The sequence below is a fragment of the Photorhabdus akhurstii genome (assembly GCF_018448925.1).
Lineage (GTDB): Bacteria > Pseudomonadota > Gammaproteobacteria > Enterobacterales > Enterobacteriaceae > Photorhabdus > Photorhabdus akhurstii.
The window spans coordinates 1-55821 of the sequence record NZ_RCWE01000030.1 but is presented as its reverse complement, the minus strand read 5'-3'; the positions used below and the strand labels follow the sequence as shown (position 1 = coordinate 55821).

Here is a 55821-nt window from a genome sequence, read left to right as displayed (position 1 = left end):
CAGGGAGCAATAGTCTCCCGCTTTTAGGCACTATAAGGCCGGAAATCTGTGAGGATCCACATCTCATCTCTCAATTCCAGCACAATGCCAAAGGCTAAGTGGTTGGGATGCGTTCATTACATTCTCCGTAAAAATCTATGGTCACCCCCGTTTTTGCAACCAGACTCTTTATTAAAAAAATAAGCGTTTAAAAATATTCTGTCAGGTGAAGTTAGGAATTTCACATTTGAGATATTCTTTTATCTTTGATTGCAGATTTAGCGCCTTTAATTAAAGTAGATAACATATGCATATTTTGCTGACTTATTTGTTGCTCAATATGCTGCACTACATAGGCGGCATCCTGATCGATCCCGAGAAAACGTCCAGAACCCCATGTATATAACCACGGCAAACCAATAAATGTGACATCTGGATCAATGGTAATACCGCGGTTATGTTTTGGATAACCATTGGCTTGAAAAATATCTAAATCAATCCATGAATAATCTGGTTTAAAACCAATACACCAAATCACTGACGAGATATTTTCTTTTACTAAGTCAATGTGTGTGATTTCCTGCTCAGGCTGCCAAACAGGTTGATATACCGATGCAGGTTCGTCGGTTGCAATATTGTTTTTCTCTAAATATTCATCAATTGAGGCATTAATGCGATTATAAGTGGTATCGGCAAGGTCCAGGTTTTCCGATAAATTTGGTCTAAACCAAAATTGACCCTCTTTAAAGTCATTAAAATGTCCGAACAGTTGCATACCTTCTGAGGCAAATTTACGCAGGTCAATGTCACGCCCGCCGTCACGCCCTGTGACATAGTGGTTGGTGCTGTTACGCACTTCTTCACTATAGCGATGATTTTCGACGGTAGTTTCGTAATACCCCATATCAAACAACCATTTCACCACATCTTTACCACGATAGAAGCGAGCGCAACGTGGTGCATTGCCGGTCGATAAATAGACTTTTTTGCCTGCCAGATGTAAATCTTCGGCAATCTGCGCACCAGATTGTCCTGACCCAACGACCAATACAGCACCTTCTGGCAGTTGGTCTGCATTTAAATATTCTTCCGAATGCATCACTTTCACATGTTTAGGCAAGGCAGCGCTTAATTTTGGGTAAATTGGGGTGTGATATCCTCCTGCTGCAACGACAAGCTGTTTGGCTGTGGTTATACCGTGATTGGTTTTAATGACAAACTCATGTGCCGCCACTTTTTTCACATGTTCTACCTGAGTATTTAAAATGGCAGGAGGATTAGTCTTTTCAATAAATTCGTCAAGATATGCCACAATTTCAGGTTTTTTCATAAAGCCGTCAGGATCTTTCCCCTGATAAGGATGTTCAGGTAATAGACATTGCCAGTTCGGTGTCACCAAAGTGAAATTATCCCAACGTTTATGGCGCCAGCTATGGGTCAACTCGGATTCTTTTTCCAATACTACATGGTTAATGCCTGCTTTTTGCAAATAGTGACTGATACATAAACCTGCCTGACCACCACCAACAATGACCACATCGTAATTTGGCTGTAACATTTGATTTTGGATACTTAACATGGGATATCCCTCTCATTGATTCGTCATTTCAATAACTTCAATTTGATCTTCTGGATTTAGCCCGAAGAATTTGGCTTGGCGTTTGATAATCGCCAGATTGTCCACGGCCGAACTACAGAAAAAGCCATAACGCGCCCGTACCCTTTCCGATGCGGCATGCAGACCATTTTCAACTTGATGTAAGAACTCCGTGCTTGGGTAACGTTGACCAATGGACAGGTATTCATAAATCACTGTTGAGGGCGAGTAATATTGAATCAGCTCCCCATTAGGCCATTTCACAGTAAAATTCACACTGGGCATAACATCGACTCCTGCTGACTTTTAGGTTTAATCGGTATGGATTGAGCCTGTAACTTTTTTAAAGCATCGGCATAACAAAAACCGGTGAATATTTGGCGGTTAAAATCCCAAAATATGCCGTGTCGCTTTTGTTGTTGTACGCCAACTACACCACTGACATTGGTTTCACCAATCACCGCGCAAGCAATGCCCTGACGGTGAAACAGTTCGATTATTGCTTCACATTCATTTGCATCGGCAGTCAGTAAAAAACCAAAACTGGGGAAGATTTGTAGCCATTTAAACCAGTCCACATCATCAGGTTTAGGAATGGCATCTAAGTTGATCTGCGCCCCCGATGCTGTCGCTTCGAGTAGCATCAACAAACTGCCTAGAATACCGGCATTGCTAATATCACGGGCGGCATGAGCCAGATTTGTCTCCGCCAATTGCGGCAACAAGGCAATTTGTGACTGTAAAATGCGGTCAGGTACACGCTCAAAGCATTTCCAATAAGTGGTATTGGGGTGGAATCGTCCTTTTAGATTTAAAGCGATCAGAATTTTTTGTTGTGGTTTGACATGCAACACCGAGAGTAGTTTTCGCGCTATGCCTTGAATCGCAACGGATAAAGTGGGCTGATAAACTACGCCAATGTTGGTATGCCCTCCGACCAATAACACACCATAAGCGTTACAAGCATCCTGTATACCTTGCATTAACAACTGGGCACTTTCGCTACTGGTATGCCAAAAGCTATTCACCACTGATAATGCCCGACCACCCATTGCAGCAATATCACTAATATTCGCCATGACCGCCGACCATCCGGCAAAATAAGGATGATCGGCAACAAAACTGGGTAACATGCCTTCACAGGCGTGCAATATATATTGACCATTCAGCGGCACTGCTGCCGTGTCATCTCCGGGATAGGCATATAAGCTATCCAATGAATCCACATGGCAAGTTGTGTTAATTGAAACATGGTGAGCAATCGCCTGTTTGGACTGCATAGCAGGAGTATGTTTTAACATTTCGAGTAATTGATTGAGTTCCATCATTGCGTCTCCTTTTGCATATAGGCTTGCATCGGGACATGCGGTAACGGATAGTTTTCAATCTGTGCCTGCATCAGCACATGTGGAATGTTGGCAACGGTCAATTGGCGCAAACTATCCCAACACAACCTTTGGAAATAGTGTTCATTTTGACTTTGCACGGTGGCTAAAAAGGTACGGCATCCCAAGTTCTTGGCGGTCGATACCGCGGTATTAATTAACGCTTTACCAATGATATGGCGACGTCGATATAAAGGTTCGACGCATAAACGCCCGCCATACCATGTCTGTTCGCCATCCGGGAAAATCCGTACCGCGCCAATCACTCGGTCATGCTCACCAAACATTTTCTCAATGGCAACAATGCCTAATGCTTTAACATCGTATTCGTCACGATCTTCTTGCAAGATTTTCTGTTCATCGCGAAAGGTCATTTCACGCAAGCGATAATATTGGCGACGCTCCCAATCTTCCGACACAATTTTGATGGCAATGTCATCGCTAACAAATTGTTTCAGCACTTTATTTTGCTCAAGCAGCCAAGGATAGTGAGGTTTCATATCACATTCTCCTTATTCATATGCTTTCAGCGAAGAGCAAGCGCCACATTTGGCACAGCCTGCTTGGGTATTTTCGGAGTTCAAACCATGTTGTTTGAGTTGCCGTCCAATTTTCGGATAGAGCGACTGCATAAAAGTTTGATCAGGTTTAGGGTGATGCTCTAATGGTGTGCCTCGAATCGGTACAAACGGTACCACAAATGGATATACCCCAATTTCAGTTAGTTTGGCGGTCATTTCCACGATTTCCAGTTCGGTATCGCCCAAACCCGCCAAAATGTAGGTACTGACCTGTCCTCGACCGAACACCGCAACGGCTGCCTCAAATGCCGCAAAATATTTTGCCAACGAGACTTCGGCTTTACCCGGCATAATTTTCTGCCGTACACGTTCGCTTACCGCCTCAAGGTGCATGCCGATCGACACCGCGCCTGCATCTTTTAGACGTTGAAACCAGACAAAATCATCAGGTGGTTCGCACTGTACCTGTATCGGCAAATCTACTTGCGCCTTAATCGCTTTAACTGAGTCATATAAAATTTTGGCGCCGCGATCTCCCGTGTTTGGCGTACCTGTGGTGATTACCATTTGCTTGACGCCATCCAGTTCAACGGCGGCTTTCGCTACCTCAGCCAATTGTTCCGGGCGTTTACGGGGCAAGGTTCGACCCTCTTTTAGAGACTGATCAATCGAGCAAAATTGGCAGGCAGTTGCCTTGTCCTTCATACGAATGCAATGCTGTAACACCGTTGTCGCCAATACATCACGGCTATGTAAGGTCGCGATTTGTTCGTAGGCAATGCCTTCGGCGGTTTTTAAATCATAAAAACGTGGTCGTGCAGGCGCGGTTAAGGTCGCCACAGGAATTCGGTTTTTAAAGACAATCACTTTGTCAGAGTGCGGTTCGGGCTTTGCGGTGTAGGGAGAGTCTTGTGCCGCAAGGTTCAGCACAGGAATCATCATGGTCTGTCCGTCAAGGCTCAGGGCCTTATGATCGCTTGGCCCTGCGCCGCCTTTACGGGACAAGCCAAAGTCGCCTTCCCAGTTCAGGCCATTACATTGCAAATCGGTTAATAATTGCAAATTGGTTAATAGTTGTGTTGCAGACATCTTTAACCCCCTATCGATCGGGTTTACATCAATATGGTTTCGGCATGTTCTTCATTAAATTTTGAGAGCTTTTCGAGATGACTTTGAGCTGATGTTTCAACTTTCAGTTCATGTAATACATGTGTTGGACGACGATCAATCAATAAGCTGAGCAATTCAGGACGGCTGTAATGTCCAATCGAATCCATCATGCGTTTGCGTTTATCAATCAGGCTAAAGTCCAGATCGGCAATGCAATAACCTTCACCTTGTGTGATCGGTTCAGCCAGGAGTTTGCCTTCGGGAGAAACGATGGCGGCAAAACATCCTCCTGAAATTGGACCGATATTACAGCCGGTATCCTGCATAATTTGCTGTTGTTGCTCGGGATGCAGCCATGCGGTGGCATTGACCACAAAGCAGCCAGACTCTAAAGCATGGTGTTGAATGGTTGCGCGGATTTGATCGGCAAAGACTTGCCCTACCAACGAACCGGGAAACATGGCCGCATGAATTTGTTCGCCATCAGCCATCAAAGCAAACCGTGCCAACGGGTTGTAATGTTCCCAACATGCCAGCGAACCAATACGTCCCACCGCAGAATTAATGGCGCGTAAACCACTGCCGTCGCCTTGTCCCCACACCATTCGTTCATGGTAAGTTGGGGTAATTTTGCGGCGATGCTGAATGATTGAACCGTCGGCATTAAATAACAGTTGCGCGTTATAAATCGTACTGCCCGCGCGTTCATTAATGCCAATCGACACCACCATGTTGGCTTCAAGGCAGGCTTGACCAATCGCTAAAGTTGCTTCGGAAGGGACAACCACCGATTCATTCAACAGCTTTAAATGTTCTTTACCCATAGCAAATGGCGGTTGTACAAAGGAGAAATAAGGGTAATAAGGCACGACGGTTTCAGGAAAGACTGCAAATTGCACTCCTTGTTTTCCAAGCTCTAAAATACTGTCACAGATTTTTTTTACCGTTGCGGTTTGACTATAAAGCACTGGACTACATTGCACAGCGGCAGCTTTAATTATTCGGTTCATAACCTTATCCCCTTATAGTTTATGTTTACTTAGGCAGTCCAGGTATCAATGATTAAGGCATTGTCACGACGCATCAGCAGTCTTAAATCCATTACATCCAATGGATTAATTGGCCGAATTCCCGGAATAAGCGCTTTTTCGGTTTGCCCATATAATGCTTGCAACGCAAAACGGCAGGCATAGACTTCGCCGCCTTCTGCCATAAAGGCTTTCAACTGATTATTGACGGCCAGATGACCCGGAAAAGCTTCTGCCCCTAAAGTTGGAAAACCGCGTTGTACACCCAATTGCACGCCTGGGCCGTAAAGCAAGATTTTGGTTTCAAAGCCTTTACGCAACAGACGTTTTGCCTGTAACACATTGACCAAGCCAATTGATCCTTCAAATGCAACGGTATGGAAAGTCACCAATGCCTTTTCACCTGGCTGGGCTTTGACGTCCTCAAACACTTTTTCTTCATAATCAACGAGAAAATCGCCGTCTTTATATTGTTCGATATCAATGTTTGGCATAACCAACTCCTAGTTCAATGTTATTTGGGAATGAACCAACATGTAGTCTAGTCTGACTGTATTAATGCGAGAGCTGTGCCAAGTTATATTTTGGAACGGAAGTTAATTCTTATTACATTGAAAAATATCATTTAATTTTTATAAAAATATTTTTCATGGAGATAAATTGAACTACTAGGGAATTAGGATTTTTCGTAGTATTATGAAATTTCATAGCTTAAATTATGAAACTTCATATACCCTATGGATTTAAAGATGCATCGCGACGGCAAGGGAGTGAATCCCCGGGAGCATAGCAAACTATGTGACCGAGGTGAGCGAGTGCAGCCAACAAAGAGGCAACTTGAAAGATGACGGGTATAGTATGAATACGACTGACTTTATTTCAGACTGGGTAGTTTATGAAGACTCGACTCGCCCGTTGGTATTTGAACACACGTCACAGGCATTAATTGTATTGGACCCACATCAAAACCAGTTTATTGATGTGAATATTAGCGCCACCCGATTATTACAATATGAACGTCATGAAATTATTCAAAAAACGGTGACTTCCATTTTTGGTCATTTCAGACAACTGCCGTATCTTGTGGCATTTACCGAAGGCGCTTTGGCGAAAGGGTGGGCTTGGAACAATGAGCTGTATATCTTTGATAAAAACGGTGAAAAAATCCAATTGGATATTACTTCTGTTTCATTGCCCTATAAAAATAAAACCTTGCTGATATGGTCGCTGGTGGATGTCAAAGATTTAGAACTGCGCCAACTCAATAAAAATACCAATAAAGCCATTTGTACAGGTTTAAAAGAATCGCAAGCCTTACAAGAGCTACTTATTGACTCCGACACAGGCAAGCATTTATTGCTGAGTTCAGTCGGTGACGGTATTTACAGTATTAACAAACAAGGCTTGTGTACTTTTATTAACCCTGTCGGGGCTAAAATGTTGGGGCTGCAACCTGAAGATGTATTGAGTGACAATATCCATAAGATTCATCACCATACCCATGAAAATGGCGACCCTTATCCTGAAGAAGAGTGCCCGATTTATGCAGCGGTGCATGATGGTATTGTGCATGAGGGGGTTCAGGAAATTTTTTGGCGTCGTGACGGCAGTTGCTTTCCGGTGGAATTTACCAGTACTCCGGTGATTCGTGATGGTGAAATTATTGGCGCGGTAGTGGTGTTTCGCGATATTACCGATCGGCTGAATACCGAAAAGCAATTAACCCATGCCCTTGAAGAGTTACAAGATTTAAAAAGCCGGCTAGAACAGCAAAATGAATATCTGCAAGAGGAAATTTTACATGAAAATCAATATGATGAAATTATTGGCAGTAGTGCATCCATTTTACAGATTATTGAAAAAATCAAGGTGGTCGCCCCAACTGATGCCAATGTGATGATTTATGGTGAATCAGGTACAGGCAAAGAGCTGATTGCTCGTGCTATTCACCAATCCAGTCACCGTCAACAGCAACCACTTATTCGAGTCAATTGTGCCGCCATTCCTTCGGAACTGTTTGAAAGTGAATTTTTCGGACATGTCAAAGGCGCATTTACTGGGGCTGTGCGTGACCGTGCCGGACGTTTTGAATTGGCAGATCAGGGCACACTATTTTTAGATGAAATTGGCGAAATTCCTATCGAGTTACAAAGTAAACTGCTGCGTGTATTGCAGGAAGGAACCTTTGAGCGGGTTGGCGAAGAAAAAACGCGACATGTGAATGTGCGGATTATTGCTGCCACTAACCGCAATTTAAAAGAAGAAGTTAAACACAAGCGCTTTCGTGAAGACCTCTATTTCCGTTTAAATGTATTCCCGATTTATTCACCCGCTTTACGTGATCGTAAAGAAGATATTCCACTTTTGGTTACGCATTTTACTAAGTTGATTTGTGACAAGCGTAAAATTAATTATCTGCCATTTTCACAAAGGCATATTTTAGAACTACAGCAATATGACTGGCCTGGCAATATTCGTGAATTGCAAAATGTCATTGAACGCGCGCTAATTATAGCGAAACAAGGCACTGTTTCCTTTAGATATTTGCTAGAACAAGATCAACAACAAAATGAAACTACGCATCAGAATATTCACAATAAACTTCAACAAATTGAAGTCGTGCTGACCATGCAGCAACTGAAAGATTTGGAGATTAAAAATCTCTCTCTTGCTGTTAAACAATGCAAAGGGAAAATTTTTGGCGATGATGGCGCGGCAAAATTATTGGGAATTAACCCAACGACATTGATCTCACGCTTAAAGAAATTGGAGATTGATTATTAAAAATCTTATCTTGGGCTTGGAGAGTGCGATTCAGTGGGCAAAACCCGCAGAAGAACGCAGGTTTTGCCTTGTTTTATCTATATAAGGTTTTGTCTATATGGGGGAAAGTGTTCCTCCAAAATGATTACTGAGGAGTTTCTTTCTGGGAACCCCCAATTCTTATTTTGCTTTGAAGGTACTGAACAGCTTGGGAGAATCCACCAGCACACCATCGGCGCCAAGCTCTTTAGCTTGTTTGAAATCTTCCTCAGTTTTAATGCCAAATAAAATGATGTTAGCTCCGCCATTAGCACGGAAACACTCCATTGCTTCCTTATCCCATGACAATACTGATTTGGAACGTGCTTCACCAAGAGTATATTTCTCAACAACTTCGACGTTACGACGCATTTCCAAACCATACCAGCGAGCGGTGTCGGTATTTGCAGGGATATCGCATTGATGAGCCATTGTGATATTTGCCAGCATGGTGCGGGTTTTATCACGGCTTTCAAAACGCTGAATTGTTGCCGGTAATGCGTTCAGGTAAGTCTCATTAGTGGAATAGAAACGGGTACGGGCAAGCGCTTTTTGTTTGGTCAGTACTTTTTCAAGCGCTTTGGCTTGTTGTGCTGGATCTGCATCCGGTGATTTAAGATCAATATAGAAGAAAGTATCTGGATATTTTTTTAAGACTTGTTCTAATGTTGGAATACCTAACCCTTTATTACGGAATGGATGATGACCATCAGAGCCAAATTTGTAACCGGCATCAAATTTAGCCAACTGGCTTGCTTTATAAGCAGAAACGAGTCCACTTTTATTGGTCAAGCTATTTAGGTCTGACGGACGATAGAGTACTGGAATACCATCCTTTGAAAGCTGAACAGTGATCCAAATAGCATCTGCTTTATTCTCTAAGGATTTGGAAATGGCGTACTCGGTATTTTCAGGTGCATCACCTGTACCAGCACGATGAGCGATAATTTGTGGTGTTGTTGCGAAAGTGCTGGCAGAGCAGCAAAGTAGGATTGCAGCGGTAATTCCGTGTCGCATCGTTTTCTCCATAATATCCAATTATAGTTAAATTGAAATAATTAATCTTTTTAATGATTTCATGATGAAATCAATTTTGAATGTAACACGGTTTTTTGGATTTTAAGTGAGAATTTGAATTTTTTTACATTTGTTATGTGCTTGTTGCAAATACTGTTTTACTGAACTGGAAGAAACCTGAAGTTGATCAGCGATTTCGCTATAACGCAGACCCTGTAGTTGTGCCAGCAAAAAAGCGCTTTTTACTTGAACTGGCAATTTATTGAGAGTGATATCGAGTTTTTCAAGCTGTTCAAATGTGGCGATTCTGCTTTCAGCAGAAGGCATAGTTATTTCTGGTGTCGAGTTCATGTATTCCAGATAGTTCTTTTCGGTCTTTCTTCGACGGTAATATACCCGTTACCCTTTGTTGGCTGCATTCGCTCACCCCGGTCACATAGTTACCTATGTTCCCGGGGATTCGCTTCCTTGCCGTCTCGATGCATCTTGAAATTCATAGGATATACCAGTATTGAGACGTTCGTTGCCAATCCCTATTTTGGAGAAATTCAAACAGACATGAATAATAACCGAACAGCAAATCCGATCAGCACCAGTCCCATCACCCGCTCGAACCAATACCCTTTGCGTATAAATTTATTACGAATCAATACATTAGAAAAAATAACACTGACCAATACAAACCATACCGCATTGACCACACACATCCACGCCCCATAAAATATTTGTATCGGGATAGGTGTATTGCTACTCACCACAGTCGTGAAAACTGCCAAAAAGAACAACGTCGCCTTAGGATTAAGGGCGTTTGTCATAAACCCCATCAGAAATGCTTTCCATCTACTCTGTGAAGCTTGAACAATTCCCTCATTTTCTAAGACAGCCAAATCGGTAGGCTTACTCCTGATAAATTTGATACCGAGCCATATGATGTAAGTTCCGCCGACAAGTTTTGCTAATTCCATTAACCACGGAGTGGTATGCATCAATGCGCTAACCCCCACTAGTGTATAGATGACATGTACTGATATTCCCGCTCCGATACCCACTGCCGTACACATCCCAGCCCAGCGACCAAACCTCACACTTTGTCGTATGGTAACAGCGAAATCTGGCCCCGGTGCTACCACTGCCAGAAAATGAATCACCGCCAGTCCTAGAAATTCCCCCCAATAGTTATACAACATATTAACTCCAGAATGACAGCGGGTTTGCCGCTCCGCGGTAGCCAATAAAACATGACAAGCTCAAACGTAGATCGTCTACACCAGCAGTCACGGCGTGCATACATTGGGAGTTAAAGATCAAAAGATCACCCACATCTGGTTGGATCTCCAGCTCTGGTTTACCGAGCAAGGAAGGTTCAATGCCATAACTGTCACCACGCATAGAATCAAACTCTTCGGGAGAAAGTTTATCTTTCCAAATCTGTAAGGCACCGCCTTCACTGGGCATAGCAAGATAAACATTAGCCGCAAACTGTGCTTGTAGGCTCTTAGCTCTGAAACTATCTGGGGCATCCTTAGCAAAAATGTCGTGATGAGCAAGAAAGGTAACTCCGGGTTTAATCACCCTCGACAGCCCCACGTACATTTTCTTTCCATAAAGTGTTTCTAGTTGAGCGCCGGCAGACCAAATCTCATCCAGAGTACATCTCATCAGATCCATCGGAGATAGATAAGGTGAACAGCGTTGCCGCAAGTCATTGATGTTTTTAAACACACTTTCAAAATAATCAGCTACACGAGGTGGTTCATTTTCTGCCTCATAAAATGCCATTCCAATCCGTCCTATGCTCGGTGCATTCAAATACTTATCAAATCCATGCCCCAGTATTTTTTTACCCAGTTTCATCGCTAAAACACTAGGAATAAATTGCTTTACTCGAATGGCCAGAACTTCCTGGTCAGCAAGTTTTTCTATATAAGTAGCATCAAGACGATCAGTTTCTATAATCATATTATCTCTTTCCTTATCGTTACCTATAATGCTCTGAAACAATGCGGTTAGCCATCAAACCACATCATAATGAACGATTAGATTGCCCTTCTTTATCTGCACCTCCTGTACTCTGATACCTCCCAGTTGCCCTAGCGATGTCACATGGGTACCACCGCAGAGGTAAGGCGTAAAATGACCGAAGCTGACTTCTCGGAATCCATCGTCTCTCAAAGTCACTCTGCACGGTAAATCTTTTGTAATATAGTTCTCACAGATCATCTGTATGTACTCTGCCGATACACTTTGAGCATCCACTCCCGGCTTGAATACTATTCTTCCTTCACCCGGCCAGTGGTGAGCTTTAATTGGGTGCCACATCGCTAGCTCAACTACATGCCCAATAAGATGTCCGGCTGAATGCAGCCGCGAATGTAATTGGCGACGTTCACCATCAACACGGGCAAAAACGCTTCCCGGTGCCACTGGCTCTATGGTTAGATGAACGATTTCGCCGTCTTCCACAGAAACGTGAACTACCTCCACTTCATTGATCCAGCCCATATCGCTGGGCTGACCCCCACCTTGAGGGTGAAACATAGTAGATTTCAGCCATACGGCATAACGACCATCATCGCGAGGCATACAATCAATTACCTCAATATCACCAGTCAGTACCTGACTGGACAGATAAATACGTTCCGTCATATTCTATTTCCGGGGTATAGTAAAATATATCTAATGATATTTGATAAAGATAGTAAGCTCAAGCACTAGAAAAATAGGTATTGATTTCTGCGAAATTTATGAAATGTTCTTTTTTGTCGGCGGAAAAAATAATAACTCTGACGGTGTACACATGGAAATATCAATTAACATTTTTTACTATAAGATATAAAGTAAGAAAAAAATGCATATAAATAAGCGTGTTAAAAGGATAGTTAAATCATGTGGAGCGAAAAAGCCTAAATAAGATGAACCATACGATAAAATAATAAGAGTCTTAATTAACAGGTATCCATTCTGACGACAACATACCTTTTTCAATAAAGAAATGACTATTTTATCAATCAAGGTAATTATTGTTAATTAAAATTAATAATTTATTCAACTAAATAAGTGTGATTTTTCAGAAGAACAGTCAGTTGCGATATTTCAGCGTCAGGGTGAGAAAGAAACTTGGAGAGCTGAATGGTCAACAGTCTGAGTTCCCTCAAACAGAGGGAACTTTGGGGGGGATATTAGAACTTCTGCGAGACGCTGAATTTAATGTTACGTCCAATCCCGGAAACCGATTCACCGAGGTATGGGTAATAATCCCGATTAAACAGGTTATTTACCGTGACACGCGCTTCAAAACCTTGCCAGAAAGTAGGTTGCCAACTGGCGAATAAGCCATGCAGTGCATAACCTTTGCTTTTGGGTATTGACCAGAGTGTTGCCATTGGATCTCCATCTTTAGGCGATCTGTCTTGTTTACGGATAAAATCTCCGGTCCAGCCTATTGCCATCTGCCATTGAGGGATTTTTACGCCTAACATGGCGCGGGCAGAGGTGGGGGGAATTTCCGCAATCCAGGTTTTATTACCCCACGGATCGCGAGGTGAAGTATCTCTCTGACCACGGATAGTCGAATAAGAAAGTTTTCCGAATAAGTAATTGCTGTCGTAGAAAGTCTCGATTTCCAATCCTTGAATGGTATATCCCGGTAAATTACGGTAGTTGGATAAAGGCTTTTCGCAATCCGGTGATTTACATACTATTCCGCGACGGGTAAATATTTCATCCTTGCCTCTATTACGGAATAAAGTCGTACGGATTTGCAAACTATCTTGGTCCGCCAGCAGGCTATTGAAATTCAGAAGCGCACCGAAGCGTAAACCAGTTATTCTTTCTACATCCAAGTTACGGCTGGTGGCAGTGACACTTGCCTTGGCATATTGCATTTCATACTGTTCATCCACCAACGGAGCGCGCCATGTTCGGCTGATATCTGAAAATAGTGACAGGTTTTGTGTTGCTTTCCACATAATGCCAAAATGAGGAGACCAGCCTGTATAGGTGACATTGCGATAATCATGACCTACATTTGGTGAGTTATCATTGTAGATTGTCGCGATATTGGGTTTGCCAATATTGGTGATATGGTCATAGCGAACACCGGGCGTCACAGTAACACTGCCGATAACCATTGTATCCTGCAAATAGAAACTATTCGTTTTTTGCTCGCCTGAAGGCATATAAGTTGGCTGAAAATAGCCATGATTATATTCAGGTTTTTTGTCTTTACTTCTATCATGGATAAGGGTATTACGTTGGTTTTTATGCCAACGAACTCCGGCTAATAATGTGTGTTCTATCGGTCCGGTTATAAAAGTACTTTCATTATTTATATCTACTAGGTTATCCACATAGTCGATCCAGCTTTCATTTCCCAATGAGCCAAGAAAACCGCTGTGGGCTTTTTTAGAGCGTTTATCATGTTGTTCGGTTTTGGAATAGGCATAGGTTGCTGTTAGGTTAAGTAATGGATTATCTTCCGGTGCAATATTCCATTTAGCTGTGTAATTTTGGTCTGTTTGATCACGATAAACCAACTTCCGACGCCAGGCTTCATTCCAACCATATTTTTCAACGTCGGCTTCTGACGGAACGGCTATCTCATCACGTTTTGCTGCCCACGGCTGCCAGCCGTCAGAATCAGAACGCATCGCAGAAAGTGTCAATGTATTAGCATCGTTCAGGTAAAAATTCGTTTTCAGTAAATAGGATGCTTGATCACTTTTAGAGAAAACAAAGCGGGTGCCATCCGGTCGTTTAATATTGCCGCCATCTCGTTTGCTCATATATAACAAGCCGTCAGCGAAGCCTTCTATTGTCCGGCCATAAACTGCGCTGCTATAAATATTTTGGCGATCATTAGTGTGATAACTGTATTTCAGCAATCCACCAAAATCTTCTCCCGGTTGTAATAAATCACCGGCATCTTTGGTGACAACTTTAACTGTTCCGCCAAATCCGCCATTACCATCAAGTAGATTATGTGGGCCTTTATCGACATCGACTCGTTTGATTAATTCAGGTTCAATAAAGATAGAGCCTTGGCGATATTTCTCGAAGCCTTTCGGCGCGTCATCTAAGGTGACTTTAACATCTTCAGTATCACCCATTCCCCAGATATTCAGAGTTTGGCCGCCCGGACGAGGCGATCCTGACATGGAAACGCCGGGAAGTTGATCGAGCAGCTCGGCAATATTATCTGCCTGAGTACGTTCAATATCCTCTTTTTTCAATACCGAGCTTCCAGCACTAACGCTGTTATTCAACCCGCCAATAACAGAAAGTGTAGAAAGTGTAATGACTTTCTCTGATTTTTCCGGTTTTTCTTTTGCTTTTTGCTCTTCATTTTCCTGCGCCGCCAGATAACCTGGCAGGCCAGTACTCAGCATAATTATGCTCGATAAAGCATAATGAAGGGGGCGATTAATTGGCTGTGTAGTCGCTGTAGCTGAGGTTTTTTGTGGTTTCCCGCTATTTTTCATTGTTATAAGCATCCTTGGAATGTCGTTAAATAGAAAAGTCGCACTTACAGGATAGGTCACTTAACGCAAGGAATCGGGCAGGGAAAAGTTAATAACGGTATTAATTAATTATTTTATTGCTCAAGATATTTTCAAAGTTGTTGCTAGATTGCTCTTGAGTCTATTTTTATGTATGTTTATACAGTCATTATTGATAGGCTAAAGCAGAATGCGAAAGATTGTTCATATTGATTTGGATTGTTTCTACGCAGCTATTGAAATGCGTGATGATCCGTCACTTCGTCATATTCCCATTGCTGTGGGCGGCAGCGCAGACAAGCGGGGTGTTATTAGTACCGCTAATTATCTTGCTCGTCGTTTTGGGGTACGTAGTGCAATGTCTACTGCAATGGCGCTGAAACTCTGTCCTCAGCTTAAAGTTCTTCCGGGGCGTATGGCGCTGTATAGGGAGGTTTCCCGGCATATCCATCAGATATTGTCTCGTTATACTGAGTGGATAGAGCCTCTGTCATTGGATGAAGCTTATCTGGATGTCACTGATAGCGATCATTGTTATGGATCTGCCACGCTGATCGCACAGGAGATCCGTAAAGCCATTTTTGATGAATTACAATTGACGGCATCAGCCGGTATTGCATCGGTGAAATTTTTGGCAAAAATCGCTTCTGATATTAATAAACCGAATGGACAGTATGTCATTCCTCCTGATCGAGTGGCTGATTTTGTTAAGGTTTTACCTTTGCGGAAAATTCCGGGGGTTGGCAAAGTCATGGTGCAACGGCTGGCTAATATGGGGCTGGAAACTTGTTCTGATGTACAAAAATATGACGTTATTGTTTTGGTAAAACAGTTGGGGAAATTTGGTCAGGTACTTTGGGATCGTTGTCACGGTATTGATCAACGATTGGTGAATCCAGATCGTCTGCGAAAATCAATTGGCGTGGAGCGGACACTTGCGAGAGATATTCATCATTGGGAACAGTGCACTGAACTGATAGAAAGTTTATATCTGGAATTAAAAAAACGGTTGAGTAACGTTAAACCGGATCTGCGGATTGCCCGTCAGGGGGTTAAACTGAAATTTGATGATTTTCAACTAACTACTCAGGAGCATGTTCATCCACTATTGGATAAGCAGGATTTACTGCAATTGGCTCAGAAAACATGGACATCTCGCCGGGAAGGGCGTGGCGTTCGTTTAGTGGGTTTGCACGTGACGTTGCAGGACCCAGAAATTGAGCGGCAACTTTTGCTTGAGTGGTAATCCCCCTGCCATCACATTGAGACAGGGGAGAGCTGATTAAGCCTTTTCAGGAATGGCTTTCAGAATTGCAGTGAGTAGTTGCCAATATTGCCCGACGCTCTTGATATGCACTTGTTCGTCAGGAGAGTGAGCGCCCGTAATGGTTGGCCCGATAGATACCATATCCATATCAGGATAAGGTTTCTTGAATAGACCACATTCCAACCCAGCGTGGATCACCATAATATTAGGTATTTTATCGAATAACTGTTGATAAGTTTCACGTACTAAGTGCATTACCGGAGAACTTGCATCTGGCTGCCAGCCGGGATAATCCCCTTTAGCGTAAATCTCAGCATTTGACAGTTTAGCCAGCGAAGAGAGCATTCCTATGATATAGGACTTGCCGCTGTCGATAAGCGAACGGATTAAGCAAATGATATTTACCTTATCTTGTTCCATTGCAACAACGCCCACGTTTAGCGAGGTTTCTACCACACCTTTGATGACATCACTCATACGGATAACACCATTGGGAGTACTGTTTAGCAATGAGATAAAACGGTTTTGGCAATCATCAGTTAATGCCTGAATGTCGGTTTCGACCTCTTCCAGTAATACAGTCAGATTTTTCTCAACGATGGCATACTCATTTTTCAGTATATCCAAGTACTTATCTTTCAATTGGGTAAGCTGCGTTGCTTTATCGGCAGGGATAGCAACAATAACATGGCCTTCACGAGGAATGGCATTACGCAGCGTACCGCCCTGGAAGTCGAGCAGTTTTAGCCCCAATTCCTGAGTATGGGCGGCAAGGAAGCGTGCCAGTAGTTTGTTGGCATTACCTAGCCCTACATGAATATCACAACCGGAATGCCCGCCTTTTAGACCTTTGATGATCAGTTTTAGTGTTTTGTAGTGAGCCGGAACCGCTTCACGAGTTAATGCTAAAGTGGTGGTAAAATCGATACCTCCAGCACAACCCATGTAGATTTCCCCTTCTTCTTCTGAATCGGTATTGATTAAGATATCAGCTTGAAGCCAGCCCGGTTGCAGGCCAAAAGCGCCATCCATTCCGGCTTCCTCTGTCATGGTCAATAAAACTTCTAGCGGGCCATGTTTTACATTGTCATCAGCCAGTACAGCCAATGCTGATGCCAGGCCAATACCATTATCAGCCCCCAATGTTGTTCCCTGGGCAGTAACCCATTCACCATCGATATAAGGACGGATAGGATCTTCAATGAAATCGTGCACTGTATCGTTGTTTTTCTGCGGCACCATATCAAGATGTGCTTGCAGAACAACCGCTTTACGATTTTCCAACCCTTTACTGGCGGGCTTTCTGATCAGAATATTGCCGACTTGATCACGTTCAACATGCAACCCTTTTTCTTGCGCCCATTGAACGATATGGGTTGCCAAGGCTTCTTCATGGTAAGAAGGGTGAGGAATAGAGCAGATTTTGGCAAAGATGTCCCATAGAGGTTGAGGGGATAATTGTGATAGCTCTGATTGTGATAGTTCTGACACGACTAATCTCCTATGACTGCATCTCAATTAAGTTTCTATATGATGAGCGCTTAACGCCATGATGTTATTGGGTTCAGAATACCACTTTACTTTTGTTAAGAATAATACGATTCATCGATTCCCTGTTTCCGCTAGTTTTTACCGACCTAAGTCACTATAATTCGCGCAACTTTTTTTGCGAGGTGCTTTTCTAAAGTATTCTTAAGTTGTCGGGATCGATTTTTATGAGCGAAAAATATGTCGTAACCTGGGATATGTTGCAAATACATGCCCGCAAATTGGCGCAACGTTTACTCCCAGTCGAACAGTGGAAAGGCATCATTGCCGTGAGTCGCGGTGGTCTTGTACCTGGAGCGCTTTTAGCGCGTGAATTGGGTATTCGTCATGTAGATACAGTCTGTATTTCCAGCTATGACCATAATAATCAACGTGAACTACATGTTCTGAAAAAAGCGGAAGGCGATGGTGAAGGTTTCATCGTTGTGGATGATTTGGTTGATACTGGAGGAACCGCTCAAGCCATCCGTGAAATGTATCCCAAAGCCCATTTTGTGACTATCTTTGCAAAACCGGCAGGCCGACCTCTGGTTGATGATTATATTGTTGATATTCCTCAAGATACTTGGATAGAACAACCCTGGGATATGGGTGTGGCGTTCGTTCCGCCAATTTGTGAAGGTAAATAACGTCAGCATTTGTTATGGCAAACCAGAACCTTTCAGAATCACTTTTTAAGCCAAGACAAAAACACCAGGAAACTTCCACGCTGGTAAAACACCGCCATCCTCGGTTAATTGCAGGTAATTACAGTACGTTGGATGGTAATAGTCATGGTAGCTGGTATCGTATGATTAACCGGCTGATGTGGATTTGGCGAGGAAGTGATCCGTTTGAAATAGAAGAAGTGTTGTGCCGGATTGCCATGACAAACGCGCAGCGCAGTGATGATAATTTACTGGATACTGTGATTGGTTATCGTAAAGGTAACTGGATTTTTGAGTGGTCACATCAGGCGATGTTGTGGCAACAGAAAGCGTTGCAGGCAGAGCAGATCCCGGAAGCCGGCAATTTCTGGTTGAAAGCGGCTAATTTGTATAGCATCGCCGGTTATCCCCATCTTAAGGGTGATGAGTTGTCTCAGCAGGCCGTTATTTTAGCCAATAAAGCCTATGAAAATGCGGCTCGTTGTTCTGACTATCAGTTGAGGAAAATCGAGTTCAAACTCAAGGAAGGTGGTTGTGTGACCGGTTTCCTTCATCTGCCTCAGCAACTGCAAAGACCTTCTCCAACTATTTTGGTTTGCGGCAGTTTGGATAATTTGCAAAGTGATTATTATCGGCTATTCCGTGATTATCTGGCGCCTCTTGGGTTTGCGATGTTGACTGTGGATATGCCCTCGATTGGTTACTCTTCACGTCTTAAGCTGACACAGGATACCTGTATTCTCCATCAACAAATAATCCATCAATTGGATGAAATTCCCTGGATTGACCACACCAGAATTGGCCTCTTTGGTTTTCGCTTTGGTGCCAATATTGCCGTCCGGTTGGCCTATCTGGAATCTAAACGTATCAAGGGCGTTGCGACTCTTGGCGCTATTGTTCATGAGTGGCTCAATAGCGTTGAACGTCAACAAAATTCACCTTCGATGCACCTTGATATGTTTGCTAGCAGATTGGGTATCTATAATGTGGATGAAAATGCATTTCGCCTCGAACTCGGTTGTTACTCCCTTAAAAAACAAGGTTTGCTAGGTCGGCGTTGTTCCGTTCCTATGCTAGCGGGTTACTGGCAGAATGATATTTTCAGCCCGAAAGAAGAGTCTAAGTTGATAGCAATGTCATCAATGGATAGTAAATTACTGGCTATTCCGACAACGCCTGTTTATAACAGTTTCAATAAGGCGTTACGGGAGATTAGTCAATGGTTGAAAAATAAAATCTGTTAGTGAAATTCCCATTACTTGTTGATTGTTAACTGCTTTATTTTATAAAGATTTCATGTGTTTTCGGATGAAGTCTACCGCATAGATTTGTTCTAAGCTCCTATTTTTTCGATTTAGCATTATGCCTGTTGGCATAACGCTTCTCTCCTGTTAAAACTGAGCACTGTTTTTTTAATTTAAATCTAATGGCAAAAATATGATGAATAGCAGCCAAACATTGGTTGTGAAACTGGGGACGAGCGTATTGACAGGCGGCTCTCGTCGCCTGAATCGAGCGCATATTGTAGAACTGGTAAGGCAATGTGCTCAGCAACATGAAAAAGGCCATCGCATTATTATTGTGACTTCCGGTGCTATTGCGGCAGGGAGGGAACATTTGGGCTATCCGGATCTCCCGGCGACGATTGCGTCCAAGCAATTGCTGGCGGCGGTCGGGCAGAGCCGGTTGATTCAGTTATGGGAGCAGCTTTTTTCTATTTATGGTATTCATGTTGGGCAAATGTTACTGACCCGAGCGGATTTAGAAGATCGCGAACGTTTTTTAAATGCCAGAGATACCTTACAGGCTTTACTCGATAATCGCATTGTGCCCGTAATTAATGAGAATGATGCGGTTGCGACGGCGGAAATTAAAGTGGGTGATAATGATAATTTATCTGCGCTGGCGGCAATTCTGGGGGGAGCGGATAAGTTGTTATTACTGACGGATATTGAAGGGCTATATACCGCTGATCCGCGTAGCAATCCAGACGCAAAACTTATCCCGGAAGTTCATGACATCAGCGATGAATTACGTATGGTTGCCGGTGATAGCATTTCGGGTTTAGGGACGGGAGGAATGGCAACTAAACTTCAGGCGGCGGGGATTGCAGGTCGCGCGGGTATTGATGTCATTATCGCCGCTGGTAATAAACCTGATGTCATCTCTGATGTCATTGAAGGTAATCCGGTAGGTACTCGTTTTCATGGGTTGGAAAGCCCGATGGAAAATCGCAAGCGTTGGATTTTTGGCGCGCCTCCGGCGGGTGAAATTATTGTAGATCATGGTGCTGAAACAGCAATCTGCGAAAAAGGCAGCTCTTTATTACCGAAAGGGATTAAAAATATTAAAGGTGATTTCTCCCGTGGAGAAGTTATCTGCATTCGTAGCCTGTCTGGTAAGGATTTGGCGCATGGTGTTTGCCGTTATAACAGTGATGCTCTACGTTTAATTGCAGGCCGCCATTCACAGCAGATAAGCCAAATCCTCGGTTATGAATATGGCGCGGTTGCGGTTCATCGTGACGACATGATCGTGAGTTAAGGATTCATAATGTTAGAACAAATGGGAAAGGCTGCCAGGGAAGCTGCATGGCAACTGGCACAGCTAAGTACAAAACAGAAAAATCAGGCATTAGTCCGCATTGCAGATTTATTAGAGCAGGAAAGCGCAATCATTCTTGCAGCTAATCAGCTTGATATGATTCAGGCCCGTGAACAGGGCATGAGCGAAGCATTGTTGGATCGTCTGTTATTGACGCCGGAGCGTTTGACAGCGATAGCTCACGATGTTCGTCAGGTATGCGGTTTATCTGACCCGGTAGGGGAAGTCATTGATGGCAGTTTGCTTGAGAGTGGCTTGAGGTTGGAGCGCCGCCGTGTACCGCTGGGTGTGGTTGGGGTGATTTATGAAGCACGTCCTAATGTCACCATCGATGTTGCATCTCTGTGTTTGAAAACTGGTAATGCGGTTATTTTGCGTGGTGGTAAAGAGACTCACAACACCAATCAAGCGACAGTGAAAGTCATTCAGCAGGCACTTGAACAGAGTGGATTACCTACCGCAGCCGTGCAGGCGATAGATAAACCGGACCGTGAGTTAGTCATTCAGCTACTGAAAATGGATCGCTATGTGGATATGTTGATTCCACGTGGTGGCGCAGGGTTGCATAAGCTGTGCCGCGAGCAATCAACTATTCCAGTTATTACGGGCGGAATAGGTGTTTGTCATACTTTTGTCGATGAAAGTGCTGATTTTGATAAGGCATTAACTGTAATCACTAACGCTAAAGTGCAACGTCCGAGTGCCTGTAATGCTTTGGAAACCTTGCTGGTACATCATAAGATTGCGGCTGATTTTCTGCCTGCATTGAGCAAGAACATGAAAGCGCGGGGAGTTACTCTGCATGCGAGTAAATCAGCAATGGCTTTTTTGAAGGATGGACCGGCTAAGGTCGTGGATGTTACGGAAGCAGATTACCGTGATGAGTGGTTATCTCTGGATATGAATGTGGAAATTGTCAGTGATATGGAGCAGGCAATTGATCATATTCGTACCTATGGTACGTCCCATTCTGATGCTATTTTGACTCAATCTTTGCACAATGCTGGCTATTTTGTTCGTCAGGTTGATTCTGCCGCGGTTTATGTGAATGCTAGCACTCGTTTTACTGATGGCGGCCAGTTTGGTTTGGGAGCGGAAGTTGCCGTTAGTACGCAGAAACTGCATTCCCGCGGCCCAATGGGATTAGATGCGCTGACTACGTATAAATGGATTGGTTATGGGGATGATTTAATCCGTAAATAATGTGTTTACTGTTACCCCAGAAGCGTATCTGGTTATATTGAAGTTTCGATAAGATCATGCTTTGGGGTAGCTTTTACCGTATATATTAACTTTTGATTTTACGTTAGTGTAAAGTTCTGGTTACTATAGGCGTTAATATATTTTTAACGATGAAATTTACCAAGGATATCAGGCAGTGAACCAAATATTGTTTATTGTAGGTGCGCGTGGGGCAGGAAAAACGACGGTTGGAAAATTATTAGCCAATGAATTATCGTACACATTTATTGACACTGATCACTATATCCAACAAACCAGCAACATGACCATTGCGGATATTGTTAACCAGCAAGGGTGGCAACAATTTCGGCAATTAGAAAGCCAAGCTTTACAACAAGTTAGTCAAAGCAATCGTGTTATTTCTACCGGTGGAGGGATCATTCTTTCCGCTGCAAATCGCCAATATATGCGACAAAATGGCACGGTGATTTATCTTCAAGCTTCAGCGAGCATTTTGGCTGAACGATTAATGCAGCAACCAGAAAGTACCCAACGCCCTAGTTTGACGGGAAAATCTATTGTTGAAGAAATGGAAGAAGTGCTTGCCGCCAGAGAAAATCTCTACTGTGAATGTGCGAACCATATTATTAATGCGCAACTTTCACCGGAAAAAATTGCAACTTATGTGAAAGAAATTATGTTCTCTGGAATAGTTTCCTGACACTATTTTAGTATCTTTTATAGAGAAATAAGACTATTACAGTGTCGAATAATAAATAGTATCTTCTATTTATTTTTTCAAATGGGTTGAGATACGAATATGTTGTTTAAATTTCTAAGGCTTGTTTTTCGTTTAATGTTTCGTTTAACAGTAGAAGGAGATATTAAACAATTTAACCACCCTAAATGCCTTATCACGCCTAATCATGTCTCTTTTCTTGATGGTGTTTTGCTGACGCTTTTCTTGCCGGTTAAGCCAGTATTTGCTGTCTATTCCAATATTGCAAATCGTGGTTTTATGAAACTGGTAAGTCGTTATGTTGAAATAGTCCCTTTGGACCCAATAAATCCAATGGCTGTCAGGGTGTTGGTTAAGGAAATAGAAAAGGGGCGGCCAATAGTTGTTTTTCCCGAGGGGAGAATTACTGTTACCGGTTCTTTGATGAAAATCTATGATGGGGCGGCTTTTATTGCGGCGATATCCGAAGCCGCTGTAGTTCCTGTTCGCTTTGAAGGGCTAGAAAGAACCTTATTCAGCCGATTAAAAGGTATTTTCAAACTTCACCTTTTTCCGAAGGTGACAATGAAAATCCTGCCCGCGACACAATTGCTGATGCCGAATGCGTCTAGTTCGGAGCAACGACGTCGTTTAGCCGGTGAGCGTTTGCATGAAATAATGATGAATGCACGCATGGCGACCCGACCACAAGAAACAATATTTGAATCTTTACTGGTTGCACGAAAACAATTTGGTCGTTTTAAACCCTGTATTGAAGATGTTTCTTTTAAAGAAGACAGTTATAACAGTCTGCTTAAAAAAGTACTGGGCGCCAGCCGTATTTTGCAGCGTTTTACCTGTCAGGGGGAACGGGTTGGTTTTCTTTTACCCAATGCCACTATTATGGTTGCTGCGATATTCGGGGCATCTTTGAGAGGAAGAATACCGGCTTTATTAAACTATACAACCGACAGTCATGGATTGAAGAATGCGGTAGAGATTGCCAGTATTAAAACTATTGTGACTTCCCGACAATTTCTGGAAAAGGAGCGATTAACTCATTTATCTGAGCAGGTTGCCGAGGTTAACTGGGTTTATCTTGAGGATTTGGCAGGTACTGTGACTTTTCAGGATAAATTATGGATCTTGTGGCACCTCTTTTTTCCGAAGCGAGCGATGGTGGCGCAAAAACCAGATGATGATGCTTTGGTGCTATTTATGTCCGGTTCAGAAGTTGTATCAAAAGGTGTGGTTCACAGCCACGCTAGTTTGTTAGCCAATGTGGAACAGATAAAAACCATTACTGATTTTAATCCACTTGACCGTTTTATGTCTTCTTTACCGCTATTTCATGCATTTGGATTGACGGTTGGCTTATTCACTCCGTTGTTGTCTGGTAGCCGAATATTCCTCTACCCAAACCCATTGCATTACCGGATAGTGCCAGAACTGGTATATGAACGTAACTGTACCGTATTATTGGGTACATCTACTTTCCTGGAGAATTATGCCTATTTCGCTCATTCATATGATTTTGCGCGTCTTCGTTGTGTTATAGCCGGTGTTGAGAAGCTCACTGAAAATACGAAACAGATTTGGCAAGACAAATTCGGTATTCGCATTTTAGAAGGATATGACATGACAGAATGTGCGCCTGTCATTGCATTGAATGTGCCGATGATGGCTAAGGTCGGTACTGTTGGGCGGATTTTGCCGGCAATGGAATCCCGTTTGATTCCGGTAGCAGGAATTAAGGCGGGGGGGCGTTTGCAACTGCGTGGCCCGAATATGATGAAAGGGTATCTGAGAATTGACGATCCAAATCATTTAGAACCACCAGCGGCAAAAGATGAGCATGGGAATATTCAGTTTGATTGGTTCGATACCGGAGACATTGTTTCAATTGATGAACAGGGATTCTGTACTATTCTCGGTCAGGGGAAACATTTTGCTAAACAGGAAAAAATCGTGTCATTGGAAAGTGAAGCTGAACAGGAATAATCATCGTGAATCCATCCGTCGTTGTTCAACCGTTATTAACCCGTGGCATGAAAGCCGTATTGGTGTCACAATTTTTTTCAGCTTTTGCCGATAACGCGCTGTTGTTTGCGATTCTGGCACAGTTGAAAGCCCAGTTTTATCCTGACTGGAGCCAGCCGATATTACAGATAGTGTTTGTTTTGGCATATATCCTATTGGCGCCTTTTGTGGGGCAAATTGCCGATCGTTTCCCGAAAGATCGTGTGATGTTGTTTGCTAATAGCGTCAAGTTGTTGGGCGCATTTACTATTTGCCTGGGATATGATCCATTTTTAGGTTATGCCTTGGTGGGCGTGGGGGCTGCATCATATTCACCGGCTAAATACGGAATCTTGGTTGAACTGACCGATGGTGATCGTTTAGTAAAGGCTAATGGCTTGATGGAGGCTTCAACGATAATTGCTATTCTTACGGGCTCTGTTGCTGGCGGTTTTTTGTCTGATTGGAACCTGGCTGTCGCACTGCTTGTTTGTGCGCTGATGTATGGTATCGCTGTTGTCGCTAATTTCTTTATCCCCCGATTATCGGCTGTACGTCAGGATAAGGGCTGGAATCTGAAAAAGATGCTGACAGACTTTGCTTCATCTTGTTGTATTCTTTGGCATAACAAAGGAGCTAGGTTTTCTTTAATTGGCACCAGTTTGTTCTGGGGGACGGGTATAACAGTGAGATTCCTCTTGGTCTTATGGGTACCTGTTGTGCTGGGGATTTCTGACAATAGCACGCCGACAATACTTAATGTGATGGTTGCTGTCGGCATTATTATTGGCGCAGGTGTTGCTGCCCGTTTCATCACCCTTAAAACAGTCCATCGTTGTCTGCCTGCTGGTGTTTTAATCGGCGTGATGGTGATCATTTTTGCTGTTCAGCAAAGTATTTGGGCTTCCTACGTCTTATTAATCATTCTCGGTATTTTTGGCGGTTTGTTTATTGTTCCACTGAATGCATTATTGCAGGAAAGCGGCAGACAAACGATTGGGGCCGGTTATGCCATTGCAGTACAGAACTTGGGTGAGAATATCGCCATGTTATTGATGCTTGGCCTGTACTCATTGGTTATTAAGATAGGCGTCCCGGTTGTTACAACAGGGATAGGCTTTGGTACTCTGTTGGCATTGACAATCACGAGTTTGTGGATTTGGAACCGGTTTCAAAGAAATTGATCTTTTATCGGATGAAGAGAGTGTTATGAGTGAAAAAATTCTGACTCAGCTTAGTATTGAACTGGGAGAGAAGCTGAAGCAGCAAAAACTGTGGGTGACCTGCGCTGAATCTTGCACCGGTGGCTGGTTGGCGAAAACAATTTCAGATATTGCCGGTAGCTCTGCTTATTTTGACCGAAGCTTTGTGACATACAGTAATAAAGCTAAGCATCAAATGCTGGGCGTGTCAGAAGCTGTTTTACAGCAATATGGGGCTGTTAGTGAACAGGTGGTGAGAGAAATGGCCGCAGGAGCGCTGAAAGCTGCGCGGGCAGATCTGGCGGTTTCAGTCAGTGGCATTGCCGGGCCTGATGGCGGTAGCGAAGAAAAACCTGTTGGTACCGTGTGGTTTGGGTTTGCATATCTGACGGTAAATGGGGTAGAAGTTGTGTCCCGCAATTGTTGTTTTAACGGTGATCGAAATGAAGTACGCCTTCAAGCTGTCATTTATTCTCTGAAAACATTGTTATCAGAGATTATATACCCTATGGATTTCAAGATGGATCGCGACGGCAAGGGTGCGAATCCCCGGGAGCATAGGTAACTATGTGACCGGGGTGAGTGAGTGCCGCCAACAAAGAGGCGACTTGAAAGATGACGGGTATAAAAAATTAACTTGATGCTGTATGATTATACAGTATAATTGTAGGCAACATTTCAGTATTAAAAATTATTCATCGGCAGTGAGAGAGCCCTTTCATTGCTTACGAGGGAGTAAAAATGGCTATTGATGAAAATAAACAAAAAGCACTAGCGGCGGCACTAGGCCAAATTGAAAAACAGTTTGGTAAAGGTTCCATCATGCGTTTGGGCGAAGACCGTTCAATGGACGTTGAAACTATCTCCACGGGTTCATTGTCACTGGATATTGCATTAGGTGCTGGTGGCCTGCCGATGGGGCGTATTGTTGAAATTTATGGCCCGGAATCTTCTGGTAAGACAACGCTGACATTACAGGTTATCGCCGCGGCACAACGTGAAGGTAAAACCTGTGCGTTTATTGATGCTGAACACGCCCTTGATCCTATCTATGCTAAGAAGTTGGGCGTTGATATTGATAATCTGTTGTGCTCTCAACCCGATACCGGAGAACAGGCTCTTGAGATCTGCGATGCGTTGACACGTTCCGGCGCTGTTGATGTCATTATCGTAGACTCCGTAGCTGCCTTAACGCCAAAGGCCGAAATAGAAGGGGAAATTGGTGATTCTCATATGGGGCTGGCAGCTCGAATGATGAGTCAGGCAATGCGTAAACTGGCCGGTAATTTGAAAAGCTCCAATACGTTGTTGATCTTTATCAACCAGATCCGTATGAAAATTGGCGTCATGTTCGGTAACCCTGAAACCACAACCGGTGGTAACGCACTGAAATTCTATGCTTCTGTTCGTCTGGATATTCGCCGCATTGGTTCTGTGAAAAATGGCGAAGAGGTTGTTGGTAGCGAGACCCGTGTGAAGGTAGTAAAAAACAAAGTGGCAGCGCCATTTAAGCAAGCAGAATTCCAGATTATGTATGGCGAAGGCATTAACACTTATGGTGAATTAATCGATTTAGGCGTGAAGCATAAATTGGTGGAAAAAGCGGGCGCATGGTACAGCTATAATGGCGATAAAATTGGTCAGGGCAAAGCGAATGCTACCATTTACCTGAAAGAGCATCCTGAAATTGCTGCTGAACTGGATAAAAAATTACGTGAAATGCTGTTGCATAATGCCGGCGAATTCAGTAGTGCCGCTTCTGATTACGAAGGCGATGAAAACGAAGAGATGAATAACGAAGAATTCTAATCTGACTCATTATATCGGTAGTCTGTAATTCTCGGATTAAAGCTGTAAAAGTTTTGTCATCAAACTTATACCGCGTTAATAATGACGCGGTTTCTTCTCTCAGAAAGCAAGTATTATCCATATTATGCGATCATGCTTTCAGAAAATACCCAGACGATTTACAATGCTGCCAGCGAATGGATGTGTCTGGGATTTTACTTCTAATAGAAGAATTTTTATCTTATCCCCACTTTGTTTATTCGTGAGTTGAAAGTAGGTGATGGAATATCCCACCTAACCAATTCATAAATCTGTTTTTTCCAGCTTGATTTCGGGACAATTATGAGCAAAAGCACCGCTGAGATCCGTCAAGCGTTTCTCGACTTTTTTCATACTAAAGGGCATCAAATCGTACCAAGTAGTTCTTTGGTGCCAAATAATGACCCAACACTGCTATTTACCAACGCAGGGATGAACCAGTTTAAGGATCTATTTCTTGGACAGGATAAAAGATCTTATTCCCGAGCAACAACTGCTCAACGTTGTGTTCGTGCCGGTGGTAAACATAACGATTTAGAAAATGTAGGTTACACCGCACGCCATCATACTTTTTTTGAGATGCTCGGTAATTTCAGTTTTGGTGACTATTTCAAACATGATGCTATTAATTATGCTTGGGAACTTCTGACGGGCAAAGATTGGTTCAATTTGCCTAAAGAAAAATTATGGGTGACTGTCTATCAGACAGATGATGAAGCCTATGATATTTGGAAGAACGAAGTCGGCATACCAACAGAAAGAATTATCCGCATTGGTGATAACAAAGGCGCGCCTTATGCATCGGATAACTTCTGGCAAATGGGTGATACCGGTCCTTGCGGCCCTTGCACTGAAATTTTTTATGATCATGGTGAACATATCTGGGGTGGACCGCCAGGAAGCTCGGAGGAAGATGGTGACAGATATATTGAAATCTGGAATATCGTCTTTATGCAGTTCAACCGTCATGCTGATGGCACGATGGAGCCGTTGCCAAAACCATCAGTAGATACGGGGATGGGGCTGGAGCGCGTCGCCGCTGTATTGCAGCACGTCAATTCTAACTATGAGATCGATCTGTTCCGTGATTTGATTACTGCTGTTGCTAATGTCACTGGCGCTACAGATGATCTGAGTAATAAATCTCTGCGGGTTATTGCTGATCACATTCGTTCATGTGCATTTTTGATTTGTGATGGTGTTGTTCCTTCTAATGAAAACCGTGGTTATGTTCTGCGTCGTATTATCCGCCGAGCTATCCGTCACGGTAACATGTTGGGGGCTAAAGATACCTTCTTCTACAAACTGGTTGCGCCATTGATAGACGTGATGGGTGCTGCGGGAGAAGAGCTTAAACGCCAGCAAACCATTGTTGAACAGATCTTGAAAACAGAAGAAGAGCAGTTTGCTCGTACTCTGGAACGTGGTCTGCAATTGTTAGACGATGAACTGGCAAAACTGTCCGGTGATATTCTGGATGGCGAAACGGCTTTCCGTCTGTATGATACCTATGGTTTCCCTGTGGATTTAACCGCTGATGTTTGCCGTGAGCGTAATATTAGCGTTGATGAAGCGGGATTTGCCCTGGCAATGGAAAATCAGCGTCGTCGTGCTCGTGAATCAAGTGGTTTCGGCACCGATTATAATGAATTGATCAAAGTTGATGAACGCAGTGATTTCTCTGGTTACGATCATAACGAACAGCAGGCAACAGTAACTGCTATCTTCCGTGATGGTGAATCAGTCGATCAAATTCAAGCGGGTGAAGAAGCGATTGTTATATTGGATAAGACCGCTTTTTATGCTGAATCTGGTGGACAAGTTGGTGACTCAGGCATTCTGAGTAATGCCGATTGTGCTTTTTGTGTTATTGATACACAAAAATATGGTCAGGCTATTGGTCATATTGGTAAGCTTGAAAAAGGTACCTTAAGTGTAAACCGTAACATCAATGCGGTTATTGATATTGAACGTCGTGATGCAATTCGTTTGAATCACTCAGCAACCCATCTGTTACATGCTGCGTTACGTCAAGTTTTGGGTGAGCACGTATCACAGAAAGGCTCTCTGGTTAACGATAAATACCTTCGCTTTGATTTTTCTCACTTTGAAGCGATGAAACCAGAACAGATCCGTCAGGTTGAGGATTTGGTTAATGCCGAAGTTCGTCAAAATTCACCTGTTGTTACTGAATTGATGGATCTGGAAACAGCAAAAGCCAAAGGTGCAATGGCACTGTTTGGTGAAAAATATGAAGAACAAGTTCGCGTACTGTCAATGGGGGATTTTTCCACTGAATTATGTGGAGGGACTCATGCAAATCGCACCGGTGATATTGGCTTGTTCCGTATTATTGCTGAATCTGGAACGGCTGCGGGTATCCGTAGGATCGAAGCGATTACAGGTAAAAAAGCGGTAGAATCTGTACATCAACAGGTTGATTTACTTCAAGATATTGCTCAATTAGTGAAAAGTGATATCCATAGCCTGAGTGAAAAAGTACGGGTGACGCTGGATAGAACCAAAGCGTTGGAAAAAGAGCTTCAACAGCTTAAAGATCAGCAGGCTGCACAAGAGAGCTCTTCTTTAGCAAGCAAAGCGAAAGAAGTGAAGGGTGTGAAGTTGCTGGTTAGTCAGTTAAGTAATACAGAACCTAAGATGTTGAGAACGATGGTTGATGATCTAAAAAATCAACTAGGTTCAGCGATTATTGTGCTTTCCACTACAAGTGATGATAAAGTCAGCTTAATTGTTGGTGTCACAAAGGATCTGACTGCTAAAATAAGAGCAGGTGAGTTAATTTCTTCTGTAGCTCAGCAGATCGGTGGTAAAGGCGGTGGTCGTCCTGATATGGCCCAGGCAGGTGGTTCTGATGTTGAAGCATTGCCTTCTGCTTTGGATAGCGTGGAAGAGTGGGTAGCATCGCGGCTATAAGCGGTATTACCTGAGTTTACGGGGCATCGTAGCGTTGTTTTTGTGGTGCCTTGAAATCTTGTTGTGAAATTGTTAAAAGGTTAAGCGCATATTTATTTATTTTGGCTAAACTATATAGGTAGGAAATGCGCTTAAAATTGCTTATACTTTAAGCATATACCATTGTTTTACGTTTTCACGGTGTTTGATGGATAATAGCGGGGAAACCGAAAGACCCGACTCTTTTAAATTTTCAAGGAGCAAAGAATGCTTATTCTGACTCGTCGAGTTGGTGAAACGCTCATGATAGGCGATGAGGTAACAGTTACAGTACTGGGGGTTAAAGGTAACCAAGTTCGTATTGGTGTAAATGCCCCTAAAGAAGTTTCTGTTCACCGTGAAGAAATTTATCAGCGGATTCAGGCCGAAAAGTCTCAGCCAACAACTTACTGACTCTAAGTTGGCGTCCTATCTCTGTCAGAACCGGGCGCCATTTTTGAGGGATCTCACCTCTGTTGGTATTTTTAGGTCTTGCTAATTTCTTAAACTCTTGTCTATTTTCCCATCTTTTTTGTTTTTCTATCGTAAGAACAGCATGTTCCTATCATGCTATTGTGGCGAATAACGATTTGTATGTACTTCAATTGAGGTTGTGATAATTTACTGCTGATAAAGCACACTTTTTGACGGCAAACCAAACATCTTGTGTGTGAAGTGTTCAAATAAACACAGGTTTAGAAAAATTGTTTGACTTATAAGTCTGGGAAAGTAATATGTGCGCCACGCAGTGACGAGGAGCTTAAATAAAAGTTCTGAGTCGCGATTCGAAAGAAAGCGTACGGTGAGATGGCCGAGAGGCTGAAGGCGCTCCCCTGCTAAGGGAGTATGCGGTTAAGAGCTGCATCGAGGGTTCGAATCCCTCTCTCACCGCCATTTAAACCCACGCATCCATAGCTCAGCTGGATAGAGTACTCGGCTACGAACCGAGCGGTCGGAGGTTCGAATCCTTCTGGATGCGCCATAATTTAGCCTTAAGATGAAATCATCCGGGGCGCCATTCAGGTAATAGAAGCAACTACTGCCTTTTACCAAGAGTGAAAAATTGAACACGCATCCATAGCTCAGCTGGATAGAGTACTCGGCTACGAACCGAGCGGTCGGAGGTTCGAATCCTTCTGGATGCGCCATATTTAGCCTTGAGATGAAGTCATCTGAGGCACCATTCAGGTAATAGAAGCAACTACAGCCTTTTACCAAGAGTGAAAAACTGAACACGCATCCATAGCTCAGCTGGATAGAGTACTCGGCTACGAACCGAGCGGTCGGAGGTTCGAATCCTTCTGGATGCGCCATAATTTAGCCTTGAGATGAAGTCATCTGAGGCGCCATTCAGGTAATCGAAGTAACCACTGCCTTTTACCAAGAGTGAAAAACTGAACACGCATCCATAGCTCAGCTGGATAGAGTACTCGGCTACGAACCGAGCGGTCGGAGGTTCGAATCCTTCTGGATGCGCCATATTAAGCCCTGCTTCAACAGCAGGGCTTTTTCCTTTCTGGCTGTCCGTGTTGCCACATAACCAACTCGCTCTTTGTATGACGCTGAAATGTTTTTGCTGCTATACCCTATGGATTTCAAGATGCATCGCGACGGCAAAGGAGCGAATCCCCGGGAGCATAGCAAACTATGTGACCGGGGTGAGTGAGTGCCGCCAACAAAGAGGCAACTTGAAAGATGACGGGTATATATCTAATCAGCGACAATTTGACTTGTTTAAGATAAAGTAAACCCTTATAAAAATTCTTCTAAAACACTACGGGAGGTCGAATTGATCCCGGACGTATCAAAGGCTCTATCATGGCTAGAGGCGCATCCGACAATTTTAAATGGAATTCGTCGCGGTGTTGAACGTGAAACATTGCGTATTACTTCCGATGGTAGTTTAGCCATAACGGAACATCCTAAAGCACTTGGTGCAGCGCTTACGCATAAATGGATTACTACTGATTTTGCAGAGTCATTGTTGGAGTTCATAACACCAGTTAATGATGACATAAAATATACGATTTCTTTTCTTAGCGATATTCATCGTCACACGGCGCGTATGCTGGATAAAGAAAAAATGTGGCCATTGAGTATGCCATGCTTTATTGATGCGGAGGAGAACATTACTCTGGCTCAATATGGCACATCGAATGTTGGTCGCTATAAGACTTTATACCGTGAAGGGTTAAAAAATCGTTATGGCGCGTTAATGCAGACCATATCCGGGGTTCATTATAATTTTTCATTGCCAATTGAGTTCTGGCGCGCCTGGGCTGGTATTGAAGATACAGAGAGTGGTAAAGAGCAGATCTCTAATGGCTATTTCCGCTTGATCCGTAACTATTACCGCTTTGGATGGGTGATCCCATACTTGTTTGGCGCTTCTCCGGCAATTTGTTCCTCGTTCTTACGTGGAAGAGAAACCTCTTTTCTTTTTGATCGGACAGAAGATGGAACTTGTTATCTGCCTTATGCGACTTCACTAAGAATGAGTAATCTGGGGTACACCAATAAATCACAAAGTGATCTGAATATTACGTTTAATAACCTACACACCTATATTGACGGGTTGAAAAAAGCGATTCGCAAACCGTCTGATGAGTTTGCTAAATTGGGTATTAAGCAAGGCGATAAACATATTCAGCTCAATACCAACGTCTTACAAATTGAAAATGAGTTGTATGCGCCAATCCGACCTAAGCGTGTCACAAAAGGGAATGAATCGCCTTCTGATGCGTTGCAGCGTGGGGGAGTGGAATATATCGAAGTTCGTTCATTGGATATTAATCCATTTGCAGCGATTGGCGTCAATGAAACACAAATCCGTTTTCTTGACCTATTCTTAATATGGTGCGTGCTTGCCGAAGCGCCTGAGATGGGCAGTGATGAATTAGATTGTTGCCGTAAGAACTGGGATAGAGTGATCCTTGAAGGGCGTAAACCAGGGCAAATGATTGGTCTTGGTTGTGGAAGTGTGGAAGAGCCGTTGGCAAAAGTTGGCAAAAAGTTATTTAGTGACTTGAAACGGGTTGCCGCAATATTGGATAGTTGTTCTGGCACACAATATCAAAAGGTTTGCGAAGAATTAATTGCTATGTTTGATGATTCATCACTGACTTTATCGGCTCGCGTGCTGGAAAAAATGAAGAGCCAGGGTATTGGTGGCTTTGGACTGGAACTGGCAGATGAATACCATCAGCAACTGATCAATGAAAAATATGAGGTTATTAGCGACGAACAGTTTGCTATAGAACGCAGGGCCTCCGTAGAGCGACAAGACGCGTTGGAACGTGAGGATACGATGAGTTTTGATGAGTATCTGAAGCAACAGACGGGATGCTAGAAAAGAAAATGGCCACAAGTAAAAGTGGCCAAATGGGATTTTCTAGAGAATAGGGATAATAATAACGCTTCTTTCATTCTTTATGACCGGTGGCAGATGAAAAAGTTTCATTTGCTTGAAGAAAAATCTGAATTTTTTGTGGAGATGAAGAAATGCCTTTACTGGATAGTTTTACTGTTGACCATACTCGTATGAATGCGCCAGCCGTAAGAGTTGCTAAGACTATGAAAACGCCTCATGGCGACACCATCACAGTTTTCGACTTACGTTTCTGCATACCTAATAAACAGGTTATGCCTGAAAAGGGTATTCATACACTTGAACATTTGTTTGCTGGTTTTATGCGCAACCACCTCAATGGTGAGGGCGTTGAAATTATTGATATATCGCCAATGGGATGTCGAACAGGTTTTTATATGAGCTTGATTGGCGCACCGGCGGAAATACGCGTTGCGGACGCATGGAAAGCGGCGATGGCTGATGTCTTGAAAGTGAAAGATCAGAGCCAGATCCCAGAGCTAAATATTTATCAATGCGGTACTTATCACATGCATTCACTGACAGAAGCTCAGGATATTGCACGTCATATTCTTGATTCAGACGTCCTCGTTAATAAGAATGACGAGTTGGCATTACCGGAAGAAAAACTGACTGAATTGAAAGTGTAGTTCCATAGTAGTGATAATATTTCAGGTTCCTGAGATGAAGTATTAACAGGAATTTGCCGTTGGAGGTTGGTGATATACCTCCAGCGGTGTCAATTTTTCGCGGCGATTTAAATAGCTTGTACTTCTTGTTCAGGAAATTGGCTAATGGGAGTGACTCGAACTTGTTTAATGACATTATCGTTCACTGAAAGTACTTCAAAGTTATATTTGCCGATTTGTACTTGTACATTAAGATCAGGTATTTCTCCTAACTCTTCAAGCACCATACCATTAACCGTTCGTGGCCCATCAACAGGCAATGCCCAGTTAAAGGCTTTATTTAATTCGCGGATATTGGCTGTCCCGTCAACCAAAATAGTGCCGTCGCTTTGTGGTGAAACTTCTTCTGCCAGAGAAGGGGACATGGATGTTGTAAAATCACCGACAATCTCTTCGAGGATATCTTCAACAGTGACCAGTCCTTGAATATCACCGTATTCATCAACGATGAGCCCGGCTTTTTCCTTATTGCGTTGGAAATTCACTAACTGGATATTAAGTGGTGTGCTGACTGGGACATAATAGATTTTATCTGCTGCTTTAATCAGATTTCTTTTGGTGAACTCTTTTTTTTCTGTCATCAGTCGGTAAGCTTCACGTACACGAAGCATGCCGATAGCGTCATCAAGCGAATCACGATAAAGCACGATCCGGCCGTGAGGTGAATGAGTTAATTGCCGTATGATGGATTTCCAGTCATCATTAATATCAATGCCAATAATTTCATTACGGGGAACCATAATGTCGCCGATTGTGACTTTTTCCAGATCTAAAATTGAAGTCAGCATATCCTGATGTTGCTGTGATAGCTTGGCATTTGATTCATTTACAATAGTGCGGAGCTCATCTTTGCTAATTGCGTGATTAGAGCCAGTAGGGTGTTTGATACCAAGGCAACGCATTAACAATAAAGTAATTTTATTTAGCGTCCAAACTAACGGCAGCATGATTTTCTGTAACGGGCGGAGCAAAAAACTGCTCGGAAAAGCGACTCTTTCAGGATAGAGGGCGGCTATCGTTTTTGGCATAACTTCAGAAAATATCAGTACGATAAACGTCAAAATACCGGTTGCGATAGCGACTCCGGCATCGCCATAAAGACGCATGCCAATGATAGTAGCGAGTGCTGAGGCAAGAATATTAACCAGATTATTACCGATAAGAATCAGGCTGATAAGCTGCTCAGGATGACGAAGTAATGCTTCAACTCTGCGGGCAGAGCGATTCCCCTGCTTTGCCAGATGACGTAAGCGATAACGATTCATTGTCATCATACCTGTCTCGGAGGCGGAGAAATAAGCTGAGACAATGACCATGATGACTAAAATAATCAGTAATGTGCTTGTTGAGACATGCTCCAAAGCGGAATTCCTTCCAAGTATTGATTGGACATCATACTCCTAGTAAACCATGATTTCCTGCAATAATCGATTGCCGAAATAGGCGAGTGTTAGAGTAAATGCGCCGATCAGGTTAAACCAGATAACGCGTTTACCGCGCCATCCATCATGGTAGTGGCCCCATAATAAAACAATGTAAACAAACCACGCGATGATAGACAAAATTGCTTTGTGGATATTTTCGCTACTGAAAATATTATCTATATAGAGGATGCCGGTACAGAGAGTCAGTGTTAGCAATATTACGCCAACCTGAGTGATATGAAACATTTTGCGTTCAATGAACATTAATGGGGGCATATCTGGCGTGAAAGAGAGTTTTTTGTTTTTAAGCTGATGATCCAACCATCCAAGTTGTAATGCATATAATGCAGCGATAAGTAAAGTTGCGTAACCAAGAAGCGCTAAGCCAATATGAATAGATAATTCAAAGCTGGCCTCTAGATGGGTAATGAATTCACCTGGCATCAGACTCGCCAGGACCAAATTTATCATGGAAAAACTGTAGACAATGGGTAGCAGGAACCAGGCGCGGCCATGAGAAGCAACAATTGTCATGATGATACAAGTCAGTAAACTGACAATAGAACCTAGGTTTAGAAGAGTGAGGTTTTGCCCACTGCTAACGTGGAAGATCTGATACTTAAGTGCAATGGCATGACAAGTTAAAGCGACAATCGCAGAAAGTAATGCCAGCCTGCGGTATCCTTTCGATTTCCGCAGTAAGTTGGGAATAATCAGTACCAGGCTGAGTAAATAAGCGAATAAAGAAATTATAGAAAATACTGGCATAGCATTAGCCGTTTTAGCGATAGTCTTTGGTTGAATTAAAGCTTAAGTATACCGCCAGCAAGGATAGCCTCCAACCGTTGTTAATCATCAGTGCGAATCTCTGTGCAGAGATCCCTTACCATCGTGTTATAATTTGCGAAATACGCCTTACAGGTAGCCCATTTTAAAAAAATTGAGCAGAGACAATGTTTGATAATCTAACCGACAGACTATCGCGCACATTGCGCAATATCAGTGGCCGTGGGCGACTGACCGAAGACAATATTAAAGAGACACTGCGTGAAGTTCGCATGGCTTTACTTGAAGCTGATGTTGCATTGCCTGTAGTGCGTGATTTTATTTCGTGCGTTAAAGAGAGCGCGGTAGGCCACGAGGTGAATAAAAGCCTTACTCCCGGCCAGGAGTTTGTCAAAATTGTTCAGAATGAACTCGTTAAGGCGATGGGGGAAGTTAACAGTGAACTGAATCTTTCTACTCAGCCTCCTGCCGTCGTATTAATGGCGGGTCTGCAAGGCGCGGGTAAAACGACCAGCGTTGCCAAGCTCGGTAGCTTTCTAAAAGGAAAACAGAAGAAAAAAGTTTTGGTGGTATCTGCCGACGTCTATCGGCCAGCGGCTATCAAACAGCTTGAAACCTTAGCGCAGGCAGTGGGTATTGATTTCTATCCTTCTGACGCTCAGGAAAAACCCGTTGATATCGTGACTCAAGCGGTACAGCACGCCAAATTGAAATTCTATGATGTGCTTTTGGTGGATACGGCGGGTCGTCTGCATGTTGACGAAGCGATGATGGATGAAATCAAACAGGTTCATAAAGCCATTAATCCAGTGGAAACCTTGTTTGTTGTTGATGCGATGACGGGGCAGGATGCGGCTAATACCGCGAAAGCTTTCAATGAAGCATTGCCGCTGACCGGTGTGGTGTTAACCAAAGTCGATGGTGATGCTCGTGGCGGTGCTGCGCTATCTATTCGTCATATTACCGGTAAGCCGATTAAATTCTTGGGTGTTGGTGAAAAAACGGATGCGTTGGAGCCGTTTCACCCGGATCGTATTGCCTCTCGCATCCTTGGAATGGGCGATGTCATTTCTCTTATTGAAGAGATTGAAAGTAAAGTCGATCGCACCCAGGCTGAAAAGCTGGCTTCTAAATTAAAGAAAGGTGACGGCTTCGATTTAAATGACTTTCTAGATCAGCTAAAGCAGATGCGTAACATGGGGGGAATGGCCAGCATGTTAAGCAAAATGCCGGGAATGTCTCAAGTGCCAGATGCAGTGAAATCCCAGATGGACGATAAAATTCTGGTGAAAATGGAAGCGATTATCAATTCCATGACACGTAAAGAGCGGCAAAAACCGGAAATAATTAAAGGCTCTCGTAAACGTCGTATTGCCAATGGTTCAGGCACTCAGGTTCAAGATGTTAACCGCTTGCTTAAACAATTCGACGAAATGCAGCGCATGATGAAAAAGATGAAAAAAGGCGGCTTGGCAAAAATGATGCGTGGTATGAAAGGCATGATGCCACCCGGATTTATGGGCCGTTAATCGATAAAGTCTCGAAGAATATCCACTTTGGATTGCTTTTTGCGCCAAAGTGAGTAAACTTTTCGGGCTTTTTATCTGACAACCGGACTTCGTTCCTCGATGAAGTCTGGTTGTTTTGTTAACTAATGAGGATGTTATGGTAACAATTCGTTTAGCTCGTGGCGGCGCCAAAAAGCGTCCGTTTTACCAAGTAGTCGTGACCGATAGCCGCAGCCCGCGTGATGGTCGCTTTATCGAGCGTGTTGGCTTCTTCAACCCTATTGCAACAGGGAAAGCAGAAGCACTGCGTTTAGATCTGGACCGTATCGAACATTGGATTGGTCTGGGTGCAACTGTGTCTGATCGTGTTTCTACACTGATCAAAGACGCCAAAAAAGCAGCTTAATCTGTCGCGGTGGTAACTATGAGCAAGCAAACCTGTTTTGAACCGCCTGTAAACCCAATTGTATTGGGAAAACTAGGTTCAACTTATGGTATTCGTGGTTGGCTCAGAGTTTTTTCTTCCACCGAACATGCCGAAGACATTTTTGAGTATCAACCGTGGTTTATTCAACGGGCAGGTCGGTGGCAACACATCGAACTGGAAGCCTGGAAACACCACAATCAGGATATGATCATCAAAATCAAAGGTATTGATGATCTGGATGCTGCGAATTTACTGACTAATTGCGAAATTATTGTAGATTCAGAACAATTGCCAGAGCTGGATGCGGGTGATTACTACTGGAAAGACTTAATAGGCTGCCAGGTAATCAACACCGCGGGTTATAACTTGGGGACTGTCAATGACATGATGGAAACTGGTTCTAACGACGTAATGGTAATTAAAGCAAACCTGAAAGATGCATTCGGTATCAAGGAACGGCTAATTCCGTTTCTTGATGGGCAGGTTATCAAGAAAGTCGATCTCGCTACTAAAACCATTGAAGTAGATTGGGATCCTGGTTTTTAAACTCCGGTTATAAGCGGTTGAAATGAGTGGGACGCGATAATGTGGATTGGGGTTATTAGCCTGTTTCCTGAAATGTTCCGCGCAATAACCGATTATGGGGTAACTGGCCGGGCAGTGAAAAATGGCCTGTTAAGTATTGAATGCTGGAATCCACGGGATTTTACCTATGACCGGCATCGTACCGTTGACGATCGACCTTATGGCGGTGGTCCAGGCATGTTGATGATGGTTCAGCCTTTACGGGAAGCCATTCATGCAGCAAAAACTGCGGCAGGCGAAGGCGCAAAAGTGATTTATCTTTCACCTCAGGGACGCAAACTCAACCAACAAGGGGTTTGTGAGCTGGCAACAAATGAAAAACTGATTTTGATTTGCGGCCGCTATGAAGGGATAGATGAGCGGGTAATCCAAACCGAGATTGACGAAGAGTGGTCTATCGGTGATTACGTACTCAGCGGTGGTGAAATCCCTGCAATGACGATGATCGACTCCGTTTCTCGGTTCATACCGGGTGTTCTGGGGCGTCAGGCATCGGCGGAAGAGGACTCTTTTGCTGATGGATTGCTGGATTGTCCGCACTATACTCGCCCGGAGGTATTAGATGGTATGGAAGTTCCACCAGTGTTGCTGTCTGGAAATCATGCTGAAATTAATCGCTGGCGGCTGAAACAATCGCTTGGCCGGACCTGGCTTAGAAGACCTGAACTTCTGGAAAACCTAGCTCTGACTGACGAGCAAAGGATATTGCTAATAGAGTTCCAACGGGAACATCTAGCTGAAGCAACTAATTAATCCAGACATATCCCCGAAGGGAATGTCTCTGATATATCAGTTTACCTAGGGTAAGAGAATTATTATGAGCAACATTATTAAACAACTTGAACAAGAGCAGATGAAGCAAGACGTACCTTCATTCCGTCCGGGTGACACCGTGGAAGTTAAGGTATGGGTCGTAGAAGGTGCTAAGAAACGTCTGCAGGCATTCGAGGGCGTGGTTATCGCTATCCGTAACCGCGGTCTGCACTCTGCATTCACTGTTCGCAAAGTTTCTAACGGCGAAGGTGTTGAGCGTGTATTCCAGACTCACTCCCCAGTCGTAGACAGCATTAACGTTAAACGTCGTGGTGCTGTTCGTAGAGCTAAATTGTACTATCTGCGTGAGCGTTCTGGTAAAGCCGCTCGTATTAAAGAGCGTCTGAACAGCAAATAATACGCTTTCGTTACATCCGAAAGTTATCATTAAAAGAGGTCAGCAATTGCTGGCCTCTTTTTTTTTATCCCCGATTTAAAACCACGTTTTGTGGGCGTGGTCATCAATTTGGTTTATTGTAATGAAGAAACAGGTTGAATACGGGCGAGTTTTTTGGAGGATCTTTTATTACGTCCCTCTGGGGTGAAATCAATGTCCCCTTTTATGAAGGAGGATTTTTACTCATCGATAAATGATTCGGCAATACATTATTATCAGATTGTAATAATCTTAAAGACAATTATTTTGAGAGTCTTAGAATAATTTCAGACGTGATTAACTGACGATAAGGATTTGCTTTGAAAACTTTTAAAATACACAACAAAACAATGGCTTACCGAGATGAAGGTGAAGGTTTCCCGTTATTACTAGGGCATAGTTATTTGTTTGATTCTACTATGTGGGCGCCTCAGATCGAGGCTTTAAGTAAAAAATACCGGGTGATTGTTCCTGATCTCTGGGGACATGGAAATTCGGGAGAGCTACCAGAACAACACAGTACTTTAGCTGATTTAGCTCGGGATTACCTGGCGTTGATGGATCAACTTGGCATTAAAGAGTTCGCTATCATTGGATTATCCGCTGGCGGTATGTGGGGAATTGAGTTGGTAGAGATGGCGCCGGACAGAGTTAAGGCACTGGTTTTGATGGATACCTTTGTCGGATTAGAACCTGAGGTGACTTATACAAAATACTTTGCCATGTTGGATGCGATAGAGCAGGCTGGCGCAATTCCTCAATCTATTTTGCAACAGCTGATAGTGCCCGCCTTCTTTAGCCAACAACCGGCTCAGCATTTAGTTGATGAATTAACTCAGCGTCTGGTAGCCATTCCTGCGGAAACATTGCGTAATAGTGTTGTTCCGTTAGGTAGAATAATATTTGGGCGTGAAGATAGAACTCATTTATTGGAAAAACTGGATATTCCCTCGATTGTTATTACTGGCGAACAAGATACGCCTCGCCCGCCTCTGGAGGGTTATTTGATGGCTGAAATATTGCACTGTGATCATATTATTATCCAGGATGCAGGGCATATTTCCACATTAGAGCAACCCCATAAAGTTAATCAGGAGTTAATTGCTTTTTTACAGCAAGCTTTGTAACGGATATTTTAATAAAGAGGCCGGATTTTCCGGCCTTAGTATATTAAGTTTAAAAGAGCGATATAAATTTTTTCATCACAATATAAAATAAGATTATTGATATTATCTGTTTTTAGTAATGAAAGTGAGAAGAATATATTTTTCACCTAATAATTTTAAATGGAAAAATAAAGGACTAACAATCATAAAGTATTGGCTCAAATATTTCGTTCTTGTGTTTTGATATTAATCTTATTTTAAGATAATTATTTCTAATATTTTTCTATATGAAATAATTTTAATGTTATTAATTGGTTATAGAATAGATTTATCATTGAATTGACTCCTTTTTCATTTTTTGTAAACATTAATTTACAGTGTTTTAGATTTGTTTACACTTTTGGATTGTATTCTTTACGACGCATGATATGTTATTAGTCAAATGCATAAAAACAAATGAGTACAGAATGATAATTTGAGGAGAAAATCGACATGTTCATGCAAAGAGATGTACTTAATAACGTTCACATCAGTGGTGAGCAAATTCTTATCACTCCAAAAGAATTAAAGCAACAATATCCACTGAGTGATGATGATCTGCATGCTATTGCAAACGCGCGTAAAACCATTGCTGACATTGTTCAGCTCCGTGATCCCCGTTTGCTGGTAGTCTGTGGTCCTTGTTCTATTCATGACGTAGACGCGGCTTTGGATTATGCTCACCGTTTGGCCGCCCTTTCTGCTGAATTGAGTGATAGCTTGTACATCGTCATGCGTGTCTATTTTGAAAAACCTCGTACAACAGTGGGTTGGAAAGGTCTTATTAATGATCCATTCATGGATGGTTCATTTGATGTGGAGGCTGGCCTGCATATTGCTCGTCGCTTACTACTTAGTTTGGTTAAAATGGGATTACCTCTTGCGACAGAGGCTTTAGATCCGAATAGTCCCCAATATTTGGGGGATTTATTCAGTTGGTCTGCAATTGGCGCGAGAACCACGGAATCTCAGACACACCGAGAAATGGCCTCAGGTTTATCTATGCCTGTTGGTTTTAAAAATGGGACTGATGGTAGCTTGAGCACGGCAATTAATGCGATGTGTGCCGCCGCTATGCCACACCGTTTTATGGGAATAAATCAGTCGGGGCAGGTGTGTTTATTACAAACGCAAGGAAACCCGAATGGACATATTATCTTACGTGGCGGTAAGACCCCTAATTACAGCGCCCAACATGTAATGGAATGTGAACAGCAAATGATTCAATCTGGATTATTGCCATCCTTGATGATTGATTGTAGTCATGGTAACTCTAATAAGGATTTTCGTCGCCAAAGTTTGGTTGTGGATTCTGTTGCGGATCAGATCATTTCAGGGAATCGATCTATTACTGGCATTATGTTGGAAAGCAACATTAATGAGGGTAATCAATCTTCTGAACAACCGCGTAGTGAAATGAAATATGGCGTATCAGTGACTGACGCATGTATTAGTTGGCAGACGACAGAGGCAATTCTAAGAAAATTACATCAGCAACTTAGCAGGCAATTGTCGCAAAGAATGACAGTACTGAAAAAAGCGGGATAATAAATATGGCGGCTGAATTATCTCAATTGCGAGATAAGATTGATGAAGTGGATAAAGCTTTGCTGGGCTTACTGGCAAAGCGTCTGGAATTGGTTGCAGAGATTGGTGAGGTAAAAAGCCAGAATGGGTTGTCAATTTATGCGCCTGACAGAGAAATGGCGATGCTCGCTTCACGTCGGCAGGAGGCCGAAGAGTTTGGTGTTCCACCTGATTTAATTGAAGATATTCTGCGCCGTATTATGCGGGAGTCCTACACCAGTGAAAATAACAAAGGGTTTAAAACGCTTTGCCCTCAATTGGGGCCGATAGTCATTGTTGGTGGCTTAGGCAAAATGGGGAAACTGTTTGGCCGCTTATTAACATTGTCTGGTTATGAAGTCAGAAATCTGGAACCACAAGATTGGCCTGACGCGGAGCAGATTCTGGCGGGAGTGGGTATGGTGATTATCAGCGTGCCTATTCATTTGACAGAAGAGATTATTCGCCGTTTACCGCCATTACCTGACCATTGCATTTTGGTGGATTTGGCGTCCGTTAAACAGCAGCCATTACAAGCTATGCTTGAAGTGCATAAAGGCCCAGTATTGGGATTACATCCTATGTTTGGGCCGGATGTCGGTAGTTTGGTAAAACAAGTTGTTGTTTACTGTGACGGACGTCAAGAGGAAGCTTATCAATGGTTTTTAGAACAGTTGTTGATTTGGGGGGCTTGCTTGCATCAAATGAGTCCTGAACAGCATGATAAAAACATGAGTTTTATTCAGGCGTTGCGCCATTTCACGACATTTGCTTATGGGCAACATCTCGCACAGGAAGGCGCTGATTTACAACAACTGTTATCAATATCTTCCCCTATTTACCGTTTGGAATTGATCATGGTTGGGCGGTTGTTCGCGCAAGATCCTCAGCTTTACGCGGATATTATTATGTCATCACCAGAGAATATTGATCTTATACGCCGTTATCACCAAAGTTTTGGACAAGCGTTAGAGATATTGGAAAGCCGGGATAAACGGGCTTTTGTCAGCAGTTTTGAAGATGTTAGTGAATGGTTTGGTGATTATGCGCCTCATTTTATGAGAGAGAGCAGGGTATTGCTTCAACAAGCGAATGATAGTCGCCAATAGCTATTCCTATGGATTTCAAGATACATCGCGACGGCAAGGGAGTGAATCCCCGGGAGCATGGATAACTATGTGACCGGGGTGGGCGAGCGCAGCCAACAAAGAGGAAACTTGAAAGATAACGGGTATAAAAAGAACCGGATATGACAATACCTTGTTCAAATTGCTGACAAGTTTAATGGTATTAATGAGGGTGAAAGGCTTTGCGGATTAGATCACATTAAAGGCATAAAATAGAGGCGTAGTTTAAATTAAACCATAGAAAAGTAATGCTATTGGACGGATTAAAGACGTGTAAAGCAAGTTTAAACTGGCGTATTTAAGGTATCGTAGTTTTACATGGTAGATGTGCAATATAATAATGCTGAAAATAGCTGAGTTATTATTTGGTTAAATTATTTATTTACGGGTTTTGTTACGCGGGTTTTTTATCATCGAATTATTTAACTGGTTTAGGAAAAGGTTATTCACCGGTTGAAAACGTTATTAAAGATGGTTTTTGGGGAGATATATTTTCTGGTAAACGGATAAACCTATTCATATTTTTATTTATCTTTTTTTTCGAGGTATGTAAGCATTGATAAAGCTAGTTTTTATTTCTTATTTTTTACTGATAGTTTTATGATGGGCAGTTTTCAAGCTGTTATTAAAAGTCATGGTGTTAACTTCTGGGTTTAATCGGTATAGAGTTTTAACCATGTTTTACCCCTTTTTTACACCTGTTTTTTACTAAGTTTAACCATCATGGTATGTGGTTTTACGTTTAATGAGTATTAATCATCTTCGTTTTAAACATTAACAAAACCGGTTTTTATTTCTTATTTTTTACTGATGGTTTTACGATGGGCAGTTTTTAAGTTGTTATTAAAAGTCATGGTGTTAACTTCTGGGTTTAATCGGTATACGGTTTTAATCATGTTTTTACCTCCTTTAATACCTGCTTTTTAGATGGTAAATGAATCTGGGGAAAAAAAGCTGAACCGGATTTAATCTGACAGATACCTTATAAATAACCGGTAATTGTTAAAGCTGAGATAGTACAGGTTTTAACAGTTGTTTTCCCTTTTTTAATGCCTTTTTTATTAAAGTTTAACCATCATGGTATGTGGTTTTACGTTTAATGAGTATTAATCATCTTCGTTTTAAACATTAACAAAACCGGTTTTTATTTCTTACTGATAGTTTTATGATAGGTGGTTTTCAAGTGATTATTAAAAGTCATGGTTTTAAGTTTTAACTTCTGGATTTAATTGGTATAAAGTTTTAATCGTGTTTTTATCCCCTTTAATGCCTTTTTTATTAAGTTTAACCATCATGGTATGTCGTTTTTTACGCTTAATGAGCATTAATCATATTCGTTTTAAACATTAACAAAATCGATTTTCATTGCTTATTTTTCACTGATGGTTTTACGATGGGCGGTTTTAAAGTTGTTATTAAAAGTCATGGTTTTAGTTTCTGGATTTAATGGCATACGGTTTTAATCGTATTTTTACCCCTTTTAACGTCTGCTTTTTAGATGGTAAATGAATCTGGGGAAAAAAGCTGAACCGGATTTAATCTGACAGATACATTATAAATAACCGGTAATTGTTAAAGCTGAGATAGTACAGGTTTTAACAGTTGTTTTCCCCTCTTTTAATGCCTTGTTTTATTAAAGTTTAACCATCATGGTATTATGTGGTGTTTTACGCTCAATAAGCATTAATCATATCCGCTTTAAGCATTAACAAAACCGATTTTTATTGCTTATTTTTCACTGATGGTTTTACGATGGGCAATTTTTAAATTGTTATTAAAAGTCATGGTTTAGCTTCTGGGTTTAATCGGTATAAGGTTTTAACACTATTTTTATCTTTTTTTACACCTGTTTTTTATTAGGTTTAATCACAATGGGATATCGTGTTTTATATTTAACGAATGTTAATCATCCTTGCTTTATCTTTACTGACTCCGTTTTTATTGACAATCTTGAGAGGTTTTTATCAGTCATTACCCTTTATTTTTTCTTAAATCAGCCAGTAAATGGCCTAACGATGTAAAGATATTCTTTTAGATAATCAACTCTATTTTCAGGGCTTAAATCCTGACAGATTAACCGTTTTACCCCTTTTTTATTGCGTTATTTTTATAACCTGTTTCGTAAAATAATTGGGATATAGTATCGCTGATGAATAAGCGGGGAGTAAGCTGTTTTTAGATGATCTTTACCTTTTAAAAATTTGGCATTAATGGGTGCCCGTTTTTTTACACTTTTTTAATTAATAACCGAGTTAATCGCCCATAAAAAGGCGCTTGCGATCGCCCCAAAAAGCGAATGCAAGCAAAAAAGGAAAGTAAATAGTATTAAACAGATGATAAACCTGTGAGGCTATTCTCATTCTGAGGAGTTTTATTTTTGAATTAAAAATTCATTTAATGAATGACCTTCATTGAGTAGTTTTTGTAAACTTGATGGTTTTTTCCCGTTTCCTGACCAGTATTTAACTTCTCCATTTTCATTAAACTGATACTTAGGTTTTCTCGTCTTTCCTTTTCCTGCATTTGATTTTTTAGCTTTAAAACTAGAGATGGTAACAGGTATGTTAATGGTCTCGAGATCAAAGCCGGTTTCTTTAATCAGCCTTAATATGTCTAAACGTTTTTGTTCTTTTTGTTCTGCTTCTAAATTCATTAATCTGAAGGTTTCTTTGTTGTCTTGCATGATTGTCTCTAGTGATTTGTAAACATCTTCTAACCATTCAACATCTTTTGTTTGAGCAAATCTTCTTAATGTGGATATTCTTGATAAATGTTTTGATATAATCGAATATTCTTGTTCTGTGGTTAATGTTGTCATTTTTTCACCTTGTTAATAAATTTAAAACTTGTCTTTTCTGATGTTTTCTCTTCCGGTGTCAGTATAACACCGGATTTTTTACTTGCTTTAAAAAAGCTTTAATCATTTCTGTTTTACCTTTAATGATTAAAGTTTTTGCCTTCTTTTTCACGATATGCTTGCGGTTTTTTCCAGGCTTTAAAACCGTGGCGACAGATAAAACGTGATTTTTATTAACGCCGGTTTTGTCACATTCAGATAAAACGTATTTAAGCTGATAAAGTCTGGATTTACGAAATAAATAAAAAGCCTTAAACCGAGAGGTTAAAGGCAGTAAAAATTTTCTCATTGATAATAAAAATGTTGAAAGCCAATAATCTGAACCGGATATTTTAATACCCGGCTCTTTTTAATCAGGAAGGATTAACCGGCACCACACTTTCTGTTGGATAACATCCTAATACCTTTAATGAATGAGTGATTTTCGCCAATGCTTTCAGGACGTGTTGCATATTAATTGAACGAATATTAGCTTGGACATCAATATAAAACATCTCTTCCCACGGATTCCCGTTAATCGGGCGAGATTCCAGTTTACTCATAATAATATTATGTTTTTTCAGCACCATTAACGCATCTACCAGCGCGCCTGCCTGCTGTCCGGTTGCCATAATAAATGTCGTTTTGGCTGGTACCTGTTCTGCAACTTCAATAGGTTGACGGGCAACAATAATAAAACGAGTAATATTATGTGATTGATTGGCTAGATTCTGTTCCAGAACTTGTAACTGATAAAGTGCGCCGCCCGCTTCACTACCTAAAGCTGCAATTTCTGGTGAGTTCTGTTCAGCGACTTTTTGCATCGCTGCGGCAGTGCTTTCGCAATATGTAATTTTCCAATGTGGGAATTGATTAATATATTGGCTGCATTGTTGGAATGGTTGAGGGTGACTGTAAACCGTTTTGATCTCCGATAGTGTTGTGTCTCTTGCAACGAGTAGGCAATGGTCGATAGGAAGGGTTATTTCTCCCACAATTGATAAATTGGTATGTTGCAACAAATCATAAACATCATTGATGGAACCAGAGCTGGTATTTTCAATGGGTAACATTCCGTAATCCGCTTGGCCTGTTTCAACCAGGGAGAAGATATCCTGGAACTTATGACAGCTACATTCAATTAATTGATTGAAATGGCGTGCGGTATATTGGCGGGCTGCGATATGAGAGTAGGAACCTCTAGGACCGAGGAATGCAATACGCGCTGAATCTTGGGGGGTTTGATTTAGGTGTTGCTGCAATAATGCTTGTTGAGTGAGTACGGAATCTTCAATGATCATCTGAAAGAGACGCGAAATATAAAAGCCATCAAGCCCGTAGTTTTTCCCTTTTTTAATTAGGACATCTAATAGTTCTCGTTCGCGATCCTTGTCTCTGATAGGGCGATTATCCTTTAACTTAGTTTGTGCGATATTAAAAGCTAATTGGCGACGCTCTGCTAGTAAAATCAGTAACTTTAAATCAAGTTCGCTGACTTTTTCCCGTATTTTCAGCAAATTATTTTGATCCATAAATGGGTTCCTAATGGGTTATTCACATTCTGATAATAATAGGTTTGCAATAGACAGAAAAAAGCCTCCCGATGGGGAGGCTTGCTGTTCGTCTTCTCACTCTTTTTTCAACGACGAAAGCCTCCCTCAAGGGAAGGTAAAAAAGAAAGAAGAGAAAAACAGGTTTGTATTCATTATATTCTCATATTCATAGTTTATGTGACCGATCTTTACCCAACTGGGCAAAGCTTTCCATTGCTTGCTTTCCATTTCATCGGCAGCCGTCCGCACTGGATAAGGGGTTACGGTAATTTTCGTTAATTAACCTTATGTTGTTGTTTCTGTCAACAAAAAACGCGCCCAAATTGGACGCGTCAGAGACAAGTCATTGTTATTCTATTGTGATATTTCTGGTTCTGTTTCTGGTTGTGCTTCTAGGTTAAGGTTTAATTCTTTAACACTGTTGTCAGTACGGCGTGCTTCTCCCTTATGCTGTACTTTATTCAGTTGGCGCTCCAATTTTGTTAATAATTCATTGATAGCAATATACATATCTTCATGTTTCGCACCGGCGACTAGCATACCATTCGGTATACTTATGGTTGCATCAGCCCTAAAAATTTGAGGCCCTTTTGATAGAATAATATGAGGATTTATCAGATTTACTTGCCATTTATTTAGTTTGTTCAGACGTTTTTCTACGTGGTTGCGAATTGCCGGGGTAATCTCCATTTGTTTGCTGGTAATATTCACTATCATATAGTTACCTCTCATTATTGATTATCCACCTTCAATAATTTCAGAATACATTTCTTTTTCATGAAAAAGGTGATCTAAATCACTTTTAACCAGACATGAGGCAACTAGTTGAAGTAATTGTGATTAATGATAAAAATACAAAGAATATCTATTGCAGGATTGAAGCTAATGAGACACTATTGACAAGTTGAGTCTTTTATTCTCCTAATGGATAAGCGTTTTTTGGATTTGACAAGTAAAAATAAAACAGCGGTGTCAGCCGCTGTTTTATCATCTGCTTTTTTATACAGGATTAGCAGCAATGAGTTTTGCTACTTTATCTGCCTGAGCTGCTAAACCCAAATGTGTATAAGCTTTTTTCATGTAAGGCAATGCTGCGAGAGTTGGCTGTGTATCAGGGTAATCACGTAACATTTGCTCAACCCGATTTACCACCGCGACATAGGCGCCGCGTTTGTTATAATATTCCACCACAGAAAGTTCATACTTTGCCAGGCGCTCTTTGATAAACATTAAACGCTTAATGGCATCGGCGGTATACAGGCTGTTAGGATGATAGCGTACTAATTGGCTAAAATCCTTGAATGCTACCCTGGCGTGTTCAGGATCACGATCTGAGCGGTCAATGCCGAAGAAACTCTGCAATAGACTGTTATCTAGAGCTTGTGAAGTTAACCCTCGCATATACAGAACATAATCAATGTTGGGGTGAGTTGGATTCAGGCGTATGAAGCGGTCAATGGAAGCAAGCGCCATTGGCAAGTCAGAGGATTTATAATAAGCATAAATCAGATCGAGTTGTACTTGCTGTGAATAGGGGCCGAATGGATAGCGATTATCGAGGGTTTCCAATTGCTTGATCGCATCTCCATAGCTACCATTTTGCAGCTTTTCCTGACCCTTAGAGTAAATTTCCGCGGGCGGGCTGTCGGGGACAGCATTTTTATTACCAGCGCACCCGGAAAGTACCAGGCTCAATGTGGCTGCCGCCACCAGATATTTTATGCGTATCATCACGTGTTGATTATCCTCTGAGTGTTTTCTGGGAGACTATCCATGAAGCTCCCGGCAAAAGATCGAGTTACAATAGCACACTATATTAAATTAAACGGCTCTGCCGTCAAAACTCAACGTAAGTGTAGAAACAATATATGGCACAACAAATTCGACTTAATACAACAGTCGCCGAATCTCAGCTCGGCCAACGTTTAGATCAGGCTTTGGCTGAATTGTTCCCTGATTATTCAAGATCACGCATAAAAGATTGGATCTTGGATGACAGAGTTCAGGTTAATGGCAAATTAATCAATAAGCCAAAAGAAAAAGTGCTGGGAGGTGAAGAAATTGTCATTGATGCCATCATTGAAGAAGATGCGCGTTGGGAACCTCAGAATATTGCGTTAAATATTGTCTATGAAGATGATGACATTCTAGTCATAAACAAATCGCGTGATTTGGTCGTCCATCCGGGGGCAGGAAATCCAGACGGTACGGTATTGAATGCGCTGTTATATCGCTATCCTGAAATTGCCGATGTTCCTCGGGCGGGCATTGTTCACCGTCTTGATAAAGATACGACAGGGCTGATGGTCATTGCTAAAACGGTTCCCGCTCAAACACGTTTAGTCGAATCACTCCAACTACGCGAAATTACCCGTGAATATGAAGCGGTGGCGATAGGTCGTATGACGGCTGGCGGAATCGTTGAAGAGCCCATTTCTCGTCACCCAACAAAACGAACGCATATGGCAGTGCATCCAATGGGAAAACCGGCTATTACCCATTATCGGGTAATGGAACATTTTAGGGCGCATACTCGTCTACGCCTCAGACTGGAAACAGGCAGAACACACCAGATACGTGTTCACATGGCCCATATCAGTCACCCATTGGTAGGCGATCCTTTGTATGGCGGTCGTCCTCGTCCTTTGAAAGGGGCTTCTGATGAATTTCGCGAGGTAATGCGTAACTTTGATCGTCAGGCATTGCACGCTACGATGCTGCGCCTTTATCATCCGATAACCGGCATTGAAATGGAGTGGCACGCTGAATTACCCGAAGATATGGTGATGCTGGTTAAGGCATTAAAAGCAGATGCAGAAGCGTTTAAAGACGAAATGGATTGGTAAATGACCTCGCTTATTTTTCCAAACTGGCCGCAGCCGACGACAGTAAAAGCCTGTAGTTCTACCCGTTTAGGGGGAATGAGCTTATCGCCTTACGATAGCCTGAATCTGGGCACGCATGTTGGTGATAAACCTGATGTTGTAGAACAAAACAGGCATATTTTAGCGGAAATGGCAGAACTGCCTCAGCCGCCGGTCTGGCTAGAGCAGGTTCATGGTACGCGCGTTGTGAGACTCAATGGTCAGCCGCTGGAAGATAAGAGAGCTGATGCTGTTTATACCAATATTCCTGGGCAGGTTTGTGCTGTGATGACGGCGGATTGCCTGCCTGTACTATTTTGCAGTTCTGCCGGTGATGAGGTTGCCGCCGCCCATGCGGGGTGGCGAGGTTTATGCGCTGGCGTACTGGAAAACACTATCGCTCAATTTAACGCTAAACCTCATCAGATCCAAGCTTGGTTAGGGCCGGCGATTGGCGCGAAAAAATTTGAAGTCGGCAATGGAGTTTTGCAAGCGTTCACTAGCCAGCATGCTGATTTGAGTCAAGCTTTTATACCTTTTGGCGAAAAGTATTTAGCGGATATCTATTTGTTGGCAAAACTAAAATTGCAATCTGTTGGTGTGAATGCGATTTTTGGCGGGAGTGAGTGTACTGTCACTAATAAAGAGAAATTTTTCTCTTATCGGCGTGATGGGATCACCGGACGTATGGCAACTTTAATCTGGCTGATATAACCTATCTCGTAGGGCGATCCGTTGGCGCATAAGAGAATATCTCACAATTTGCTTTTCAGAATAACCTTGAATATTTGAGGAATGGCCTCATTTAATCTCCAGTAGCAACATTCTGAACAGTATTGGAGGTGTTATGCGTCTGGATCGTCTTACTAATAAATTCCAGCTTGCTCTCGCTGACGCCCAGTCCCTTGCACTTGGGCATGATAATCAGTTCATCGAACCAATTCACTTAATGAGTTCACTGTTAAAGCAAGAGGGTGGCTCTATTCGCCCATTATTAACGTCAATTGGAATCGATGCGGGCCGTGTCAGCAATCAGCTTGAGCTGGCTTTAGAACGTTTGCCGCGGGTACAGGGTGTTGGTGGTGATGTACAACCATCCAATGACTTAGTTCGCCATTTAAATCTGTGCGACAAATTAGCGCAAAAAGCCGGGGATAATTTTATCTCCTCTGAATTATTTGTTCTGGCAGCATTGGAAGAACGTGGCACATTAAGTGACATATTGAGAGCTGTCGGCGCAACAAAAGAAAAAATCACTAAGGCAATAGAACAAATGCGTGGTGGTGAAAAAGTTGATGATCAGGGAGCGGAAGATCAACGCCAAGCCCTGAAAAAATATACTATTGATCTGACTGAACGTGCTGAACAAGGCAAACTTGATCCGGTGATTGGCCGTGATGAAGAAATTCGCCGCACTATTCAGGTATTACAACGCCGTACCAAAAATAATCCGGTCTTAATTGGTGAGCCCGGGGTCGGTAAAACGGCCATTGTTGAAGGGCTTGCTCAACGAATCATTAATGGTGAAGTTCCTGAGGGGCTTAAAAATAAGCGCGTCCTTTCTCTGGATATGGGAGCGCTATTAGCAGGGGCTAAATATCGTGGTGAATTCGAAGAGCGTTTGAAAGGTGTGCTGAACGACCTTTCTAAACAGGAAGGCAATGTCATTCTGTTTATTGACGAATTGCATACTATGGTTGGTGCGGGTAAGGCTGATGGGGCAATGGATGCCGGCAACATGTTAAAACCAGCCTTGGCCCGTGGCGAACTTCACTGTGTTGGGGCAACAACACTGGATGAATATCGTCAATACATTGAAAAAGATGCAGCGCTGGAACGCCGTTTTCAAAAAGTCTATGTCGCAGAACCTTCCGTAGAGGACACTATCGCTATTTTGCGCGGTCTGAAAGAACGTTATGAATTACATCATCATGTACAAATTACCGACCCTGCAATTGTCGCGGCAGCAACATTATCTCACCGTTATATCTCAGACCGTATGTTGCCGGATAAAGCTATCGATTTGATCGATGAAGCGGGCGCCAGTTTACGTATGCAAATGGATTCAAAACCGGAAGCGCTGGACCGTCTGGAGCGTCGGGTTATCCAATTGAAGTTGGAACAGCAGGCGCTGAAAAAAGAGTCTGATGATGCCAGTAAAAAACGGCTTGAAATGCTTAATGAAGAGCTGATCGTAAAAGAACGCGAATATTCTGAACTGGAAGAAGAGTGGAAAGCTGAGAAAGCCGCACTGACCGGTACTCAGCACATAAAAGCAGAATTGGAAAATGCCCGTATCAGCCTAGAACAGGCACGCCGCAGTGGTGATTTAGCGAAGATGTCTGAAATTCAATATGGGAAAATACCTGGATTGGAAAAACAGCTTGCCGCAGCCACACAAGCTGAAAGTAAGCATATGAAACTGCTTCGTAACAAAGTTACCGATGCGGAAATTGCAGAAATTCTTGCTCGTTGGACAGGTATTCCGGTTGCCAGAATGCTGGAGAGTGAAAAAGACAAACTGTTGCGCATGGAGCAAGAGCTGCATAAACGTGTCATTGGTCAGGATGAGGCAGTCAATGCAGTATCTAATGCGATTCGCCGTAGCCGAGCTGGATTAGCTGATCCAAATCGTCCGATTGGCTCATTCCTGTTCCTTGGCCCAACCGGTGTTGGGAAAACTGAGTTGTGCAAGGCGTTAGCGAATTTCCTGTTTGACAGCGATGATGCAATGGTGCGTATCGATATGTCTGAATTTATGGAAAAACATACCGTATCAAGGTTGGTAGGAGCGCCGCCGGGGTATGTTGGTTATGAAGAAGGTGGTTATCTAACAGAAGCGGTTCGTCGTCGACCTTACTCCGTTATTCTGCTTGATGAAGTGGAAAAAGCGCACTCGGATGTATTCAATATCTTATTGCAGGTGCTGGATGATGGTCGGTTGACTGATGGGCAAGGTCGTACCGTCGATTTCCGCAACACGGTTGTCATCATGACGTCTAATCTTGGGTCGGACATGATCCAAGAGCGTTTTGGTGATCTGAATTATGGTGAAATGAAAGATATGGTGATGGGAATTGTTAGCCATCATTTCAGACCTGAATTTATTAACCGTATTGATGAAGCTGTTGTGTTCCATCCATTAGGGCGTAGTCACTTATCAGCGATTGCAGATATCCAATTGCAACGTTTGTACAAGCGTCTGGAAGAACGTGGTTATCAGGTGACGATTACTCAGCAAGCGTTGGACATGTTGGCGGAAGCAGGGTTCGATCCTGTTTACGGAGCACGGCCATTGAAGCGAGCTATCCAGCAGGAGATCGAAAATCCATTAGCTCAAAAAATACTTTCCGGCCAACTATTGCCAGGAAAACTAGTTACTCTGGATGTGGAAAATAGCCATATCGTCGCAAAGCAATAACTTGATATTTAACGCGAGAGTAAGGTTGACGAGAGATAAGGGGCAGAAAACTGCCTCTTTTTTTATCATTTTGCGCATTAAATCGCAATTTAGCCCTGTTTTTGCTTAATTGGCGTTCAGATGAATTTTTTTTGCAATTAAACGCTTGCCAGCGTCAAAGAATTCCCTATAATGCGCCACCACTGACCGACACAACGCTGATAAACATTGTGAGGTCAGGCAGAGAGAAAGCCAATAAGCGCTTGACTCTGCGGGTGAACAGCGTAGTATACGCAGCCCGGCTGAACGAGAATGTTAAATTTTAATTCAGCCTGCTCTTTAACAATTAATCAGACAATCTGTGTGGGCACTCACAAGACCGTATCACAAAAAAATACGTTTTAAAGTCTTGAAGAGTGAACAACAGTTAATTCATTACGAACTAATTAGTC

45 protein-coding genes, 5 tRNA genes, 1 pseudogene and 1 other annotated feature are annotated in these 55821 nt (G+C 42.5%); of the genes and pseudogenes, 31 read left to right on the top strand and 20 right to left on the bottom strand.

Features of this window, described 5'->3' with window-relative positions; genetic code table 11:
- Nucleotides 1–220: 220 nt before the first annotated feature.
- From EAE93_RS20960 to EAE93_RS20930, 7 genes are read right to left on the bottom strand one after another with little or no spacing between them, the layout of a single operon-like run.
- A complete protein-coding gene (locus EAE93_RS20960; protein WP_214040490.1) occupies nt 221–1558 on the bottom strand; it encodes an MSMEG_0569 family flavin-dependent oxidoreductase in 1338 nt (445 codons plus the stop codon).
- Nucleotides 1559–1570: 12 nt separating this feature from the next.
- The gene (locus EAE93_RS20955) at nt 1571–1861 is read right to left on the bottom strand and encodes an MSMEG_0570 family nitrogen starvation response protein (protein ID WP_036814154.1); all 291 of its coding nucleotides are present in this window, start codon (nt 1859–1861) and stop codon (nt 1571–1573) included.
- Nucleotides 1849–2904: a sll0787 family AIR synthase-like protein gene (locus EAE93_RS20950; protein WP_040151437.1), complete on the bottom strand. Its 1056-nt coding sequence runs from the start codon at nt 2902–2904 to the stop codon at nt 1849–1851. The genes EAE93_RS20955 and EAE93_RS20950 overlap by 13 nt, the downstream gene beginning before the upstream one ends.
- A complete protein-coding gene (locus tag EAE93_RS20945) occupies nt 2901–3461 on the bottom strand; it encodes an MSMEG_0567/Sll0786 family nitrogen starvation N-acetyltransferase (RefSeq protein ID WP_040151440.1) in 561 nt (186 codons plus the stop codon). Before EAE93_RS20945 ends, EAE93_RS20950 begins: the two co-directional genes overlap by 4 nt.
- 12 nt (nt 3462–3473) lie before the next feature.
- Nucleotides 3474–4571: an MSMEG_0568 family radical SAM protein gene (locus tag EAE93_RS20940; RefSeq protein ID WP_214040489.1), complete on the bottom strand. Its 1098-nt coding sequence runs from the start codon at nt 4569–4571 to the stop codon at nt 3474–3476.
- 23 nt (nt 4572–4594) lie between these two features.
- A complete protein-coding gene (locus EAE93_RS20935) occupies nt 4595–5602 on the bottom strand; it encodes a Nit6803 family nitrilase (protein ID WP_214040488.1) in 1008 nt (335 codons plus the stop codon).
- 29 nt (nt 5603–5631) lie between these two features.
- Entirely contained in the window at nt 5632–6114 is a 483-nt protein-coding gene (locus tag EAE93_RS20930; RefSeq protein WP_036776840.1) for an MSMEG_0572/Sll0783 family nitrogen starvation response protein, read from the bottom strand.
- Between the two features lie 364 nt (nt 6115–6478).
- On the opposite strand from EAE93_RS20930, the gene EAE93_RS20925 reads away from it, so the two are divergent.
- Nucleotides 6479–8404 (top strand): sigma 54-interacting transcriptional regulator, encoded by a 1926-nt coding sequence (locus tag EAE93_RS20925; protein ID WP_214040487.1) that lies wholly within the window; start codon nt 6479–6481, stop codon nt 8402–8404.
- 159 nt (nt 8405–8563) lie between these two features.
- Here the strand turns inward: EAE93_RS20925 and EAE93_RS20920 are convergent, their stop codons facing one another.
- From EAE93_RS20920 to EAE93_RS20895, 6 genes are all read right to left on the bottom strand, one after another.
- A complete protein-coding gene (locus tag EAE93_RS20920; protein WP_040151447.1) occupies nt 8564–9439 on the bottom strand; it encodes a glycerophosphodiester phosphodiesterase family protein in 876 nt (291 codons plus the stop codon).
- 102 nt (nt 9440–9541) lie between these two features.
- Nucleotides 9542–9790: a sigma-70 family RNA polymerase sigma factor gene (locus EAE93_RS20915; RefSeq protein ID WP_250151128.1), complete on the bottom strand. Its 249-nt coding sequence runs from the start codon at nt 9788–9790 to the stop codon at nt 9542–9544.
- Nucleotides 9791–9987: 197 nt separating this feature from the next.
- Complete coding sequence (locus tag EAE93_RS20910; protein ID WP_036814139.1) at nt 9988–10626, bottom strand: LysE family translocator; 639 nt, start codon at nt 10624–10626, stop codon at nt 9988–9990.
- Between the two features lies 1 nt (nt 10627).
- Nucleotides 10628–11440, bottom strand: coding sequence for a 2OG-Fe(II) oxygenase (locus tag EAE93_RS20905; protein ID WP_250151127.1), 813 nt, complete (start codon nt 11438–11440; stop codon nt 10628–10630).
- Between the two features lie 12 nt (nt 11441–11452).
- Entirely contained in the window at nt 11453–12085 is a 633-nt protein-coding gene (locus EAE93_RS20900; protein WP_040151454.1) for a serine-tRNA(Ala) deacylase AlaX, read from the bottom strand.
- A 533-nt stretch (nt 12086–12618) separates the two neighbouring features.
- On the bottom strand, nt 12619–14919 hold the full coding sequence (locus EAE93_RS20895; protein WP_250151126.1) for a TonB-dependent hemoglobin/transferrin/lactoferrin family receptor: 2301 nt from the start codon (nt 14917–14919) through the stop codon (nt 12619–12621).
- A 208-nt stretch (nt 14920–15127) separates the two neighbouring features.
- On the opposite strand from EAE93_RS20895, the gene dinB reads away from it, so the two are divergent.
- A complete protein-coding gene (gene dinB / locus EAE93_RS20890; RefSeq protein ID WP_036814131.1) occupies nt 15128–16183 on the top strand; it encodes a DNA polymerase IV in 1056 nt (351 codons plus the stop codon).
- Nucleotides 16184–16219: 36 nt separating this feature from the next.
- On the opposite strand, the gene pepD is transcribed toward dinB, so the two are convergent.
- Nucleotides 16220–17695 carry a beta-Ala-His dipeptidase gene (gene pepD, locus EAE93_RS20885; RefSeq protein ID WP_036814128.1) on the bottom strand — a complete coding sequence of 492 codons (1476 nt, stop codon included), beginning with the start codon at nt 17693–17695 and terminating at the stop codon, nt 16220–16222.
- Between the two features lie 224 nt (nt 17696–17919).
- Here pepD and gpt point away from each other — a divergent pair, with 224 nt between their 5' ends.
- The 18 genes and pseudogenes from gpt to luxS all read left to right on the top strand — a co-directional run bounded on the left by gpt (nt 17920) and on the right by luxS (nt 34920).
- Entirely contained in the window at nt 17920–18381 is a 462-nt protein-coding gene (gpt, locus tag EAE93_RS20880; RefSeq protein WP_036776832.1) for a xanthine phosphoribosyltransferase, read from the top strand.
- 14 nt (nt 18382–18395) lie between these two features.
- Nucleotides 18396–19643, top strand: a complete 1248-nt coding sequence (frsA, locus tag EAE93_RS20875; protein ID WP_214040485.1) for an esterase FrsA — start codon at nt 18396–18398, stop codon at nt 19641–19643.
- A 196-nt stretch (nt 19644–19839) separates the two neighbouring features.
- Nucleotides 19840–20943 (top strand): glutamate 5-kinase, encoded by a 1104-nt coding sequence (proB, locus tag EAE93_RS20870; protein ID WP_036814181.1) that lies wholly within the window; start codon nt 19840–19842, stop codon nt 20941–20943.
- Between the two features lie 9 nt (nt 20944–20952).
- Nucleotides 20953–22206, top strand: coding sequence for a glutamate-5-semialdehyde dehydrogenase (proA, locus tag EAE93_RS20865; RefSeq protein WP_214040484.1), 1254 nt, complete (start codon nt 20953–20955; stop codon nt 22204–22206).
- A gap of 175 nt (nt 22207–22381) precedes the next feature.
- Nucleotides 22382–22906, top strand: coding sequence for a shikimate kinase AroL (gene aroL / locus EAE93_RS20860; RefSeq protein WP_214040483.1), 525 nt, complete (start codon nt 22382–22384; stop codon nt 22904–22906).
- A gap of 99 nt (nt 22907–23005) precedes the next feature.
- Nucleotides 23006–24883 (top strand): annotated as a pseudogene (gene aas, locus EAE93_RS20855) (bifunctional acyl-ACP--phospholipid O-acyltransferase/long-chain-fatty-acid--ACP ligase); the annotation flags it as partial.
- 68 nt (nt 24884–24951) lie between these two features.
- On the top strand, nt 24952–26106 hold the full coding sequence (gene lplT, locus EAE93_RS20850) for a lysophospholipid transporter LplT (RefSeq protein ID WP_250151129.1): 1155 nt from the start codon (nt 24952–24954) through the stop codon (nt 26104–26106).
- Between the two features lie 25 nt (nt 26107–26131).
- Complete coding sequence (pncC, locus tag EAE93_RS20845) at nt 26132–26689, top strand: nicotinamide-nucleotide amidase (RefSeq protein ID WP_214040480.1); 558 nt, start codon at nt 26132–26134, stop codon at nt 26687–26689.
- A 176-nt stretch (nt 26690–26865) separates the two neighbouring features.
- Nucleotides 26866–27933: a recombinase RecA gene (gene recA, locus EAE93_RS20840; protein ID WP_036776822.1), complete on the top strand. Its 1068-nt coding sequence runs from the start codon at nt 26866–26868 to the stop codon at nt 27931–27933.
- A gap of 321 nt (nt 27934–28254) precedes the next feature.
- The gene (gene alaS, locus EAE93_RS20835) at nt 28255–30885 is read left to right on the top strand and encodes an alanine--tRNA ligase (protein WP_110086301.1); all 2631 of its coding nucleotides are present in this window, start codon (nt 28255–28257) and stop codon (nt 30883–30885) included.
- A 246-nt stretch (nt 30886–31131) separates the two neighbouring features.
- On the top strand, nt 31132–31317 hold the full coding sequence (csrA, locus tag EAE93_RS20830; RefSeq protein ID WP_002209449.1) for a carbon storage regulator CsrA: 186 nt from the start codon (nt 31132–31134) through the stop codon (nt 31315–31317).
- 387 nt (nt 31318–31704) lie between these two features.
- Nucleotides 31705–31797: transfer RNA gene (locus EAE93_RS20825), tRNA-Ser, on the top strand.
- A gap of 11 nt (nt 31798–31808) precedes the next feature.
- Nucleotides 31809–31885: transfer RNA gene (locus tag EAE93_RS20820), tRNA-Arg, on the top strand.
- 89 nt (nt 31886–31974) lie between these two features.
- Nucleotides 31975–32051 (top strand) — tRNA-Arg (locus tag EAE93_RS20815).
- Between the two features lie 88 nt (nt 32052–32139).
- Nucleotides 32140–32216, top strand: a tRNA-Arg gene (locus EAE93_RS20810).
- Nucleotides 32217–32305: 89 nt separating this feature from the next.
- A tRNA-Arg gene (locus EAE93_RS20805) sits at nt 32306–32382 on the top strand.
- A gap of 310 nt (nt 32383–32692) precedes the next feature.
- A complete protein-coding gene (gene gshA / locus EAE93_RS20800; protein WP_036814111.1) occupies nt 32693–34252 on the top strand; it encodes a glutamate--cysteine ligase in 1560 nt (519 codons plus the stop codon).
- Between the two features lie 152 nt (nt 34253–34404).
- Nucleotides 34405–34920, top strand: coding sequence for an S-ribosylhomocysteine lyase (gene luxS / locus EAE93_RS20795; protein ID WP_036814109.1), 516 nt, complete (start codon nt 34405–34407; stop codon nt 34918–34920).
- A 107-nt stretch (nt 34921–35027) separates the two neighbouring features.
- Here the strand turns inward: luxS and EAE93_RS20790 are convergent, their stop codons facing one another.
- Nucleotides 35028–36320 carry an HlyC/CorC family transporter gene (locus EAE93_RS20790; RefSeq protein WP_146255133.1) on the bottom strand — a complete coding sequence of 431 codons (1293 nt, stop codon included), beginning with the start codon at nt 36318–36320 and terminating at the stop codon, nt 35028–35030.
- Nucleotides 36321–36359: 39 nt separating this feature from the next.
- Complete coding sequence (locus tag EAE93_RS20785) at nt 36360–37151, bottom strand: cytochrome C assembly family protein (protein WP_036814103.1); 792 nt, start codon at nt 37149–37151, stop codon at nt 36360–36362.
- 185 nt (nt 37152–37336) lie between these two features.
- Between EAE93_RS20785 and ffh the strand changes: the two genes are divergently transcribed.
- The 8 genes from ffh to tyrA all read left to right on the top strand — a co-directional run bounded on the left by ffh (nt 37337) and on the right by tyrA (nt 44698).
- A complete protein-coding gene (ffh, locus tag EAE93_RS20780; protein WP_105398119.1) occupies nt 37337–38698 on the top strand; it encodes a signal recognition particle protein in 1362 nt (453 codons plus the stop codon).
- A gap of 136 nt (nt 38699–38834) precedes the next feature.
- The gene (gene rpsP / locus EAE93_RS20775; RefSeq protein WP_036814097.1) at nt 38835–39083 is read left to right on the top strand and encodes a 30S ribosomal protein S16; all 249 of its coding nucleotides are present in this window, start codon (nt 38835–38837) and stop codon (nt 39081–39083) included.
- A gap of 18 nt (nt 39084–39101) precedes the next feature.
- Complete coding sequence (gene rimM, locus EAE93_RS20770) at nt 39102–39650, top strand: ribosome maturation factor RimM (RefSeq protein WP_036782333.1); 549 nt, start codon at nt 39102–39104, stop codon at nt 39648–39650.
- 39 nt (nt 39651–39689) lie between these two features.
- A complete protein-coding gene (gene trmD, locus EAE93_RS20765; RefSeq protein WP_040154076.1) occupies nt 39690–40442 on the top strand; it encodes a tRNA (guanosine(37)-N1)-methyltransferase TrmD in 753 nt (250 codons plus the stop codon).
- Between the two features lie 64 nt (nt 40443–40506).
- The gene (gene rplS, locus EAE93_RS20760; protein WP_036814090.1) at nt 40507–40860 is read left to right on the top strand and encodes a 50S ribosomal protein L19; all 354 of its coding nucleotides are present in this window, start codon (nt 40507–40509) and stop codon (nt 40858–40860) included.
- Between the two features lie 338 nt (nt 40861–41198).
- Nucleotides 41199–42005 carry an alpha/beta fold hydrolase gene (locus EAE93_RS20755; RefSeq protein WP_040154080.1) on the top strand — a complete coding sequence of 269 codons (807 nt, stop codon included), beginning with the start codon at nt 41199–41201 and terminating at the stop codon, nt 42003–42005.
- Nucleotides 42006–42476: 471 nt separating this feature from the next.
- Nucleotides 42477–43571: a 3-deoxy-7-phosphoheptulonate synthase gene (locus tag EAE93_RS20750; protein WP_269468853.1), complete on the top strand. Its 1095-nt coding sequence runs from the start codon at nt 42477–42479 to the stop codon at nt 43569–43571.
- Between the two features lie 5 nt (nt 43572–43576).
- Complete coding sequence (gene tyrA / locus EAE93_RS20745; RefSeq protein ID WP_214040479.1) at nt 43577–44698, top strand: bifunctional chorismate mutase/prephenate dehydrogenase; 1122 nt, start codon at nt 43577–43579, stop codon at nt 44696–44698.
- A gap of 2389 nt (nt 44699–47087) precedes the next feature.
- Here tyrA and EAE93_RS20740 read toward each other — a convergent pair.
- From EAE93_RS20740 to bamD, 4 genes are all read right to left on the bottom strand, one after another.
- Nucleotides 47088–47534: an H-NS histone family protein gene (locus EAE93_RS20740; protein WP_036814079.1), complete on the bottom strand. Its 447-nt coding sequence runs from the start codon at nt 47532–47534 to the stop codon at nt 47088–47090.
- 392 nt (nt 47535–47926) lie between these two features.
- Entirely contained in the window at nt 47927–49084 is a 1158-nt protein-coding gene (gene pheA, locus EAE93_RS20735) for a bifunctional chorismate mutase/prephenate dehydratase (RefSeq protein WP_036814073.1), read from the bottom strand.
- 55 nt (nt 49085–49139) lie between these two features.
- Nucleotides 49140–49259 (bottom strand) — a sequence feature (Phe leader region).
- A gap of 200 nt (nt 49260–49459) precedes the next feature.
- A complete protein-coding gene (raiA, locus tag EAE93_RS20730) occupies nt 49460–49822 on the bottom strand; it encodes a ribosome-associated translation inhibitor RaiA (protein WP_214040491.1) in 363 nt (120 codons plus the stop codon).
- Nucleotides 49823–50104: 282 nt separating this feature from the next.
- The gene (gene bamD / locus EAE93_RS20725) at nt 50105–50836 is read right to left on the bottom strand and encodes an outer membrane protein assembly factor BamD (RefSeq protein WP_105398115.1); all 732 of its coding nucleotides are present in this window, start codon (nt 50834–50836) and stop codon (nt 50105–50107) included.
- A gap of 137 nt (nt 50837–50973) precedes the next feature.
- On the opposite strand from bamD, the gene rluD reads away from it, so the two are divergent.
- The 3 genes from rluD to clpB all read left to right on the top strand — a co-directional run bounded on the left by rluD (nt 50974) and on the right by clpB (nt 55390).
- A complete protein-coding gene (gene rluD / locus EAE93_RS20720) occupies nt 50974–51951 on the top strand; it encodes a 23S rRNA pseudouridine(1911/1915/1917) synthase RluD (RefSeq protein ID WP_036782314.1) in 978 nt (325 codons plus the stop codon).
- Complete coding sequence (yfiH, locus tag EAE93_RS20715) at nt 51952–52683, top strand: purine nucleoside phosphorylase YfiH (RefSeq protein ID WP_214040478.1); 732 nt, start codon at nt 51952–51954, stop codon at nt 52681–52683.
- Nucleotides 52684–52816: 133 nt separating this feature from the next.
- A complete protein-coding gene (gene clpB, locus EAE93_RS20710; protein ID WP_214040477.1) occupies nt 52817–55390 on the top strand; it encodes an ATP-dependent chaperone ClpB in 2574 nt (857 codons plus the stop codon).
- The last annotated feature ends 431 nt before the right edge of the window (nt 55391–55821 follow it).

Bases quoted from the DNA above. Each gene is read 5' to 3' on its own strand.
- EAE93_RS20960 (WP_214040490.1), bottom strand. From the start codon at position 1,558: ATGTTAAGTATCCAAAATCAAATGTTACAGCCAAATTACGATGTGGTC.
- EAE93_RS20955 (WP_036814154.1), bottom strand. From the start codon at position 1,861: ATGCCCAGTGTGAATTTTACTGTGAAATGGCCTAATGGGGAGCTGATT.
- EAE93_RS20950 (WP_040151437.1), bottom strand. From the start codon at position 2,904: ATGATGGAACTCAATCAATTACTCGAAATGTTAAAACATACTCCTGCT.
- EAE93_RS20945 (WP_040151440.1), bottom strand. From the start codon at position 3,461: ATGAAACCTCACTATCCTTGGCTGCTTGAGCAAAATAAAGTGCTGAAA.
- EAE93_RS20940 (WP_214040489.1), bottom strand. From the start codon at position 4,571: ATGTCTGCAACACAACTATTAACCAATTTGCAATTATTAACCGATTTG.
- EAE93_RS20935 (WP_214040488.1), bottom strand. From the start codon at position 5,602: ATGAACCGAATAATTAAAGCTGCCGCTGTGCAATGTAGTCCAGTGCTT.
- EAE93_RS20930 (WP_036776840.1), bottom strand. From the start codon at position 6,114: ATGCCAAACATTGATATCGAACAATATAAAGACGGCGATTTTCTCGTT.
- EAE93_RS20925 (WP_214040487.1), top strand. From the start codon at position 6,479: ATGAATACGACTGACTTTATTTCAGACTGGGTAGTTTATGAAGACTCG.
- EAE93_RS20920 (WP_040151447.1), bottom strand. From the start codon at position 9,439: ATGCGACACGGAATTACCGCTGCAATCCTACTTTGCTGCTCTGCCAGC.
- EAE93_RS20915 (WP_250151128.1), bottom strand. From the start codon at position 9,790: ATGAACTCGACACCAGAAATAACTATGCCTTCTGCTGAAAGCAGAATC.
- EAE93_RS20910 (WP_036814139.1), bottom strand. From the start codon at position 10,626: ATGTTGTATAACTATTGGGGGGAATTTCTAGGACTGGCGGTGATTCAT.
- EAE93_RS20900 (WP_040151454.1), bottom strand. From the start codon at position 12,085: ATGACGGAACGTATTTATCTGTCCAGTCAGGTACTGACTGGTGATATT.
- EAE93_RS20895 (WP_250151126.1), bottom strand. From the start codon at position 14,919: ATGAAAAATAGCGGGAAACCACAAAAAACCTCAGCTACAGCGACTACA.
- dinB (WP_036814131.1), top strand. From the start codon at position 15,128: ATGCGAAAGATTGTTCATATTGATTTGGATTGTTTCTACGCAGCTATT.
- gpt (WP_036776832.1), top strand. From the start codon at position 17,920: ATGAGCGAAAAATATGTCGTAACCTGGGATATGTTGCAAATACATGCC.
- frsA (WP_214040485.1), top strand. From the start codon at position 18,396: ATGGCAAACCAGAACCTTTCAGAATCACTTTTTAAGCCAAGACAAAAA.
- proB (WP_036814181.1), top strand. From the start codon at position 19,840: ATGAATAGCAGCCAAACATTGGTTGTGAAACTGGGGACGAGCGTATTG.
- proA (WP_214040484.1), top strand. From the start codon at position 20,953: ATGTTAGAACAAATGGGAAAGGCTGCCAGGGAAGCTGCATGGCAACTG.
- lplT (WP_250151129.1), top strand. From the start codon at position 24,952: ATGAAAGCCGTATTGGTGTCACAATTTTTTTCAGCTTTTGCCGATAAC.
- pncC (WP_214040480.1), top strand. From the start codon at position 26,132: ATGAGTGAAAAAATTCTGACTCAGCTTAGTATTGAACTGGGAGAGAAG.
- recA (WP_036776822.1), top strand. From the start codon at position 26,866: ATGGCTATTGATGAAAATAAACAAAAAGCACTAGCGGCGGCACTAGGC.
- alaS (WP_110086301.1), top strand. From the start codon at position 28,255: ATGAGCAAAAGCACCGCTGAGATCCGTCAAGCGTTTCTCGACTTTTTT.
- csrA (WP_002209449.1), top strand. From the start codon at position 31,132: ATGCTTATTCTGACTCGTCGAGTTGGTGAAACGCTCATGATAGGCGAT.
- luxS (WP_036814109.1), top strand. From the start codon at position 34,405: ATGCCTTTACTGGATAGTTTTACTGTTGACCATACTCGTATGAATGCG.
- EAE93_RS20785 (WP_036814103.1), bottom strand. From the start codon at position 37,151: ATGCCAGTATTTTCTATAATTTCTTTATTCGCTTATTTACTCAGCCTG.
- ffh (WP_105398119.1), top strand. From the start codon at position 37,337: ATGTTTGATAATCTAACCGACAGACTATCGCGCACATTGCGCAATATC.
- rpsP (WP_036814097.1), top strand. From the start codon at position 38,835: ATGGTAACAATTCGTTTAGCTCGTGGCGGCGCCAAAAAGCGTCCGTTT.
- rimM (WP_036782333.1), top strand. From the start codon at position 39,102: ATGAGCAAGCAAACCTGTTTTGAACCGCCTGTAAACCCAATTGTATTG.
- trmD (WP_040154076.1), top strand. From the start codon at position 39,690: ATGTGGATTGGGGTTATTAGCCTGTTTCCTGAAATGTTCCGCGCAATA.
- rplS (WP_036814090.1), top strand. From the start codon at position 40,507: ATGAGCAACATTATTAAACAACTTGAACAAGAGCAGATGAAGCAAGAC.
- EAE93_RS20750 (WP_269468853.1), top strand. From the start codon at position 42,477: ATGTTCATGCAAAGAGATGTACTTAATAACGTTCACATCAGTGGTGAG.
- tyrA (WP_214040479.1), top strand. From the start codon at position 43,577: ATGGCGGCTGAATTATCTCAATTGCGAGATAAGATTGATGAAGTGGAT.
- EAE93_RS20740 (WP_036814079.1), bottom strand. From the start codon at position 47,534: ATGACAACATTAACCACAGAACAAGAATATTCGATTATATCAAAACAT.
- pheA (WP_036814073.1), bottom strand. From the start codon at position 49,084: ATGGATCAAAATAATTTGCTGAAAATACGGGAAAAAGTCAGCGAACTT.
- raiA (WP_214040491.1), bottom strand. From the start codon at position 49,822: ATGATAGTGAATATTACCAGCAAACAAATGGAGATTACCCCGGCAATT.
- bamD (WP_105398115.1), bottom strand. From the start codon at position 50,836: ATGATACGCATAAAATATCTGGTGGCGGCAGCCACATTGAGCCTGGTA.
- rluD (WP_036782314.1), top strand. From the start codon at position 50,974: ATGGCACAACAAATTCGACTTAATACAACAGTCGCCGAATCTCAGCTC.
- yfiH (WP_214040478.1), top strand. From the start codon at position 51,952: ATGACCTCGCTTATTTTTCCAAACTGGCCGCAGCCGACGACAGTAAAA.
- clpB (WP_214040477.1), top strand. From the start codon at position 52,817: ATGCGTCTGGATCGTCTTACTAATAAATTCCAGCTTGCTCTCGCTGAC.